Origin of the sequence: Methylobacillus rhizosphaerae (assembly GCF_900187985.1) — a bacterium.
Classification (GTDB): domain Bacteria; phylum Pseudomonadota; class Gammaproteobacteria; order Burkholderiales; family Methylophilaceae; genus Methylobacillus; species Methylobacillus rhizosphaerae.
Window position 1 is genome coordinate 172,661 of record NZ_FZOA01000006.1, and the last position, 56,659, is coordinate 229,319.

Annotated in this window: 61 protein-coding genes (1 of these 61 only partly in view); 23 read left to right on the top strand and 38 right to left on the bottom strand. The window is 52.5% G+C overall.

The features are described from left to right. Positions 1-875, top strand: partial view of an APC family permease gene (locus tag CHB59_RS08360; protein ID WP_089375773.1) — the 3' portion only. It extends 526 nt beyond the left edge of the window; 875 of the gene's 1,401 nt are visible here — the last part of the coding sequence; its start codon lies beyond the left edge, outside the window; its stop codon occupies positions 873-875. A gap of 188 nt (positions 876-1,063) precedes the next feature. Here CHB59_RS08360 and CHB59_RS08365 read toward each other — a convergent pair whose 3' ends face one another. Continuing rightward, a complete protein-coding gene (locus CHB59_RS08365; protein ID WP_179212120.1) occupies positions 1,064-2,896 on the bottom strand; it encodes a methanol/ethanol family PQQ-dependent dehydrogenase in 1,833 nt (610 codons plus the stop codon). Positions 2,897-3,236: 340 nt separating this feature from the next. Between CHB59_RS08365 and CHB59_RS08370 the strand changes: the two genes are divergently transcribed. Then, complete coding sequence (locus tag CHB59_RS08370; RefSeq protein ID WP_245835099.1) at positions 3,237-5,120, top strand: sigma-54-dependent Fis family transcriptional regulator; 1,884 nt, start codon at positions 3,237-3,239, stop codon at positions 5,118-5,120. Positions 5,121-5,170: 50 nt separating this feature from the next. Here CHB59_RS08370 and CHB59_RS08375 read toward each other — a convergent pair whose 3' ends face one another. The 3 genes from CHB59_RS08375 to ilvD form a co-directional block, all read right to left on the bottom strand. Then, positions 5,171-5,470, bottom strand: a complete 300-nt coding sequence (locus tag CHB59_RS08375) for a c-type cytochrome (RefSeq protein ID WP_089375776.1) — start codon at positions 5,468-5,470, stop codon at positions 5,171-5,173. A 123-nt stretch (positions 5,471-5,593) separates the two neighbouring features. Then, complete coding sequence (locus CHB59_RS08380) at positions 5,594-6,505, bottom strand: D-hexose-6-phosphate mutarotase (protein WP_089375777.1); 912 nt, start codon at positions 6,503-6,505, stop codon at positions 5,594-5,596. A 52-nt stretch (positions 6,506-6,557) separates the two neighbouring features. Beyond that, positions 6,558-8,408 (bottom strand): dihydroxy-acid dehydratase, encoded by a 1,851-nt coding sequence (ilvD, locus tag CHB59_RS08385; protein ID WP_089375778.1) that lies wholly within the window; start codon positions 8,406-8,408, stop codon positions 6,558-6,560. Between the two features lie 60 nt (positions 8,409-8,468). Here ilvD and lgt point away from each other — a divergent pair, with 60 nt between their 5' ends. The 4 genes from lgt (at position 8,469) to CHB59_RS08405 (ending at position 13,645) form a co-directional block, all read left to right on the top strand. After that, positions 8,469-9,254 (top strand): prolipoprotein diacylglyceryl transferase, encoded by a 786-nt coding sequence (gene lgt, locus CHB59_RS08390; protein WP_089375779.1) that lies wholly within the window; start codon positions 8,469-8,471, stop codon positions 9,252-9,254. A 243-nt stretch (positions 9,255-9,497) separates the two neighbouring features. Beyond that, positions 9,498-11,822, top strand: a complete 2,325-nt coding sequence (locus tag CHB59_RS08395; RefSeq protein ID WP_089375780.1) for an FdhF/YdeP family oxidoreductase — start codon at positions 9,498-9,500, stop codon at positions 11,820-11,822. Continuing rightward, positions 11,812-12,123 carry a helix-turn-helix domain-containing protein gene (locus CHB59_RS08400; RefSeq protein ID WP_089375781.1) on the top strand — a complete coding sequence of 104 codons (312 nt, stop codon included), beginning with the start codon at positions 11,812-11,814 and terminating at the stop codon, positions 12,121-12,123. The genes CHB59_RS08395 and CHB59_RS08400 overlap by 11 nt, the downstream gene beginning before the upstream one ends. Before the next feature lie 94 nt (positions 12,124-12,217). Then, complete coding sequence (locus CHB59_RS08405) at positions 12,218-13,645, top strand: aminotransferase-like domain-containing protein (RefSeq protein ID WP_089375782.1); 1,428 nt, start codon at positions 12,218-12,220, stop codon at positions 13,643-13,645. A 14-nt stretch (positions 13,646-13,659) separates the two neighbouring features. On the opposite strand, the gene CHB59_RS08410 is transcribed toward CHB59_RS08405, so the two are convergent. Together CHB59_RS08410 and CHB59_RS08415 are read right to left on the bottom strand one after the other, a co-directional pair. Continuing rightward, entirely contained in the window at positions 13,660-13,863 is a 204-nt protein-coding gene (locus CHB59_RS08410; protein WP_089375783.1) for a CstA-like transporter-associated (seleno)protein, read from the bottom strand. Beyond that, on the bottom strand, positions 13,863-15,932 hold the full coding sequence (locus tag CHB59_RS08415; RefSeq protein WP_089375784.1) for a carbon starvation CstA family protein: 2,070 nt from the start codon (positions 15,930-15,932) through the stop codon (positions 13,863-13,865). The genes CHB59_RS08410 and CHB59_RS08415 overlap by 1 nt, the downstream gene beginning before the upstream one ends. Positions 15,933-16,056: 124 nt before the next feature. Between CHB59_RS08415 and CHB59_RS08420 the strand changes: the two genes are divergently transcribed. From CHB59_RS08420 to CHB59_RS08485, 13 genes are all read left to right on the top strand, one after another. Beyond that, the gene (locus CHB59_RS08420) at positions 16,057-16,368 is read left to right on the top strand and encodes a hypothetical protein (RefSeq protein ID WP_089375785.1); all 312 of its coding nucleotides are present in this window, start codon (positions 16,057-16,059) and stop codon (positions 16,366-16,368) included. Positions 16,369-16,487: 119 nt separating this feature from the next. Then, positions 16,488-18,212 (top strand): ABC transporter transmembrane domain-containing protein, encoded by a 1,725-nt coding sequence (locus CHB59_RS08425; RefSeq protein ID WP_425435873.1) that lies wholly within the window; start codon positions 16,488-16,490, stop codon positions 18,210-18,212. A 412-nt stretch (positions 18,213-18,624) separates the two neighbouring features. Continuing rightward, entirely contained in the window at positions 18,625-19,437 is an 813-nt protein-coding gene (locus CHB59_RS08435) for a formate/nitrite transporter family protein (protein ID WP_089375788.1), read from the top strand. 54 nt (positions 19,438-19,491) lie between these two features. After that, on the top strand, positions 19,492-21,219 hold the full coding sequence (locus CHB59_RS08440) for a bifunctional protein-serine/threonine kinase/phosphatase (protein WP_089375789.1): 1,728 nt from the start codon (positions 19,492-19,494) through the stop codon (positions 21,217-21,219). Positions 21,220-21,348: 129 nt separating this feature from the next. Then, positions 21,349-22,620: a nitrate regulatory protein gene (locus tag CHB59_RS08445; protein WP_089375790.1), complete on the top strand. Its 1,272-nt coding sequence runs from the start codon at positions 21,349-21,351 to the stop codon at positions 22,618-22,620. 387 nt (positions 22,621-23,007) lie between these two features. Further along, the gene (locus CHB59_RS08450; protein ID WP_089375791.1) at positions 23,008-24,321 is read left to right on the top strand and encodes an alginate export family protein; all 1,314 of its coding nucleotides are present in this window, start codon (positions 23,008-23,010) and stop codon (positions 24,319-24,321) included. Positions 24,322-24,340: 19 nt separating this feature from the next. Next, positions 24,341-25,093 (top strand): uroporphyrinogen-III C-methyltransferase, encoded by a 753-nt coding sequence (gene cobA, locus CHB59_RS08455; protein WP_089375792.1) that lies wholly within the window; start codon positions 24,341-24,343, stop codon positions 25,091-25,093. 53 nt (positions 25,094-25,146) lie between these two features. Beyond that, a complete protein-coding gene (locus CHB59_RS08460) occupies positions 25,147-26,358 on the top strand; it encodes a nitrate/nitrite transporter (protein ID WP_089375793.1) in 1,212 nt (403 codons plus the stop codon). 10 nt (positions 26,359-26,368) lie between these two features. Next, positions 26,369-28,063, top strand: coding sequence for a bifunctional protein-serine/threonine kinase/phosphatase (locus tag CHB59_RS08465; RefSeq protein WP_089375794.1), 1,695 nt, complete (start codon positions 26,369-26,371; stop codon positions 28,061-28,063). A gap of 390 nt (positions 28,064-28,453) precedes the next feature. Further along, positions 28,454-31,018 (top strand): nitrite reductase large subunit NirB, encoded by a 2,565-nt coding sequence (gene nirB, locus CHB59_RS08470; RefSeq protein WP_089375795.1) that lies wholly within the window; start codon positions 28,454-28,456, stop codon positions 31,016-31,018. Between the two features lie 16 nt (positions 31,019-31,034). Continuing rightward, positions 31,035-31,436 (top strand): nitrite reductase small subunit NirD, encoded by a 402-nt coding sequence (nirD, locus tag CHB59_RS08475; RefSeq protein WP_089375796.1) that lies wholly within the window; start codon positions 31,035-31,037, stop codon positions 31,434-31,436. Between the two features lie 18 nt (positions 31,437-31,454). Further along, the gene (locus CHB59_RS08480; protein WP_218816222.1) at positions 31,455-35,624 is read left to right on the top strand and encodes a sulfite reductase subunit alpha; all 4,170 of its coding nucleotides are present in this window, start codon (positions 31,455-31,457) and stop codon (positions 35,622-35,624) included. 103 nt (positions 35,625-35,727) lie between these two features. Then, positions 35,728-36,015, top strand: a complete 288-nt coding sequence (locus tag CHB59_RS08485) for a hypothetical protein (protein WP_143738708.1) — start codon at positions 35,728-35,730, stop codon at positions 36,013-36,015. Between the two features lie 9 nt (positions 36,016-36,024). Here CHB59_RS08485 and radC read toward each other — a convergent pair whose 3' ends face one another. Next, complete coding sequence (radC, locus tag CHB59_RS08490; protein ID WP_089375799.1) at positions 36,025-36,699, bottom strand: RadC family protein; 675 nt, start codon at positions 36,697-36,699, stop codon at positions 36,025-36,027. A 68-nt stretch (positions 36,700-36,767) separates the two neighbouring features. Here radC and coaBC point away from each other — a divergent pair, with 68 nt between their 5' ends. From coaBC to rpmG, 4 genes are all read left to right on the top strand, one after another. After that, positions 36,768-37,976 (top strand): bifunctional phosphopantothenoylcysteine decarboxylase/phosphopantothenate--cysteine ligase CoaBC, encoded by a 1,209-nt coding sequence (gene coaBC, locus CHB59_RS08495; protein ID WP_089375800.1) that lies wholly within the window; start codon positions 36,768-36,770, stop codon positions 37,974-37,976. Beyond that, complete coding sequence (gene dut / locus CHB59_RS08500; RefSeq protein ID WP_089375801.1) at positions 37,973-38,425, top strand: dUTP diphosphatase; 453 nt, start codon at positions 37,973-37,975, stop codon at positions 38,423-38,425. The genes coaBC and dut overlap by 4 nt, the downstream gene beginning before the upstream one ends. 85 nt (positions 38,426-38,510) lie before the next feature. After that, positions 38,511-38,747, top strand: coding sequence for a 50S ribosomal protein L28 (rpmB, locus tag CHB59_RS08505; protein WP_089375802.1), 237 nt, complete (start codon positions 38,511-38,513; stop codon positions 38,745-38,747). 10 nt (positions 38,748-38,757) lie between these two features. Further along, complete coding sequence (gene rpmG / locus CHB59_RS08510) at positions 38,758-38,913, top strand: 50S ribosomal protein L33 (protein ID WP_011478679.1); 156 nt, start codon at positions 38,758-38,760, stop codon at positions 38,911-38,913. Between the two features lie 121 nt (positions 38,914-39,034). Here the strand turns inward: rpmG and CHB59_RS08515 are convergent, their stop codons facing one another. The 31 genes from CHB59_RS08515 to tuf form a co-directional block, all read right to left on the bottom strand. After that, positions 39,035-40,345: a mechanosensitive ion channel family protein gene (locus CHB59_RS08515; RefSeq protein WP_089375803.1), complete on the bottom strand. Its 1,311-nt coding sequence runs from the start codon at positions 40,343-40,345 to the stop codon at positions 39,035-39,037. Next, positions 40,342-41,781, bottom strand: a complete 1,440-nt coding sequence (gene mgtE / locus CHB59_RS08520) for a magnesium transporter (RefSeq protein ID WP_089375804.1) — start codon at positions 41,779-41,781, stop codon at positions 40,342-40,344. Before mgtE ends, CHB59_RS08515 begins: the two co-directional genes overlap by 4 nt. Positions 41,782-42,055: 274 nt before the next feature. Beyond that, entirely contained in the window at positions 42,056-42,451 is a 396-nt protein-coding gene (rplQ, locus tag CHB59_RS08525; RefSeq protein ID WP_089375805.1) for a 50S ribosomal protein L17, read from the bottom strand. A gap of 10 nt (positions 42,452-42,461) precedes the next feature. After that, on the bottom strand, positions 42,462-43,448 hold the full coding sequence (locus tag CHB59_RS08530; RefSeq protein WP_089375806.1) for a DNA-directed RNA polymerase subunit alpha: 987 nt from the start codon (positions 43,446-43,448) through the stop codon (positions 42,462-42,464). A gap of 87 nt (positions 43,449-43,535) precedes the next feature. Further along, on the bottom strand, positions 43,536-43,925 hold the full coding sequence (gene rpsK, locus CHB59_RS08535; RefSeq protein WP_011478671.1) for a 30S ribosomal protein S11: 390 nt from the start codon (positions 43,923-43,925) through the stop codon (positions 43,536-43,538). A gap of 13 nt (positions 43,926-43,938) precedes the next feature. Continuing rightward, entirely contained in the window at positions 43,939-44,301 is a 363-nt protein-coding gene (rpsM, locus tag CHB59_RS08540) for a 30S ribosomal protein S13 (RefSeq protein WP_089375807.1), read from the bottom strand. A gap of 121 nt (positions 44,302-44,422) precedes the next feature. Continuing rightward, positions 44,423-44,536 (bottom strand): 50S ribosomal protein L36, encoded by a 114-nt coding sequence (gene rpmJ, locus CHB59_RS08545; RefSeq protein ID WP_011478669.1) that lies wholly within the window; start codon positions 44,534-44,536, stop codon positions 44,423-44,425. 22 nt (positions 44,537-44,558) lie between these two features. Next, positions 44,559-44,777, bottom strand: coding sequence for a translation initiation factor IF-1 (gene infA / locus CHB59_RS08550; RefSeq protein ID WP_011478668.1), 219 nt, complete (start codon positions 44,775-44,777; stop codon positions 44,559-44,561). A gap of 9 nt (positions 44,778-44,786) precedes the next feature. Then, on the bottom strand, positions 44,787-46,073 hold the full coding sequence (gene secY, locus CHB59_RS08555; RefSeq protein ID WP_245835100.1) for a preprotein translocase subunit SecY: 1,287 nt from the start codon (positions 46,071-46,073) through the stop codon (positions 44,787-44,789). A 43-nt stretch (positions 46,074-46,116) separates the two neighbouring features. Further along, positions 46,117-46,551, bottom strand: a complete 435-nt coding sequence (gene rplO, locus CHB59_RS08560) for a 50S ribosomal protein L15 (RefSeq protein WP_089375809.1) — start codon at positions 46,549-46,551, stop codon at positions 46,117-46,119. Next, positions 46,551-46,748, bottom strand: a complete 198-nt coding sequence (gene rpmD, locus CHB59_RS08565) for a 50S ribosomal protein L30 (protein ID WP_089375848.1) — start codon at positions 46,746-46,748, stop codon at positions 46,551-46,553. The genes rplO and rpmD overlap by 1 nt, the downstream gene beginning before the upstream one ends. Positions 46,749-46,750: 2 nt before the next feature. Continuing rightward, on the bottom strand, positions 46,751-47,260 hold the full coding sequence (gene rpsE / locus CHB59_RS08570) for a 30S ribosomal protein S5 (protein ID WP_089375849.1): 510 nt from the start codon (positions 47,258-47,260) through the stop codon (positions 46,751-46,753). A gap of 15 nt (positions 47,261-47,275) precedes the next feature. Continuing rightward, a complete protein-coding gene (gene rplR / locus CHB59_RS08575; RefSeq protein WP_089375810.1) occupies positions 47,276-47,629 on the bottom strand; it encodes a 50S ribosomal protein L18 in 354 nt (117 codons plus the stop codon). A 9-nt stretch (positions 47,630-47,638) separates the two neighbouring features. Continuing rightward, on the bottom strand, positions 47,639-48,172 hold the full coding sequence (gene rplF / locus CHB59_RS08580) for a 50S ribosomal protein L6 (RefSeq protein WP_089375811.1): 534 nt from the start codon (positions 48,170-48,172) through the stop codon (positions 47,639-47,641). Between the two features lie 10 nt (positions 48,173-48,182). Beyond that, positions 48,183-48,578: a 30S ribosomal protein S8 gene (rpsH, locus tag CHB59_RS08585; RefSeq protein ID WP_089375812.1), complete on the bottom strand. Its 396-nt coding sequence runs from the start codon at positions 48,576-48,578 to the stop codon at positions 48,183-48,185. A 14-nt stretch (positions 48,579-48,592) separates the two neighbouring features. Continuing rightward, positions 48,593-48,898, bottom strand: a complete 306-nt coding sequence (gene rpsN, locus CHB59_RS08590) for a 30S ribosomal protein S14 (RefSeq protein WP_089375813.1) — start codon at positions 48,896-48,898, stop codon at positions 48,593-48,595. Positions 48,899-48,900: 2 nt separating this feature from the next. Continuing rightward, complete coding sequence (gene rplE, locus CHB59_RS08595) at positions 48,901-49,440, bottom strand: 50S ribosomal protein L5 (protein WP_089375814.1); 540 nt, start codon at positions 49,438-49,440, stop codon at positions 48,901-48,903. A gap of 9 nt (positions 49,441-49,449) precedes the next feature. Next, positions 49,450-49,767 (bottom strand): 50S ribosomal protein L24, encoded by a 318-nt coding sequence (gene rplX, locus CHB59_RS08600; RefSeq protein ID WP_089375815.1) that lies wholly within the window; start codon positions 49,765-49,767, stop codon positions 49,450-49,452. Positions 49,768-49,778: 11 nt separating this feature from the next. Further along, a complete protein-coding gene (rplN, locus tag CHB59_RS08605) occupies positions 49,779-50,147 on the bottom strand; it encodes a 50S ribosomal protein L14 (RefSeq protein ID WP_089375816.1) in 369 nt (122 codons plus the stop codon). Positions 50,148-50,310: 163 nt separating this feature from the next. Next, entirely contained in the window at positions 50,311-50,583 is a 273-nt protein-coding gene (gene rpsQ, locus CHB59_RS08610) for a 30S ribosomal protein S17 (RefSeq protein WP_025872351.1), read from the bottom strand. A gap of 11 nt (positions 50,584-50,594) precedes the next feature. Then, on the bottom strand, positions 50,595-50,804 hold the full coding sequence (rpmC, locus tag CHB59_RS08615) for a 50S ribosomal protein L29 (protein ID WP_011478655.1): 210 nt from the start codon (positions 50,802-50,804) through the stop codon (positions 50,595-50,597). A gap of 2 nt (positions 50,805-50,806) precedes the next feature. Further along, the gene (gene rplP / locus CHB59_RS08620; protein ID WP_089375817.1) at positions 50,807-51,223 is read right to left on the bottom strand and encodes a 50S ribosomal protein L16; all 417 of its coding nucleotides are present in this window, start codon (positions 51,221-51,223) and stop codon (positions 50,807-50,809) included. Next, positions 51,207-51,917 (bottom strand): 30S ribosomal protein S3, encoded by a 711-nt coding sequence (rpsC, locus tag CHB59_RS08625; protein ID WP_089375818.1) that lies wholly within the window; start codon positions 51,915-51,917, stop codon positions 51,207-51,209. The genes rplP and rpsC overlap by 17 nt, the downstream gene beginning before the upstream one ends. A gap of 10 nt (positions 51,918-51,927) precedes the next feature. Beyond that, complete coding sequence (gene rplV, locus CHB59_RS08630; RefSeq protein WP_025872347.1) at positions 51,928-52,257, bottom strand: 50S ribosomal protein L22; 330 nt, start codon at positions 52,255-52,257, stop codon at positions 51,928-51,930. Positions 52,258-52,266: 9 nt separating this feature from the next. Beyond that, positions 52,267-52,542 (bottom strand): 30S ribosomal protein S19, encoded by a 276-nt coding sequence (rpsS, locus tag CHB59_RS08635; RefSeq protein ID WP_089375819.1) that lies wholly within the window; start codon positions 52,540-52,542, stop codon positions 52,267-52,269. A 5-nt stretch (positions 52,543-52,547) separates the two neighbouring features. Further along, positions 52,548-53,381: a 50S ribosomal protein L2 gene (gene rplB / locus CHB59_RS08640; protein ID WP_089375820.1), complete on the bottom strand. Its 834-nt coding sequence runs from the start codon at positions 53,379-53,381 to the stop codon at positions 52,548-52,550. Between the two features lie 8 nt (positions 53,382-53,389). Continuing rightward, entirely contained in the window at positions 53,390-53,698 is a 309-nt protein-coding gene (gene rplW / locus CHB59_RS08645; protein ID WP_089375821.1) for a 50S ribosomal protein L23, read from the bottom strand. Then, on the bottom strand, positions 53,695-54,321 hold the full coding sequence (gene rplD, locus CHB59_RS08650) for a 50S ribosomal protein L4 (RefSeq protein WP_089375822.1): 627 nt from the start codon (positions 54,319-54,321) through the stop codon (positions 53,695-53,697). Before rplD ends, rplW begins: the two co-directional genes overlap by 4 nt. Continuing rightward, a complete protein-coding gene (gene rplC, locus CHB59_RS08655; RefSeq protein WP_089375823.1) occupies positions 54,321-54,965 on the bottom strand; it encodes a 50S ribosomal protein L3 in 645 nt (214 codons plus the stop codon). Before rplC ends, rplD begins: the two co-directional genes overlap by 1 nt. A 98-nt stretch (positions 54,966-55,063) precedes the next feature. Further along, positions 55,064-55,372: a 30S ribosomal protein S10 gene (gene rpsJ / locus CHB59_RS08660; protein ID WP_011478646.1), complete on the bottom strand. Its 309-nt coding sequence runs from the start codon at positions 55,370-55,372 to the stop codon at positions 55,064-55,066. An 81-nt stretch (positions 55,373-55,453) separates the two neighbouring features. Further along, positions 55,454-56,644: an elongation factor Tu gene (gene tuf, locus CHB59_RS08665; protein WP_089375150.1), complete on the bottom strand. Its 1,191-nt coding sequence runs from the start codon at positions 56,642-56,644 to the stop codon at positions 55,454-55,456. Between the last annotated feature and the right edge of the window lie 15 nt (positions 56,645-56,659).

The window sequence follows — 56,659 nt, forward strand, 5'->3', positions numbered from 1 at the left end:
CCGTCAACAATATCATGGTGGTTATCAAGATCAGCACTATCGCCATCTTCCTGGCCATTGCGGTTGGGCATATCAATACTGACAACTGGCAACCTTTCATGCCATTCGGCTGGTTTTCCACGCAAGCAGACGGTCACAATATCGGCATTCTCGCTGGTGCATCGCTGGTATTCTTTGCCTACTTTGGCTTTGATGCCGTTTCCACCGCTGCCGATGAGGCACGCAATCCGCAACGCGACCTGCCCATTGGCTTGATTGCCGCCCTGATCTTCTGTACGGTCATTTATATCCTGGTGGCTGGCATGCTTACCGGCGTAGTGCATTATTCCGACCTCAATGTATCATCCCCGGTTGCCTATGCACTGGCAACGCTGGGATACTCATGGTCGTCCACCCTGGTCGCCACCGGCATCCTGGCAGGCCTGATCACAGTGCTTCTGGTACTGCTTTACGGCCTTACCCGCATTCTCTACGCAATGAGCCATGATGGATTAATTCCTGCTGTCTTCTCCAAGGTCAACCCAGAACGCCACACCCCGACCCGTCTCATCCTGCTATGTGGCAGCATTATTTCCATCGTGGCTGGCTTTTTCCCGCTGGGAACGTTGGCCGAGACGGTCAATATCGGCACACTGGCCAGCTTTATCATGGTCTGCTGCGGCGTTATTATTCTGCGGATACGCCAACCTGACCTGCCCCGCCCATTCAAAAACCCCTGGAACCCCCTGATCCCGCTGCTGGGCATTGTCTCATGCAGCGCCCTCATGGCCTTCCTGCCAGATGAAACCTGGCACCGGTTCCTCATCTGGGTAGGTATCGGTATCGTGATGTACTTTGTCTATTCAATGAGACACAGCAAACTCCGTACCAAATAACCTAGTCTTCTGTACGTACACTCGACATCACGACAGCATCGTTGCAGTGATTCCACCAGAGTGACTCTCAACCCGGCCTACCAATTCAACAGGCAAAAAAAACCAGTCCGAGAAGGACTGGCAGAAGGGATATTACTAAAAATGGAGATAATCCCTGCCTCTCGGCAGGGGTACTACTTTAAAGATGATTAGAGACTGAATACGTTTAATGCACCACCACCAGGGGCTGCATTCCACTCTTTCAGTTCCTTGTAACCACCTGCTGCGCCCAGACCTTCGTTGTCGTTGGTCAAACCCAGATTCATTGCCACACCTGCCCAACCACCGATACCGGACAAAATTGCGACGTATTGCTTACCCTTATGGCCATAGGTGATCGGGTTACCGACAACACCAGAACCTACACGGAATTTCCAGAGCTCCTTGCCATTTTTGGCATCTACAGCTTTCAGCCAGCGATCCAGAGTACCGTAAAAGACAACATCAGACGCTGTGGCCAGAGCACCACTCCATACTGAGAATTTTTCTTTCTTGTACCAAGCTTGCTTGCCTTTCAAGCCATCCCATGCCATGAAACCACCCATGACACCATCAGGACCAGGATACATGCTCAGTGTTGCACCCACCCATGGCTGGCCCGCCACGTATTTCACTTCTACAGGCTCGTAATCCATACAAACATGGTTAAGCGGAACATAGAACAATTTGGTTTTAGGGGAAAAAGCAGCAGGTTGCTGGTCTTTCACTCCCAACGCAGCAGGACAAATCCCTGTGACATTCACATCTTCGTGTGTCGAAACCTTTGCATCTTTTTGTGGAATACCAGTAGCAAGATCAATACCGGTTGCCCAGTTGACAAATGGATGCATCTTCTCAGCCACCAACAGCTTGCCACTCTGTCTATCCAGGGTATAGCCAAAACCGTTACGATCAAAGTGCGTTGCCAGCTTCTTGCCATCCGCATCCCAGAGAATGGTTTCGTTCACAGCGTCATAATCCCACTCATCATGAGGGGTCAACTGATAACCCCACTTGGCAAAACCAGTATCCAGGTCACGAGCAAAAATCGTCATAGACCACTTATTGTCACCTGGCCGTACATCCGGATTCCAGACAGAAGGATTGCCTGTGGAGTAATAAACCAGATTCAGGCCTGAATCATAAGAGTACCAACCCCATGTTGCACCACCGCCCTGCTCCCAACCATTCTTGCTGGCTTGCGGCTTGAGCCATGTTCTCGTGCCCAGATCTTTCTCGGGGAATTTCAGCTTTTCCTTAGGCAATGCCTTGTAGGACCCACCCTCCTTGTTCCCGCCATTCACGTCCTCATACACGGACAAAGCACTGTAATGTGGATTATCCTTGTTGAAATCGTCACCAATTAACACTTCGCTGTCAGGACCAGTACTATAGGCGCGCCATGCAATCGAGCCATCCTTGATGTTGTAGGCAGTCAGATAACAACGTACGCCATATTCACCACCGGAACAACCTGTCAGCACTTTGTCCTTGAATACATGCGGTGCATTGGTTGTTGTCGCCCCCTGCTTCACGTCCACCACGCTCGTATCCCAGACTTTGGCACCAGTCTTGGCATCCAAAGCGACCAGCTGGCCATCGTTCTGCTGCAGGAATATCTTGCCATCGCCATAAGCCAGGCCACGGGTTACGTTATCGCAACAGAGCAGCGCCTGTACAGAAGGATCTTGCTTGGGGAAATAGGACCATTTGATCTTTTCCTCATTACTCAAATCAAGTGCATAGACATTGTTAGGAAAAGCTGTGGTGAAGTACATCGTGTCACCAATCACCAGCGGAGCACCTTCGTGCCCGCGATTCACCCCGGTTGCAAATGTCCATGCAGCCTTTAGATTCTTAATATTGGATTGATTGATCTGAGTCAGCTTACTGTAACCAGTGCTAGCGTAATCCTTACGCTGAGTCACCCACTGATTTTCATCCTGGATCAGTTTCTCCAGATCATCTGCTGCAAAGGCAGAAACGGAAGTCATCCCGATCATGCCGACACCTAATGCTATTTTCAAATGCTTTGCTTTCAAGGAACTCTCCATAGTGTGATTGTCATGTTCTCTGCTGTCTCACATAAACATTGCAATGACAGCAGTGTGGCCAATTGCAGTTTGACCACCGACTCGCTTTTTCAATACAGCAAAGCCCATGCCACCTCCCACAAAAACCAGGAATAATTCCTGAAAACCAAATGAAAATAATATGTTGCCATACAATATTGTTCCTAAACTCCCATAGAGCCAGTCACAGCAAGGTTGTATCAAAATTGCACAGGTGCTACATTTGGGAACAATTCCTAGAACGATCAAGAACTTCACTATGCAACACCCCATGAAAAAATCTGCACACGAAATCAACCGCGCACGCCAGCAATTTCTTGCACACGGCAATATGCAGGAGGGGGTAGTCAATGAAACTATTGCTGCTTCATGGCAGCGCAGTATGCGTAATGGTGTGGATGCCAGTCAGCCCTTAAGCATGGTGACATTGAATCGTGCCGAGCTTGACATACGACAGAGCAAAAACCGCTTGCTGTTAACACAATCCAAGGCAGAAATTGCCACACTGTATGAGCAGATAGCTCACTCCTATAGCGTGGTGACACTGACCGATGCAGAAGGCACTATCCTGCATAGTGAAGGGCAACATCACCTGATTGGCCTTGCTCCCGAACTCCTGAGCCCAGGCTACTCATGGAATGAGCAACAACGCGGTACAAATGCCATTGGGACCGCCATTGTTGAGCAAAAAGCTGTCGCAGTACAATGTGCAGAACATTTTGTTGAGCAATTACATCATTTCAGTTGTTATGCAGTCCCAATTTTTGGGGCTAATCGTCAGCTACTCGGCACTCTTAACGTTTCCAATGCCTTTTCCATACATCAGCCACATACCATGGCGCTGGTCAAAATGGCAGCCCAGCTCATAGAGAACCGTGTATTCAGAGCTTGTCACCAAGGACCAGTCTGCCTGCATTTCCACAACAATACGGATTTTATTCATACCCAATGGGAAGGGCTGGCAGTTTTCTCACGACAAGGTGATCTCCTGGCAATCAACAAGAGTGGATTAAATTTGCTTGGCATTGCCGATATCCCACACAACTTCCAAAGCATCTTCGGACAATCATTCGACCAAGTCTGCGCACGACACCAGCAGATCATCACATTCGATGTCGCACATACTCATGGCGATATTTTGTACGGGGCAATGGAAATCAATACGGAATCACCATCATCCATCAAGCCTGTTGCCACACGTCAACCCGTATCTAGCATGCCCAGAACCTTGGCAGCGATTCCTGATCATGATCCGAGGATTGCAGAAATACTGAGACAAGCCACTCTGGTCATGAATCGGGATATCTCCATTCTGATCCAGGGAGAAACAGGCGTTGGCAAAGAACTACTTGCCAGTGCTATCCATTACTCCAGTGACCGTGCACATGGTCCACTCATCGCAGTCAACTGCGCCGCACTACCTGAAGGATTAATTGAAGCAGAACTGTTCGGCTACGAAGAAGGCGCATTCACCGGTGCTCGCCAGAAAGGGAATTCTGGCAAGATAGAACAGGCTCATGGTGGCACTTTGTTTCTTGATGAAATCGGCGATATGCCATTACTTTTGCAAGCACGGTTGCTACGTGTACTGCAGGAGCGCAGCATAACGCCCCTGGGTAGCAGCAAATCCAAAAAACTGGACTTTGCTATCATCAGTGCAACCAATCAAACCTTGCAGGAAAAAGTTGCCTCAGGCGCATTCCGCAAAGATCTTTACTACCGCCTGAATGGAATCAGCCTGACCTTGCCCCCATTACGAGAACGAAAAGACCTTGATGCACTGGTACAAAATATCATGACAGCCGAGCATGCTGGCAGCACAAGGATTCATGCAGAAGTTATGCACCTGTTCCGTCAACATTCATGGCCAGGCAATATCCGTCAGTTACATAATGTACTGAAAACCATGCTGGCACTGGCAGCAGGTCAGCCCCTGCAGCGGCAACATCTGCCACCAGGCTTCACGGATGACCTAAAAGATAACAGTATCGCTGCGCCACAGCTACTGACTGCAGGCTCCATCTCCGATATTACCAATGAAGCGGTCAGACTGGCATTGCAGAACCATGAAGGCAATATTTCTGCGGCCGCTCGTGAATTAGGGATGAGCCGCAATCGCCTGTACAGAAAATTAAAGTCACTCGGTATGACTTAGGGCAATAAAAAAACCAGTCGACGCCGACTGGTTCTGAAGTATCCCGAACGTTACTTTAATGTCAGTATCCACTGCACAATGATCTTGATATCCTCATCCTTCACCTGAGGACTATTGGCCCGCATGGGAACCGGCCCCCATACGCCACTGGACCCGTTTTTCACCCGCCCGATCAGCTTGGTTTCCGCACCCTGCTCACCTCGATACTTGGCCGCAATATCCCGCAATGCCGGCCCGATGACCTTTTCCTTGACGGTATGGCACGCCAGGCAACCATTTTTCTGCGCCAATGCTTCTACAGAAGCATCCGCCGCTACAGCCGGTGCAACCACCAGCATACAACTCATCATGACCCATATGCACACGATTGCTTTCACTCTACACCTCCTGGAGAACCTGTCCGCGGTTCCCTCTACATCATGTTTAAAACAATTCAGTCAGGAAACAAACTGCTTTTCCTGTATCCACTCCAATTACAAGCTTTCGGTACTGTATTGCACATTCAGAGTATGAGAGCTGCCAGGCTCCACCGTGACAACATTGCTTCTGACATTTGAGGTTTCAACACACACCATGCTGCGCCAGCCATAGTGACTGCCCAGGTCGCCAATCTCGGCAGCCTTGCGCTCCCATGGTGTCCAGACCACGGTGGAATTACTGCCGGACTTCTCGATGATGATCCGACGGCGCAGGCCAGGATCTTCAAGAATGCAGGTGGATTGGGTATTGAGGTATACACGATCCACTTCATCATTGAAGGTCACATCACCAGACTGTCGCTTGAGCATGTAATCCTCGACCTTATCTTCGTACTCGACATGATCCAGGCCCAGAACCCTGACTACTTCAATATCGCTGACCTGGAAATAAGTATGCAATGCCTCGCCGATCACGAATGGCACATTGCCATGATTGGTAGTGGTCAATGCCATGCTGAGCACAGGACCGATATTGATCGTCAGCACCAACTCACAATCATAAGGCCACTGGTTTTCCACCTGGCGACTCTCACTCAGCTTCAATACCAGGCTAGTCGTATTGTCCGGTTCCGGCTTGGCTTCCACGACCTCCCACGGCACTACCCGCGCAAAACCATGCGGACACAAAGTTTCATCAGTAGAGTGAGGGCCGAACCATGGCCAGCAGACAGGAACACCACCACGAATGGATCGTCCAGCCACAAAACGTGCCTGGTCAGACAACCACAACACTGGCGCTTCCGCATGGCGAGGATTCCACCGCATGACATGACCACCTTGTAAGGCAACTTTGGCGGTGGCATGGGGATTTTCTATCTCCAATGTCACCAGCCCATTCAAGTCTGCAGAGAAATGGATTTTATGCCCGACCCCGTACCGGGCATTCAATTCATGTATTGATTGCATACGCTCATTTTCAATCTGATTGATGAATTATTATTATTTTTCAGCCAGCTGCTTACTTCTCGATCTGGCTGACGTCGCGTACAGCGCCTTTCGCTGCTGACGTACTCATTGCGGCATACGCACGTAGAGCAACGGATACATGACGCTCACGGTTGACAGGCTTCCAGGCATCCTTACCCTTGGCTTCCATCGCAGCACGACGGTGCGCCAGCACTTCATCACTTACCGCCAGGTGAATAGTACGGTTGGGAATATCAATTTCGACGATATCATTTTCTTCCACCAGACCAATGGCTCCGCCCTCGGCAGCTTCCGGAGAGGCATGTCCGATACTGAGGCCGGAAGTACCGCCGGAGAAGCGGCCATCCGTCAGCAGGGCACACGCCTTGCCCAGCCCCTTGGATTTCAGGTAGCTGGTCGGGTAGAGCATTTCCTGCATGCCTGGTCCACCGCGCGGGCCTTCATAGCGGATGATCACGATATCGCCCGCCACAATCTTGTCGGCCAGAATACCTGCCACCGCATCATCCTGGCTTTCGAAAATACGGGCACGCCCCGTAAACTTGAGAATGCTGTCGTCCACGCCAGCTGTCTTGACAATGCAGCCATCCAGCGCAATGTTGCCGTACAGCACGGCCAGGCCGCCATCCTGTGAATAGGCATGTTCCTTGTCACGGATACAACCTTCCTTGCGATCCGTATCAAGACCAGGCCACAGCATGGACTGGCTGAACGCGATCGTGGTGGCAATACCCCCGGGGGCAGCGCGATAGAATTTCTTCACGTCTTCATCGTCCGTGGTCATGATGTCCCATTTATCCAGCGCATCCCCCAGACTGGGACTATGCACGGTAGGGGTGTCACGGTGGATCAGCCCGGCCCTGCTCAATTCGGCCAGAATCCCCATCACGCCGCCAGCGCGGTGTACATCCTCCATATGATACTTGGTGGTTGCTGGTGCAACCTTGCTCACGCATGGAACGCCACGCGAGATACGGTCAATATCAGCCATGGTGAAATCCACTTTTGCCTCGTGCGCAGCTGCCAGCAAATGCAATACCGTATTGGTGGAGCCCCCCATGGCCACATCCAGGCTCATGGCATTCTCGAACGCATGCAGGTTGGCGATGCTGCGCGGCAACACGCTCTCGTCATCCTGTTCATAATAGCGTTTGGTGATTTCCACAATCAGTCGCCCTGCCTTGAGGAACAGTTCCTTGCGTGCAGCATGCGTGGCCAAGGTGGATCCATTACCAGGCAGGCTCAAGCCTAGCGCCTCAGTCAGGCAGTTCATGGAATTGGCAGTAAACATGCCGGAACAGGAACCGCAGGTCGGGCAGGCGGAACGCTCAATCGCCTCGGATTCCTCATCTGAAATATTGCTGTCCGCGGCTGCCACCATGGCATCCACCAGATCCAGCTTGTGCACATTGCCTTGCCAATTGACCTTGCCAGCCTCCATCGGGCCACCGGAAACAAAGACCACCGGGATATTCAGGCGCAACGCAGCCATCAGCATGCCTGGAGTAATCTTGTCGCAGTTGGAAATACAGACCAGCGCATCTGCACAGTGCGCACTGACCATATATTCCACAGCATCCGCAATCAGGTCGCGGCTTGGCAGGCTGTAGAGCATGCCACTATGCCCCATGGCGATACCATCATCCACGGCGATAGTATTGAACTCCTTGGCTACACCACCAGCGCGCTCGATTTCACGCGCCACCAACTGTCCCAGATCCTTGAGGTGCACATGGCCCGGTACAAACTGCGTAAACGAGTTGGCAATGGCAATGATTGGTTTCTGGAAATCATCTTCCTTCATCCCGGTGGCACGCCAGAGCGCACGTGCGCCAGCCATATTGCGGCCATGGGTGGAAGTTCTGGAGCGATATTGCGGCATAAAAACCCTAAACTGAACGTATAATTAGGTAATTTTACTCCAATCCTAAGGCCAATCCCAATGCTTGTTCATCCACAATTTGATCCAGTTGCCATTCACCTGGGTTCATTTGGTATCCATTGGTATGGCCTGATGTACCTGACCGGCTTCCTGGCCTTTCTCTGGCTGGGCCGCTGGCGCATTGCCCACCAGCCCTGGCATGGCTGGGACATGAAAATGCTGGACGACGCCCTGTTCTACGGAGCACTCGGCGTCATTATTGGCGGCAGGCTGGGCTACGCCCTGTTCTACCAGCATGAATACTATCTTGCGCACCCCCATGAAGTCCTGTTCCTCTGGCAAGGCGGCATGTCCTTCCACGGCGGCTTCATCGGCGTCATGGCTGCCATGTGGCTATTCGCAAAAAAACGCGGCCTCACCTTCTTCGGCATCATGGATTTCGTTGCCCCCCTGGTTCCTGTCGGCCTGGGTGCCGGCCGTATGGGTAACTTCATCAATGGCGAACTCTGGGGCCGTGCCAGCGATATGCCCTGGGCCATGGTGTTTCCACAAGTGGATAACATTGCCCGCCACCCATCCCAGCTTTACGAGTTCCTGCTTGAAGGCGTTGTATTGTTCATCATACTCTGGTGGTACTCCAGCAAACCACGCGCAAGAGGTACAGTTTCCGCTCTGTTCCTGATTGGTTATGGCACTTTCCGCTTCCTGGTGGAATTCACGCGCGAGCCAGACAGTTTCCTTGGCCTGCTGTCGCTGGGCCTGAGCATGGGGCAGTGGCTGAGTCTGCCTATGATCATTGCGGGAGTATGGCTGCTGGCAGTGAGTTTACGCCGCTCAAAAAACTGACTGCATCACTCCTGCTGACAACCAGTATGGCGGTGGCACTCCTGTCTTTTTGAAGTGAAACAACCCCAGCCCATTTTCACTGCCGCCATACACTTCCGACAACTGTACCCTAAAAATTCCCCTGCTTCTGTGTCTGGTTTCCAACCGTTTGTGCCCTTACGATTGCTGTAGTCGTCATTGTGCATTTATTGGCTGGCATACAAGCAAGTACGCCAGTCCGGATTTCAGGAAACAGTAGAACTTATGTCGCAATCAAAAGCAGCCATCAAGCCTTACCATCACCCTGCCGCTGGCTGGGGAGCGTTGAAGCAAGTCGCAGCACAACTTGCCTTGCAGAAAATTCCCGTCAAGGGCATCACTACGCTGTTATCACAAAACCAGCCTGATGGCTTTGACTGCCCTGGTTGCGCCTGGCCAGACAAGGAGCACACTTCCACATTCGAATTCTGTGAGAACGGCGTCAAGGCAGTAGCAGCAGAAGCTACAGCCAAGCGTGTGCCGCCTGAGTTCTTTGCCAAACACACAGTCACGGAGCTGATGGAGTGGAGCGATTTCGACCTGGAGAATGAAGGCCGCCTGACCCACCCCATGCGCTACAACCCGGCGACTGACAAATATGAAGTCATCTCCTGGGACGGGGCATTTGAACTGATGGCGCAACACCTGAATGCACTGGCCGACCCCAATGAAGCGATTTTCTATACTTCTGGCCGCGCAAGTAATGAAGCTGCTTTCCTCTATCAATTGTTCGTACGTGAATTCGGCACCAACAACTTCCCGGATTGCTCCAATCTCTGCCATGAATCCACCAGTATGGCCCTGCCGCCTACCGTAGGTGTCGGTAAAGGTTCGGTCACCCTGCATGATTTCGAGCATGCCGATACCTTGCTGATTTTCGGCCAGAACCCTGCCACCAACCATCCACGTATGCTGGGTGAGTTGCGTGAAGCATCCAAGCGCGGTGCTCGTATCGTGGCGATCAATCCATTGAAGGAGCGCGGACTGGAGCGCTTTGCCGATCCGCAGAGTCCATTCGACATGCTGTCATTCAAGGGCAGCAAGATCAGCGACATGTTCATCCAACCCAAGCTGGGCGGTGACCTGGCACTGGTCAAGGGCATGATCAAGTTCGTGATCCTGTGGGACGATGAAGCCATCAAGAATGGCACAGAGCGCGTAGTCGACCTCGACTTTATCCAGCAACATACCAATGGTTTCGAGGCCATTGCAGAAGATGCCCGCCGTGAAAGCTGGGACCTGATTGTTGAAGAATCCGGCGTACCGCTGGAGCAGATTGAAGAAGTGGCACGCATTTACGCTACCGGTGATCGCGTCATTGCCACCTGGGGCATGGGCATTACCCAGCATAAACATGGTGTTGCCACCATCAAGACCATGGTCAACCTGATGCTGCTACGCGGCAATATTGGCAAAGAAGGCGCAGGCCTCTGCCCGGTACGCGGACATAGCAACGTGCAAGGCAACCGCACGGTCGGCATTTATGAAAAGATGCCACTGGCATTCCTGGAAAGCCTGGAGCGTGTATTTGACATCCAGGTTCCCAAAGAACCAGGCTATGATGCAGTTGCCGCCATTCAGGCCATGATTGATGGCAAGGGCAAATTCTTCTTCGGCCTCGGCGGCAATTTCTCCATCGCCACCCCTGACACTGACCGTACCTGGGAAGGCTTGCGCAACTGCGACCTGACAGCCCACGTCACCACCAAGCTCAACCGCAGCCATCTGGTGCACGGCAAGGAGGCATTGATCCTGCCATGCCTGGGTCGTACCGAGATCGACCAGCAGGAAACCGGCGCCCAAGGTGTGACAGTGGAAGATTCCATGAGCATGGTGCATATTTCCTTCGGCATGAACAAGCCAGCGTCTCCGCATTTGTTGTCTGAGCCGGCCATCGTAGCGCGTATGGCCCATGCTGCCCTCAAGAACAGCAAGACTCCGTGGCTGGAATATATCAAGGATTACAGCAAGATCCGTGATGTGATTGAGCAGACCATGCCGGCACTGTTCAAGGATTACAACGAGCGCATCAAGCATCCGGGTGGTTTCCGCATGCCGGTTCCTTCCAGTGATCGCGTCTGGGCAACAGCCTCCGGCAAGGCCGAGTTCACGGTACATGACATCCCGCGCAACTCTCCTATCCACCAGGCACGTGAGCAATATGGTGACCAGATGTTCGTCCTCATGACCACACGCTCGCATGACCAGTACAACACTACTATCTACGGCATGGATGACCGTTACCGTGGCGTGTTCGGCCAGCGCCGCGTGATATTCATGAACCCGGAAGACATCAAACGCATGGGACTCAAAGCTGGCGACTGGATCAACCTGGTCAGCGTCTGGCAGGATGGTATTACTCGTCGTGCCGACAATTTCCTGGTTGTTTCCTACGATATTCCGCAAGGCTGCCTGAGCGGCTACTATCCGGAAACCAACAATCTGGTGCCATTGGAAAGTGTGGCAGATCTTTCACACACACCCACATCCAAATCCATTCCTGTGATTATCGAAAAAGTCACTGATACTAAGGTATCTCATGCTGCTTGATCAGGATAACGTCAATCAAGAATCGGGTGACTTTGCCTCTGATCACGCACAGCTTGATCAGAGTGCGGTGCTGATGCTGGGTATCCTTGAGCTGCTGCATGCCGAACATGAAGAAGGCCGTGCGCAGGTGTCCCTTGCCGTCATCTGCAAACGTCTCGGCATCCGCATGAGCACATTGCAACGCCTCATGACCGCATTGAGCGAACAGGAACTGGTCACCGTTGCCACCCATAAGGAACGACTAGTCGCAAGCCTGACAGCCAGCGGTGAAGAAATTTCCCGCGCCCTACAGGTCGACTAGTCAGGTACAGCATTTTCTCTTGCGCAAAACACCATCGCGCTTGAACCTGGCTGGAGTACAATGACAGCCGTCGCTGACTCAATCCTGATGGCCCATGAAGCTTTATGTCTCGTTTGCTGCGCGCATACGCGCGATGATAGATGAAGGCGTATTGCGACCCGGTGACAAGATATTCTCTGTACGTCAGGCCAGCCAGAAATACAACCTCAGCATCAGCACCGTCTTGCGGGCCTACCTGCTGCTGGAACAGGAAGGCATCATCAGCAGCCACCCTCAATCGGGCTACTACGTCACACCACGCAAACGCCAGAAGCAACGTGGATCGCCACTAGCCAAGGACATCAACCTCTCCGAGGTTGACACAAGCAAGTTAGTACTTACAACTCTGAAATCCATCCGTGAATTCGGCACAGTACCACTGGGCTCCCCATTCCCTGACCCTCAGCTGTTCCCGCTCAAGAAAATTCACCAATATGAGAAAGCCCTGACTGATAATGAGGGGGAATGGGGCATATTGAGCGAGCTGCCACCCGGCAATGAAATGCTGCGCCAGCAGATTGCCCGGCGCTATCTCGTGCACGACCTGGATATTTCGCCTGATGACATTGTCATCACCCACGGCGCAACAGAAGCCATCACGCTTTGCCTGCAGGCTGTTGCCAAACCCGGGGATATGATTGCACTGGAATCGCCGGGCTACTATGCACTGGCCCACACCGTGGAAAGATTGGGCATGCAGGTAGCGGAACTACGCACTGATCCTGATTCCGGCATAGACCTGGATGCCTTGCGCACGACAATCGCACAGTCGCGCATTGCTGCCGTAGTGCTCACAAGCAATTTCCAGAATCCGCTGGGCTTTGTCATGCCGGATGAAAAAAAACAGGCCCTGGTCAGCCTGCTTGCTGAACAACAGATTCCCTTGATCGAGGATGATGTTTACAGCGAGCTCTATTTCAGTGAGTTGCCTCCCAAGCCAGCCAAGGCATTTGATCATCATGGCCTGGTACTGCATTGCTCGTCATTTTCCAAATCCCTGGCGCCTGGCTATCGGGTGGGTTGGACAGCAGCCGGACGCTACCGCCAGGAAGTGGAGCGCCTCATGTTCCTCAACAGCCTGTCCCTGCCATCCGCCCCGCAGATTGCCATTGCCAAGTTCATGCAACGCGACAGTTTCGATCAGCACCTCAAACAATTGCGGCATACCCTGCGTTCGCAATATGTCCTGATCCGCAATGTAATCGAGGAAAGCTTCCCTGCAGGAACACAGCTTTCAGTACCCAAGGGCGGTTATGTCATATGGGTACAACTGCCACAGCAACTGGACGCCCTGAACCTGTATCGTGCTGCGATTGATAATGGCATTACGGTTGCTCCGGGAACGATATTCTCGCGCAGGAAAGACCTGACGCATTATATCCGCCTGAATTTCAGCCATCTCTGGACCCTGGCAATCGAACAGGCAGTACGTCACCTGGGTGCACTGGCTTGCGAGATGCTGGAAGAACCGTCACAGGATTGACACCACCACGCAGGTCAGCAACAGCGCTTCACGCCATCCCATTTTTCCTGCTGCCACAGCTGAAAGAACTCCTCGCGCGACAAGGGAGGCTGCTGGTGCTGGTGCGCGACCTGGTTTTTCCCATAGCATTGTAAGTAACGTTCATAGGCATCATCACCTGATACCTGACGCAGAAATCGCCAGCAGCGTCCCAGATACTGTCGCAAGGATGACAGCATCAGTCACGCACCCATGAAGAATCCAGTGCAGTCTGCACATGAGGCGTTTCCACCGAAGGCCTGACCGGCTTGCCAGCCAGGCTGCGATAACTCACGCGCAACATATCCAGGATCACAATCCAGAGCACTACGACAAAGAACAGGGTCAATACCGCATCCAGCTGCTGGTTAAAGATCAGTTGCGGTGCCACCGCCGCCTTCTCCGGAGGCAGAACGCCTGCTGCAAGCTTGGCTGACATATCATTGGCAGCCGCGAGGAAACCCACGCGTACATCAGTGCTGGTAATTTTCTCCCATGCGGCCGTGCTCGTCACGATCACCAGCCAGCTCAATGGCAATAACGTCACCCAGACATGCTTGAGCCGCCCGGACTTGATCAGGATGCCAGTACCCACTGACAACGCAATAGCTGCCAGCAACTGGTTGGAAATCCCGAACAACGGCCAGAGAATATTGACGCCGCCATTAGGGTCGATCACACCGATATAGAGGAAATATCCCCAACCGGCCACGACAATGGCGCTGGTCAGCAATACCGAGGGATACCAGGAAGTCCGGCCCATGCTGGGCCAGAAATTACCCAGCATGTCCTGCAACATGAAGCGGCCTACACGGGTACCTGCATCCAGGGTTGTCAGGATGAAAATCGCTTCGAACATGATGGCAAAGTGATACCACAATGCCAGCAGGTGCTGTCCGAAAGCACTGCCAAAAATACTCGCCATGCCGACAGCCAGCGACGGAGCCCCGCCGGTACGCGCAAACAGGGTAGCCTCCCCCATCTGTTGCGCAAGGAGCTCCATCTGTTCAACAGTCACAGGGAAACCCCAACTTGTAATGGTGGCCACAGCATCAGCTGCCTCCTTGCCTACCACACCCGCCGGGCTGTTGATGGCAAAAAATACGCCGGGATCAAGCACTGTCGCGGCAATCATCGCCATCACCGCGACAAATGATTCCAGCAACATGGCACCATATCCGATCATGCGGATATCAGATTCATTGGCAATCAACTTGGGTGTCGTGCCGGATGCAATCAGGGCATGGAAGCCGGATACAGCGCCGCAGGCAATAGTAATGAAAACGAATGGGAATAGACTTCCACCAAAAATTGGCCCGGTTCCATCAATGAACTGGGTCAACGCCGGCATCTTCACCTCGGGTTGCAGCAGGATAATGGCTACTGCCAGCAGGAAAATGGTACCCAGTTTCATGAAGGTGGAAAGATAGTCGCGTGGCGCCAGCAACAGCCAGACCGGCAGGATGGCGGCGGCAAAGCCGTAGGCAATCACCCACCAGGCGAGCGTCAGCCCATCATGGTTGAACAGGCTGCTCAGGTAAGGATGATGATCGATATACCCACCACCGAACACCGAGAGCAGCAGCAATATCACTCCTAGCACCGAAGCTTCCAGCACGCGGCCTGGCCGTAAGTGACGCATGTAAATACCCACTATCATAGCGATCGGTATTGTGGCAGCCACGGTCGATGTCGCCCATGCGCTATGTTTCATGGCATTGACTACAACCAGCCCCAGTACAGCAATCAGGATCACCATAATGGTGAACGTACCGATCAATGCTGCAAATCCCCCTACCGGCCCCAGTTCATCCCGTGCCATCTGCCCCAGGCTGCGACCATTGCGCCGTGTGGAAAGGAACAAGGTCACCATATCCTGTACTGCACCACCCAATACGGCACCGACCAATATCCATAACGTACCGGGTAGATAGCCGAATTGCGCCGCCAGCGTAGGGCCTACCAGCGGGCCAGGGCCTGCAATTGCAGCAAAATGGTGTCCGAACACCACCCACTTGTTAGTGGGTACATAATCACGACCATTATCCAGCCGCTCTGCCGGAGTGGCCCGGCTGGCATCCACCATCAATACTTTAGCCGCAATCCAGGCAGCATAAAAACGGTAGGCAATGGCAAATACACACACAGCCGCTGCGACAAACCAGAGTGCATTAATGCTTTCTCCGCGATGCAGCGCAATGCCACCAACCGCAGAAGCACCGATAACAGCGACCAGGAACCAGATCAGATATTGCAGTGTTTTATTCATTTAGGTTTATGATGCATATCAAATAATGCCCGTCAGTATAAAACCAAACCCACGGACTAGGTAAATCAGCCGGTATGGTTATTGCTAGTATTTTCATCCGCACTCATTCTTTTGAAGGATCAACATGAAATTACTCTGTACCAGCCTGTTCCTGGCGCTACTGGCATTGAGCCTGTCCGCAGAGGCAGCTCCCGACCCGGCGCAAGCGATTGAAACCACAACGGCAAACGGGGACAAGATACTGTTACACCCGAACGGCAAGTGGGAGTATGTGGATCAAGTAAAAAAAGCCGAGGCAGACAAGATTGCCAAGCAATATCCTGAAAACCAGGGCTGCCCTCCCGGCACTCAGGGAGGCGTATTCGGCGTTGGCCGCTGCATTCCGCCTGGTGACAAAGACTTCAATCGTGGTTCCATGAGTGGCAAGGGGCGTTGACCACACCTATGCAATAGCAGGTGGCAGTATAATCATCGAATTACCGGATAATCAGGAATACCGCCCTGCAGCCCATAACACCAAACAAGCCCACAGTGCTTCTGCATCAGCTATGGCCGTTGCTGCGACCATATCGCTGGCAGATCCTGCTGGCCTTTTTCCTGTTATGTGCCGCCTCCCTCACATTGCTGCTGGTGCCCCTGGCATTCCGCGACCTGATAGATCTGGGGTTTGGTTCCGACACTTCCAGCACGCATATTGAATCCAGCCTCAGCCGGCATTTCCTGTTATTGACTGGACTCGCTGCCTTCTGGGCGTTGGCAGTCGCCTGTCGCTATTACACGGTGTCATGGGTAGGTGAACGCGTCACTGCAGATTTACGCAGCCTGGTCTATCAACGCGTGCTGACACAGTCACCACAGTTCTTTGAAACCCTGCAAACCGGCGAGGTTCTATCACGCCTGACCACCGATACCACCCTGATCCAGACTGTGATCGGCAGTTCAGTTTCCATGGGATTGCGCAGCCTGATACAGCTCATCGGCGGCATGGTCATGCTGGCACTGACCAGCTGGTATTTATTCTCACTCAACCTCGGGCTCATGTTGCTGGTCACCCTGCCGGTCATGCTGATTGGGCGCAAGGTAAAACACCTCTCACGCGAATCGCAGGACCGGATTGCCGACAGCTCAGCCATGGCTGGGGAAATCCTCAACGCCATGCCTACAGTACAATCCTATGGACAGGAAAACCGGGAAACCAATCGCTTCCGCCACAGCGTGGAGGTCAGTTTCAACACGGCAATCCGTCGTACCCGCGTGCGGGCTGCGTTGGCAGCTGTTGTCATTGCAGGCATCAGTGGTGCAATTGTATTTGTCCTGTGGATCGGCGCCCGCCAGGTTGGCAGTGGAGAACTATCAGGCGGACAATTGGCTTCCTTCATCCTTTATGCAGCCCTGGTAGCTGGCAGTGTCAGTACACTGGCCGAAGTCTGGGGTGATATCATGCGCGCAGCCGGTGCCACCGGGCGCCTGCTGGAACTACTTGATGCACAACCAGCCATTGAAAATCCACAACAGCCGGAAACACTACCGCAGCTCGATCAGGTAAGCATCACGCTGAGTGAAGTAAGCTTTTACTATCCATCAAAGCCAGACCAGCCTGCATTGAACAATATATCCCTGCAAATCCAGCCGGGAGAAACCATTGCCCTGGTCGGTCCTTCTGGCGCAGGAAAATCCACCTTATTCCAACTGCTGTTGCGTTTCTATGATCTCCACCATGGGACAATCCACTTCAATGACCGGGACATACGTTCATTGAGATTGCAGGACTTGCGCAGCATGATGGCACTGGTGCCGCAAGACCCAGTGATTTTCTCCAGCAGCGCACTGGAAAATATCCGTTATGGCAAACCAAATGCCAGTGACGATGAAGTCAGACAAGCCGCCAGGGCGGCCTATGCCGATGATTTTATCCAGGCCTTGCCACAAGGCTACGATACCTTCCTCGGAGAGCGAGGCACCCGTCTTTCCGGCGGCCAGCGCCAGCGTATTGCCATTGCCCGCGCCATGCTCAAGGATGCACCCATCCTGCTGCTGGATGAAGCGACAAGCGCCCTGGATGCGGAATCGGAAATTCTGGTTCAGCAGGGCTTGAACTCAGTCATGCACGGCAGGACCACCCTGGTAATTGCCCACCGTCTCGCCACTATCCAGGATGCTGATCGCATCGTGGTACTGGAACATGGACGCATCATCGAGACCGGGACACCGAGTGAGTTACGGCAGCAATCGGGCCTTTATAGCCGTCTTGCCAAACTGCAACTGGATATCCAGCCATAACCATGCACCGCGATAAAGCGGATTTCTACTCAACTGCACTACAACCGTGCAATCAACGCCTGAACACGGCCAGGCAAGCACGAGCAACAACCGCACATGGAACATAACGGTGAAGACTCATCCGTCATGCTCTTGCTACGCCTGCCTGCACACAGCGTTGCTGTCATAACCAGAGACCATCATGCCTGCTGCACTATTCAACCCTGCATACTTTTTATCAACCCGGCATATTTTTTGCTGCATGAATTCATGAATGCACTATCTGGGATCAGGCCATGAGTGGCACCGGCATCCCAACATAGCGCTATCTTCCCCAAAAAATTGATTATCGGGACAACGGCGTCCACTTCAGGTACCTGCCAATGGTTACCTGAAGCGGGCGCTTTTTTATTGTTAAATTGAGGTGCAATGTATGGCTTATCTTCTACCTTCAGAGTTCGTGACCAAAATGGTCGATGCCGGCGAATCCAAGATATTCATGTCGACCCGGGATACCCTGATCCGGGCCTATATGGCCGGCGCCATCCTGGCATTGGCAGCTGTCTTTGCCGTGACAGCATCCGTGCAGACCGGCTATCCGCTGATCGGCGCCATTCTTTTCCCGGTCGGATTCGTCATGCTCTACCTGCTGGGTTTCGACCTGTTGACCGGCGTATTTGTCCTCACCCCCCTTGCCCTGATTGATAAACGTCCTGGTGTCACCATCAAAGGTGTGCTGCGCAACTGGGGGCTGGTATTTGCCGGTAACTTCCTCGGTGCATTCACCGTCGCGATTTTCATGGCCATCGTCTTTACCTTTGGTTTTGCAACTGAACCAGACAAAATAGGCACCATCATCGCCGGCATAGGTGAAAAACGCACGCTGGGCTATGCCGAGTTTGGAGCTGCTGGCATGCTGACCGTCTTCATCCGCGCCGTCATGTGCAACTGGATGGTATCCACCGGCGTAGTCGGCGCCATGATTTCCACCAACGTATCCGGCAAGGTCATCGCGATGTGGATGCCGGTCATGGTGTTTTTCGCCATGGGCTTCGAGCACTCCATCGTCAATATGTTCCTCTTCCCTTCCGCCCTGATCATGGGTGGCAATTTCTCCATCATGGATTACCTGATCTGGAACGAACTGCCTGTGGTGCTGGGCAACCTGGTCGGAGGCTTGGCATTCACCGGGCTGACTCTGTATTCCACCCACGTCAGGACAGCACCAAAACGTAAGATTGGTTGATTCTCAATCGAGCCATGGTGGCTTCCTCCACCATGGTTACACCCTGATACAAGTATGAGCAATCCACTCACTATTTCCATCGGCCAGCATTCAGACCGGGGACACAAGGACATCAACCAGGACTTCCATGGCGCCTGTGTACCACAAGGTCATCAGCTCACCACCAAAGGCATCTTGGTGGCGCTGGCTGACGGCATCAGCAGCAGCACTGTCAGCCAGGTTGCCAGTGAATCGGCAGTCAGGAACCTGCTGAGCGATTATTACTGCACATCCGATGCGTGGAGCGTCAAGCACGCCGTGCAATGCGTGCTGAGTGCGATCAATGCCTGGTTATATGCCCAGACCAGGAGCAGCCAGTACCGCTATGACCAGGATAAGGGCTATGTCTGCACCCTCAGCGCCTTGGTGATCAAGTCCAGCCAGGTGCACCTCTTTCATGTCGGAGACACGCGCATCTACAGGCTCAGCGGCCAATCGCTCGAACAACTGACCGAAGATCACAGAGTCAGCATCCATACTGCGCAGAGCTACCTGAGCCGGGCACTGGGCATAGGCCCGCAAATCGAGATCGACTACCTGTCCATGCCGGTTGAAGAGGGAGATATTTTCCTGCTGGCTTCGGACGGCGTGTACGAATATATGGACGCGCAATGCATCTCCGCTGCCATTGCCGCCAACACGCATGATCTTGATGCCGCCGCGCAGCAGATCGTGGCAGCAGCCCTTGAACGCGGCAGCCAGGATAACCTGACGCTACAGATTGTCAGGATTGACCATCTGGATCATCGTCAACCCCGCCCGTTCCTGCCATCTTCCATCCTGCCTGCCCCGCCTATGCTGGAAGCGCGGATGGAATTTGACGGATACCATATTGTCCGGGAGCTGCATCACAGCCATCGCAGCCACCTCTACCTGGCAATAGACAATGATTCTGGTCAGCAGGTGGCGCTCAAGACACCATCGACTGACCTGAGCGCAGATGTGGCGCAATTGAACCGCTTCGCACTAGAAGAATGGGTAGCGCGGCGTATCAACCACGCCCACGTGCTGAAACCATGTCAGCGCCAACGGAAACCGCAGTATATCTACGTCGCCATGGAGTTCATTGAAGGCATCACTCTGGCGCAATGGATGAGGGACAATCCCAGACCAGACCTGGAAACAGTGCGTGGCATCATTGAACAGGTTGCCAAGGGCCTGCAGGCCTTTCACCGCGCTGAGATGCTTCATCAGGACCTGCGTCCGGAAAATATCATGATAGACCGCCATGGCATCGTCAAAATCGTCGATTTCGGCTCTGTCTGGGTCGCAGGTCTGGAGGAATGTGATTTCACGGAGATTTCTCCCGTCCCAGGCACCATTCAGTACATGGCGCCCGAATATTTTCTCGCAGGTGCCGGCTCGCCACTTTCAGACCAATTTTCACTGGGCGTCATTGCCTACCAGATGTTGACTGGGAAACTGCCTTACGGTGCCCAGGTCGCCAGGATCAAGACCGGGGCGCAACTACAGCGCCTACCCTATATTTCTGCCATTCATCGGCACGAAAACATTCCATCCTGGATAGATGATGCGCTGGCAAAAGCCGTTCACCTGGAAGCGGAAAAGCGCTACCCTGCCTTGTCGGAATTCATCCATGACCTGAGGCATCCCAACCGGAAATTCCTCAACCGGCACCAGGGCGGCCTGCTGGAGAAGAACCCTCTCCTGTTCTGGAAAACCACCAGCCTGCTATTACTGCTGCTGGTCATTATCCTGCTATACATCATCCAACGTTCCTGAGGCCATATGCAATAACACCCTGGCCTCCCCCTCATTTCCTGTCTCGCCATTGACATCATGGCTGGCCCATCATCACTGAATCAGCATCCGCCATGCGGTTGCGCATGATTTTTGCTAGCGAATTAGATTATGAAAGATATTTCTCCCGACCACACCATTATCCTGGCCAAGATGCGCCACATCGAAGAGCTCGAGCAATTATCGATATGCACTGCATTTGTCGATACTATCGGCCTGCTCATTCACCAGATCCAGGCCGAGCGGGGCGCCAGCTGCCTTTACCTGGCTTCATCAGGCCAGCGTTTCGGCAACGAGCGCAGCGACATCATTGAGCAGAACCAGGATGCAGAACTGAAATTCCGCGAGGCATTACAACGCCACCTGGACCAGAACAACCTGGTCGATGCCAAGCAGCTGACCCTGGTTTCATGGATACTGCTGGGGTTCGACCAGATGACGGCGCTGCGCCACCAGATCACCCTGCACAAGATTTCGTTTCCTGATTGTATTGCATCATTCAACCGCTTTATCGGCAGCCTGATCTCGCTGATCTTTGACATTACTGACAATGCCGTCAACAGCAGGATATCCACTTCCCTGCTCGCGCTTTACAACCTGGTGCAGGGCAAGGAATTTGCCGGGCAGGAGCGTGCCGTAGGCTCTTATATGTTTGGTTCAGGCCAGGTACAACAGGAACACCAGCAAAAGCTGCTGGAACTGATTGTCCTGCAGGACAGGCATTTCGAACTGTTCTGCCAATTCGGCGGCAAAGCATTGCACAAGGCCTGGACAGCTGCCATGGGTGCCAGCACCCAGCATAGATACCAGCAATATCGTCACAAGCTCACCCATGCCCAGGATGGGCAGAGCGTGAAAATACATGATGGATATGAATGGTTCGAACTTTGCAGCCAGCGACTCAGCGAAATGTGGCAGATGCAGTGCTGGCTGATCAAGGACATGCATGACATGCTGGAAACGCTGATCAACGATGCCAAGAACGATCTGGCAAAGACCCGCCAGTACCTGCAAAAAACACAACGCCAGCCAGCCAAGCAGCCTACTGCGCTGGACAGCACCTTCTTCAACCTCTCCATCCCGGTGGAGAATGCCTATACCTTTCTGGCACATGACAAGCAGCATTCCTACCCGATGGAATCCATCGTCTCGCTATTGCAACAACAATCACAGCAGATCGCCGAGATTGAGAATGAACTGGCTGAAACCAAGCAGGCACTGGCAGAGAGAAAACAGATTGAACGCGCCAAGGGCCTGCTCATGAGTCAGCGCGGCATCAGCGAGGTAGAGGCTTATAAAATCCTGCGCAGCACAGCCATGGAACAGAATCGCAAAATCATTGATGTGGCCAACAACATCCTGGCCAGGCACTCCCTGGTTTGATGGGCTATAAGCGTGGTGCACCCGCACTCCAGTGGTGCAATCCGGCACAATGTTCCAAATCCAACCAATATCCCGGTTGCGGATAAATATCCTTATGAAACAAACAGCTCCTGAAATTCACTTCTCCTGGCACAGCACTTGCTAACACCTGAGTAAGCAGTGGCAGCCAATGATGGTCGCTACCGTGCAGTACAGAGTTTGAAGACCGGGGACAAAGGCGTCCTGATGACAGACAACACATGGTCTGTCATCAGGACGCCTTTTTGTTTTGGCGCTTCGCCTGTCACTGGGGAAACAGGACAAAACGCCTAGCTCCTGAAAAAAGAAGGCCCGTCGGGCAGGACGGGCCGGTACTGCAATGTCACTTCCATAGCAAAGGAGCAACGAATGAAAGGTAATGCGAGATTTCGCGCACGTCAAGCCTGTCTGGGCATACTGCTGGCTGCTGCAGTTTCAGGGGCACAGGCAGCAGAGGAAAACCAGGCGGATTTCAGCCTGCTTGATGCCATCAAGACTGGCAAGAACATGAGCAGCCTACGCCTGCGTTATGAGCACGCTGAACAGGATAACCGCAGCGAAAATGCCGATGCCTTCACCTTGCGCACCCTGATCGGATGGCAGACTGCAGACTTCCATCATTTCAGCCTTGGTGTCCAGTTGATCAATGTTGCCAAGCTGGTTGATGACTACAATGATATGGACAAGGGAGTCTCACAACCCGGCATGGCCAACTACCCGGCCATTGCTGACCCTGACTCCACAGACATCAATCAACTCTACCTTGATTGGAATGGCATCAAGGATACCAGCATCCGTCTGGGAAGACAGTCGGTCAAGCTGGATAACGTGCGCTTCATCGGCAATATCGAGTTCCGCCAGCTCATGCAGGTATTTGACGGCATCGCCATTGAAAATAAGAGCCTGCCCGATACCAGCCTTTATTTCGCCCATTTCGAGCGAGTTCGGCAAACCAATAACCGCAAACGCAGCGGCAACCTGGATATTGTCCATGCCACTTACAGCATTTCCCCCAGTGAAACCTTGTCCGCCTACGGCTATTTCAATAATTTCAATGACCTGGGATTCAATGCCACCAACGGATTAGGCGCGAATGCTGACGCTTCCAACAAAACCCTGGGCCTGCGGCTGGATGGGACTCGCACACTGGACGACCAATGGAAACTCCTCTACACCGCCGAATACGCCAAACAGACGGATTATTCCGGCGGTGATTCCCGCATTGATGCCCATTATCTACGGATTGGTGCTGGCGCCATGCTCCAGAGCTGGTATCTGCGCATTGACCAGGAAACACTGTCGAGCAATCACGGCCAATACGCTTTCCAGACTCCTTTTGGCACCAATCACCTGTTCCAGGGCTGGGCCGACCATTTCCTGGTAACACCGGTCTGGGGCATGAAAGACAGTTTCCTCAGCATCGGCGGCAAACCTTTGCCACAACTTAGTCTGCAGGGTGAGTTCCATGTGTTCCGCGCGGATGAAAACTTTGCCCGCTTCAATGGCGGTTCTGGCGACCACTACGGCAACGAAATCGACCTCGCCGCCAGCTGGAGTTTCAACAAGCAGCTGTCACTGAAAGTGGAGTACGCCAAGTTCCGCGAAGGCGACCGTATTGCGCTTTCTACTGCACGCAAACCCGATCTAGAACGCATCTGGCTCACCGCCTTGTATACCTTTTAATTTGCAAAGGATCATCATCATGACAGGCAAAATTTATCTGATAGGCGCAGGTCCGGGCGATGCCGAACTCATCACGCTCAAGGCAGTCAGGGCACTTGCTGCTGCCGATGTAGTGTTGCTGGATGATCTGGTCAATCGTGAACTCCTGCAGCATGCACCTCAAGCTCGCGTCATTGAGGTGGGCAAGCGGGGCGGCTGCAAATCCACCCCCCAGCATTTTATCAACCGCATGATGGTCGCCCTGGCCGAACAAGGCCAGGTAGTCGCTCGTCTCAAGGGCGGTGATCCGTTCCTGTTCGGCCGTGGCGGCGAGGAAATGCTGGCCGCACGCCAGGCCGGAATCCAGGTTGAGGTCATACCCGGCATCACCAGCGGCATTGCAGTTCCCGCCACCTTGGGCATTCCCGTGACACACCGCTCTTATACGCATGGTGTCAGCCTGGTGACCGGGCACCTGCAGGATGATGATCACAGCCAGCAATGGCGAGCCCTCGCAGCCAGCGGCACCACGCTGGTGATCTATATGGGGATGAAACACTTGACCAGCATCATCAGCGAATTGCGGGCAGCAGGCATGGATGCCAGTACACCCGTAGCCGCCATCCAGAGTGGCTCGCTACCGGAACAGCAGCACGTGATCAGTACGCTGGAGTATCTGCCTATGGCAGTACAGCAGGCAGGGCTTGCCAGCCCGGCCATCATCGTTGTTGGCGATGTAGTGCGGCTGGCCCATGGCAACGAACTGCTGCAATCCATCTCCATGGCAGCCTGACAGGCCTCACCACCATCCATACAACATCCATGATATTTGCATAGGAACCCATCATGAAACAGAACTTCTGGCAGGCAGGACACAAGCCCACGCTATTTTCCGCATTCCTCTATTTCGACCTCAGCTTCATGGTCTGGGTATTGCTCGGGCCACTGGCGGTACAAATCGCCGGTGATCTGGCGTTGACCCCGGCGCAGAAAGGCATGATGGTCGCCACTCCCGTACTGACCGGTGCCTTGCTGCGTATGGTCATGGGGATACTGGTCGACCAGATACAACCCAAGAAAGCAGGCATCATAGGCCAGGTCATCGTCATTGCCGCCCTGGCCTTTGCCTGGCTAAATGGCATCCATAGTTATCAGCAAGCCCTGGTTCTTGGTGTCTTCCTGGGTGTTGCTGGCGCGTCATTTGCTGTAGCCCTGCCGCTTGCCTCACGCTGGTATCCGCCCGAGCACCAGGGTACCGCCCTTGGTATTGCTGGTGCGGGCAATTCCGGCACCGCATTGGCGGCATTGTTCGCGCCGGGGCTGGCGCTGGCATTCGGCTGGAACAATGTCTTCGGCCTGGCCCTGATTCCACTTGTCATCACCCTGGTGCTTTACAGCCTGTTGGCAAAGGATGCACCCAACCCACCCGCATCCAAGTCCCTGGTTGAATACCTCAACGTGCTGAAGGACAAGGATGCATGGTGGTTCATGTTTTTTTATAGCGTCACATTTGGCGGCTTTGTCGGCATGGCATCCTCACTCACGATCTACTTCAATGACCAGTATGGCCTGGATGCCGTGCATGCCGGATATTTCACAGCGGCCTGCGTATTTGCCGGTTCACTGGTGCGCCCGATAGGCGGCAACCTGGCTGACCGTCTCGGCGGCATCCGCACATTGAGCGTCATGTATATCATTGCCGCCAGCTTCTTGTTTATCCTCAGCCTGGGTCTCAAGGCACAGTTGAGCGGCCTGCTGGTCGTGATCTGCGCCATGATGGCAATGGGCATGGGCAATGGTGCAGTATTCCAGCTTGTGCCACAACGTTTCCGCAAGGAAATAGGCGTCATGACTGGACTCATCGGCATGGCAGGCGGCATTGGCGGTTTCTACCTGGCTTCCAGCCTGGGCTATTCCAAACAGCTCACGGGCAGCTACCAGTTTGGCCTCATCATGTTTGCCATCCTGGCCGTCATTGCCCTAGTAGGACTGACCTTTGTCAAGCAACGCTGGCGCACCACCTGGGGCTCTGCAGCAGTGACAAGTGCCAAGATTTAAGGACACCGGAATGGCATTGGTATTTCGTACCGGGTTAAGTTCAGTCACCGGGCAGCGTGAGCGCAATGAAGATTTTGCCAGCATGGTCACACCAGACCATGCCACGCTGAAACTCAAGGGGGCCATTTTCGCCGTGGCTGATGGCGTCAGCGGCAATGCGGGCGGGCGTGAGGCAGCGGAGATGACCGTGCGCAGCCTGTTGACGGACTATTACGCCACGCCAGACACCTGGGAAATCCCGGCGGCCCTGGACAAGGTGCTCAATGCCGCCAATCGCTGGGTATTGTCACAAGCCATGCAGCATCGGGAAATGGCAGGCATGGCAACTACCCTGACATTACTCGTCATGCGCGGCCAACGCTATTACTCAGCCCATGTCGGTGACAGCAGGCTGTACCGCCTGCGTAACGGCAGGCTGGAATGCCTGACTACCGACCATGTCTGGGATAGGCCCGATATGCGCCATGTATTGAAGCGCGCTGTCGGGCTGGACCAGCAACTCAGCGTGGATTATGCCGAAGGCCAACTGCAGGTGGGTGACCGCTATGTCCTGATGACTGATGGTATCTGGGCCACCCTGCCGGAGACACGATTACAGCAATTGCTACAACAATACGCGCCGCCGCAGGCAATTGCCGACATTCTCACGCGAGAATCCTTACAGGCAGGCGGCAGCGACAACGCCACTGCCATTATCATTGAAATAGATGCTGTCAGTGAGAACACACTGACTGACTTTCTCGCCGGGAGCAGGCAACTCAAGCCTCCGGCAAAACTCAAGGTTGGCGAGACGCTCGACCAGTTTGAAATCATTGAGATACTGCACCAATCCCGCGCCAGCCTGGTATACAAGGTTCGCCACGTACAAAGCGGGCAATTGTGGGCATTGAAAACCCTGCAACCCTTGCTGACCAATGACCCGCAAAGCTGCTCGGCCCTGCTCAATGAGGAATGGCTGGCCAAGCGCATCAGTTCGCAATATCTACCACAAGTACTGCCACTGGACGCAGACACACGCAGCCATCTCTACTACGTCATGAGCTGGCACGAAGGCGCAACGCTGCAACAACGCCTGCAGCACGGCCATCATTTCACCACAGCAGGCATCACCCGCATCGGCCAGGAAATGCTGCGTGGAATCGGCGCACTGCACCGCATGCACGTGCTGCACCGCGACATCAAGCCTGCCAACCTGCACATGGGCAAGGATGGACGGCTGCGCATCCTGGATTTAGGCGTTGCATCCAGCGGACACATTTCCACCCAGGAAGCCATGCCCAATCCGGGAACGCCGAGCTTCATGGCGCCGGAGTTGTTTGAACATGCAGAATCCAGCGTACAGAGCGATATCTATGCAGCCGGCGTCACGCTCTACTACCTGCTGACCCGCAAATATCCCTATGGCGAAATTGAGCCATTCCAGCATCCCCGCTTTGGCGATCCAGTCCCTCCGACACGCTATCGTCCTGATATTCCCGGATGGCTGGAAAACATCATCCTCAGGGCGGTCGCACGCAATCCTGCATCACGTTTCGAAACCGCAGAGGAAATGTTGCTGGCACTGGAGGTGGGAGAAACCCGACCCATCCTGCCCATGCAGCGCACGCCGCTGATTGCCCGCGCCGGTCTGCAACAATGGCAGTGGATGGCCGTCAGCTCATTGCTCATCAACCTTCTATTGCTATACCTGCTGCTCGTATCATGAACCTTACCAGGCACCCTTGACCGCAATACAACACATTCATGATTCCTGCCTTGCACTGGTTCTGTGCCTCGGTTCAGTTTTAGTGCGGAGACTCTGTACATCCTGAGTTTCAATAGTCTTATAAAAATAATTATCTTTTTATTTTCATGATGTTATATAAATAATCAACAATGGCACACATGTTGCTTTTATTCATACAACAGCTCTCTTCCTATAAGTGAGCATTGAGATAAAGGATTCGCCCTGACAGGCAATCCTTTCACGGACAACGGCGTCCATTACTTGTTCAGCACTGCCCAGGGCAACTGCTACGCAAGTAATGGGCGCCGTTTTGTTTTTGGCAATGACGAACAGAAGCATGCGTCTTCTGACTTCACAGGAAACACGATAATGGATGCAAACACCCACATTGTAGTAGTAGGCAACGGTATGGTAGGCCACTACTTCGTGCAGGAACTGGTCAAACGCCACCCTGACCTGGCTGCAGCAAACCTACAAATCACCGTATTGGGTGAAGAACCACGCCCGGCTTATGACCGTGTGCACCTTTCAAGCTTCTTTTCCGGCAGTACAGCCGAAGATCTGTCATTGGTGGAGCCTGGATTCTACGACCGGCCTGGCCTGGAGCTGCGCCTGAATGCCCGGGTTGGCATGATCGACCGCAGACAGCACCTCGTCATTCTGGCAGATGGCGACGCGTTGCACTACGACAAACTGGTATTGGCAACCGGCTCCGTTCCTTTTGTACCCGGCGTGGCTGGCCGCGATCGTGAGAATTGCTTTGTCTACCGCACCATAGAAGACCTGGAAGCCATGACGGCAGCAGGCACCAAAGCCAAGAGCGGTGTTGTGGTTGGCGGCGGCCTGCTGGGCCTTGAATGCGCAAAGGCACTACGCGACATGGGATTAGAAACCCATGTGGTAGAGTTTGCCCCACGCCTGATGGCAATGCAGGTGGATGAAGCTGGCGGTCAGGTATTACGCAGCAAGATTGAGGAACTGGGCGTGCATGTCCACACCAGCCGCAACACCACGGCGATCACCGATGGCGCCACTGCACGGCATCGCATGGTCTTCTTTGACGAAACCTGGCTGGAAACGGACATGATCGTCTTCTCTGCCGGTATCCGTCCGCGTGACGAACTGGCACGTGAATCCGGCCTGGCCATCGGCGCGCGCGGCGGCATCGCGATTGATAACTCATGCCGTTCCAGCGATCACGACATCTATGCCATCGGCGAATGTGCCAGCTGGAATGACGAGATGTTCGGCCTGGTGGCCCCTGGTTATGACATGGCCCGTGTGACATGTGCTCATTTGTTCGGCGACACCACAAACACATTCCAGGGTGCAGACATGAGCACAAAACTCAAGCTCATGGGCGTGGATGTGGCAAGTGTAGGCGATGCGCACGGCAAGACCCACGGCAGCCGCAGTTATCAATACCTGGATGAAGTACGCAAGGTCTACAAGAAGATTGTCGTCAGCGAGGATGGCAAGCAATTGCTGGGCGCCGTGCTGATCGGCAATGCTGACGAATACGGCACCCTGCAGCAAATGACGGTCAATGCCATGCCATTGCCGGAAAACCCTGAGTTCCTCATTCTACCTTCCAGCGATGGCAAGGAGAAATCAGGCCTGGGCGCGGATGCCTTGCCGGAAAGTGCTGTGCTGTGCTCATGCAACAACGTGACCAAAGGCAGTATCGGCGCAGCCGTGGCAGCCGGCTCCTGCACCATTGCTGAGATCAAGGCCTGCACCAAGGCAGGCACAGCCTGCGGCGGCTGCGTTCCGCTCGTGACGCAGGTCATGAAAGCAGAGATGCTCAAGCATGGCATGGCAGTGAACAATCACTTGTGCGAACACTTCCCTTACTCACGCCAGGAGCTCTACCACCTGGTTCGCGTGGAGCAGATCAAGTCTTTCGATGAGTTGTTGTCCAAACATGGCAAGGGCCTGGGGTGCGATATCTGCAAACCCACGGCTGCCAGCATACTGGCATCCTGCTGGAACGATTTCATCCTCAAGAAAGGCCTGGCTTCCTTACAGGATTCCAATGACTACTTCCTGGGCAATATCCAAAAGGATGGCAGTTATTCCGTCGTACCGCGCATGCCAGGCGGTGAAGTCACTCCTGATGGCCTGATTGCCATCGGCCAGATTGCCAAGAAATATGGTCTCTATACCAAGGTTACTGGCGGCGCACGCGTGGACATGTTCGGTGCCCGCGTCGAGCAGTTACCCAACATCTGGGAGGAGCTGATCGCTGCCGGTTTCGAGTCCGGCCACGCTTACGGCAAATCCCTGCGTACAGTGAAAAGCTGCGTCGGCTCCACCTGGTGCCGCTATGGCGTGGACGACAGCGTGGGCCTCGCCGTACAGCTGGAGAACCGCTACAAAGGCCTGCGCGCGCCGCACAAGATCAAGTTCGGCGTCTCGGGATGCACCCGCGAATGCGCAGAAGCCCAGGGCAAGGACGTGGGCGTCATCGCCACCGAAAACGGCTGGAACCTCTACGTCTGTGGCAATGGCGGCATGAAGCCACGCCATGCCGAGTTGCTGGCAAGCGATCTCAGCAAAGAGGATTTGCTCAGGATGATAGACCGCTTCCTCATGTTCTACATCCGCACTGCCGACCGCTTGCAACGCACCAGCACATGGCGCGACAACCTCGAGGGCGGCCTGGATTACCTCAAGAATGTGGTCATCCATGATTCGCTGGGCCTGGGTGCCGAACTGGAAGCGCAAATGCAGCATGTGGTGGACAACTACCAGGACGAATGGAAAACCGCCGTCACCGATCCCGAAGTGCGCAAGCGTTTCCGCAGCTTCGTCAACAGCCCGGAAGGTGACAACAACATCGTGTTCGTACAGGAACGCGAGCAGATGCGTCCTGCCACACCAGCAGAAAAACAGCAGTCAAAAATCATCCAGATCCTGGCATTGGTTGATTAATCACCGGAGTATCAACATGAGCCAATTACAACAAACAGCAACCCTATCAACCTCAGGCAAGATGCCAATGTCCATGCCGGTACCACATGCAGATAGCTGGCAGGCAATCTGCCCGTTGGATGATATCTGGCCTAGTACTGGCGTCTGCGCCCTCATGCATGGACGGCAGATTGCGATTTTCCGCATGCATGACGATGTGTTGTATGCCATCGACAATCACGACCCGCATAGCGGGGCCAATGTATTGTCGCGCGGCATTATCGGCGACCTGGGTGGTGAACCGGTAGTGGCCTCTCCCATCTACAAACATCACTACCAGCTGCGCACAGGTGCATGCGTGGAAGATGCCGGAACACAGTTGCATACCTACCCGGTACAGCTACGTGACGGCATGGTCTGGCTAAACATCACTGCCTAGCCAGAACCGATGACCACCATGACAAAAGTAAAGTCAGTTTGTCCTTACTGCGGTGTCGGCTGCGGTATTGTCATGGAGGTCAAGGATAACCGTGTGATCAAGGTAGTCGGGGACAAGGAACACCCTACCAACTTTGGACGCCTGTGCACCAAGGGAAATACCTGCGCACAGGCATTGGTGGATTCCGGGAGACTGGAGCACGCCTATATGCGCAAACAACGCAATGAGGAGCCATCGCGCACCAGCCTCGACACCGCCATCAAGGAGTCTGCAATCCGCCTGCGTGCCATTATCGACACTCATGGTCCGGATGCAGTAGCATTATATGTCTCGGGGCAAATGTCGATTGAATCCCAATACCTAGCCAACAAGCTGATCAAGGGCTATATCGGCAGCAATAATATCGAGTCAAATTCCCGCCTGTGTATGGCAAGTGCTGGTAGTGGGTACAAACTATCACTAGGTGCCGACGGCCCTCCCGGCTCTTACCAGGATTTCGACCAGGCCGACCTGTTCTTCGTCATTGGCGCCAACATGGCAGACTGCCACCCCATCCTGTTTCTGCGTCTGATGGACAGGGTCAAGGCAGGCGCCAGGCTGATCGTGGTCGACCCACGCCGCAATACCACCGCCGACAAGGCCCACCTGTTCATGCAGATCAGGCCGGGCACCGACATGGCATTACTCAATGGCCTGTTGCACCTGCTGCACAGGAATGGCCATACTGATCCTGACTTCATTGCCAGTTTCACTGAAGGCTGGGAAGCCATGCCTGCATTTCTGCAAGACTACACGCCGGAGAAAGTATCGGCTATCACCGGCATCCCGGAAGACGACATTATCCAGGCTGCGGAATGGATAGGCAGCACAAAGAACTGGATGAGCTGCTGGACCATGGGCCTGAACCAAAGCACGCACGGCACCTGGCACACCAATGCCATCTGCAACCTGCACCTGGCGACAGGCACCATCTGCCGTCCGGGCAGCGGGCCGTTTTCGCTGACAGGCCAACCCAATGCCATGGGTGGCCGCGAAATGGGCTATATGGGGCCGGGGCTGCCAGGTCAACGCTCAGTGCTGGCCGAACAGGACAGAGAATTCATCGAAGCACTCTGGGGCGTGCCAGCCGGCACCCTGCATACCCGCTCGGTAGGTGGCACTGTTGCCATGTTCGAGCAAATGGCTGCCGGCAAAATCAAGGCATGCTGGATCATCTGCACCAATCCCGTGGCCAGTGTCGCCAACCGCCAGAATGTGATTGCGGCACTGCAGCAGGCTGAGCTGGTCATTACCCAGGATGCCTTCCTCGACACCGAAACCAACTGCTACGCCGACATTCTCCTCCCCGGTGCCTTATGGGCCGAGGCTGAAGGCGTAATGATCAACTCCGAACGCAACATGACCCTGATGCAGCAAGCAGTGACGCCACCCGGGGAAGCCATGGCAGACTGGCAGATCATCGCCAGAATTGCCTGTGAAATGGGTTATACGGAGGGTTTCAGCTACGCTTCGGCAGATGAGGTATTCGACGAAATACGTCGCGCTTCGAACAGCAAGACCGGTTATGACATCCGCGGCGTCAGCCACCAGCGCCTGCGCGAGACACCATTGCAATGGCCATGCCCACCCGACAGCACAAAAGATCGCCATCCTGTCCGCTATCTCAACGATGGCATCAGCCAGCAACGCAAGGTCCATGCTGACGGCAGCGTCCCCACGCTTGCCTTCGCAACCGAAAGCGGGAAAGGGATATTTTTTGCCCGGCCATACCTGCCTCCAGCGGAAATGCCGGACCAGGATTTCCCCATTGTGCTCAACACCGGACGCTTGCAACATCAATGGCATACGATGACCAAGACCGGCAAGATCCCGACCTTGAACAAGCTCAACCCCGGTCCATTCATAGAGATCAATCCAGAAGATGCCACCGTATTGGGAATTACGGAACAGGATCGCGTTGAAATTCGCTCACGGCGCGGACGTGCCATCCTGCCTGCCATCGTGACAAGCCGCGTATTACCTGGTAATGCCTTTGCCCCCTTTCACTGGAATGATGCCTTTGGTGAGGATCTCGCCATCAACGCTGTCACCAGTGACGCTATCGACCCCTTGTCACAACAACCCGAATTCAAGTTCAGCGCTGTTGCTCTGAGCAAAATGACAACACCATCGGCTGCCACACCAGCCAACAGCAGGGATGAGGATATGTGCGCTCGCCCCGAGGTGGATGCCAATACAAGTAATACGAAGGAAATTACCATGAAAGATATTGATGCCCTATCTCAATTACTAGGCCTGGAGACTGCTCCTGCCATCCAGCTCGCACCGGAGGAACAACTTTACCTGCAAGGCTACGTCACTGGCTTGCGTAGCGATGCCTCCCGCCAGGCTGGCGGTGTGCCGACTCTCCCAACCACCGCGCCGCTACATCCGGAACGCAGGATGCTGGTGGATGGCATTCTGGCAGGTCTGTTCGCCAGAACCTGGCTTTCACCCTCAGTCACACTGAAACAAGCCGCAGATGCCAGTTCATCCCAACCTGGCATCCACATTTTATGGGCTTCGCAAACCGGCAATGCGGAAACCTTTGCCGCAGAGTGCGTGGAACACCTGCAGGCTGCAGGCTGGCAAACTACGCTTAGCAGCATGGATGATATTAAGTTGACTGACCTGGCAAAGACCTCCCATGTGCTGTTACTGACCAGCACTTTCGGCGATGGCGACCCTCCCGACAATGGTGTCCAGTTCTGGTCGGCGTTACAGGCAGACAATGCTCCTGACTTATCTGCCCTGCGTTATGCCGTACTGGCTTTCGGGGATTCAAATTATGACCAATTCTGCGGTTTCGGACGCAATCTTGATGCGCGTCTATCAGACCTGGGAGCAAGCCAGATCACCGAACGTGCAGACTGTGAGCCGGAATATGCCGAAACTGCCCGCCCCTGGCTGGACAAGGTGGTTGCAGCTCTCAACAGACAGAAGACCGCTGTCAGCCAATCCGAGCTGGTATTAGCTGAAGGCGACGTCATTGAGAGTGCCGAGGAAACCACTACCTCAACACCTGCAAGCTATACGCGCCAGCAACCATTGCAAGCCAGGCTGGTCATGAATCAACGCCTGAACGCAGTAGGTTCGGAGAAGGAAATCAGGCAATTTGCCTTCGACATCAGCCACAGCAACTTCAGCTATGAAGCCGGTGATGCCCTGGGTGTCTGGCCTACCAACAGCCCTGAACTGGTCGGAGATGTGTTGGCGGCATTGAATCTATCTCCCTCCATCAAGGTCAACCTCAAGGATCAGGGCGAAACCACGCTGGTTGAAGCCTTGTCACATCATTACGAAATATCCCGTATCACACCGGAATTACTTAAGTTTGTAAGCGCACACTCTGAAAATAGAGAGCTAGCTACCCTGCTAGATGACAACCACAAAACTGAACTCAGGCAATGGCTGTGGGGAAAGCAGATCATTGACCTGTTACATGCCTACCCGATCAACAAGGTAGACGTCCATGCATGGCTCGCGGTGTTGAAGCGTCTACAGCCACGCCTTTACTCCATTTCCTCCAGTCCCAAATATTTCGCGGACCAGGTGCACCTCACGGTATCAGTGGTGCGTTACGGCACTGAACATGCTCCTCGCGGCGGGGTATGCTCCACCTTCCTTGCCGATCGGGCCATCAACGGCGATGTGCCGATTTTCCTGCAGAAATCTGCGCATTTCCGTCCCCCAAAGCATCCTAATACTCCCTTGATCATGGTTGGGCCTGGCACAGGTATCGCGCCATTCCGCGCATTCCTGCAGGAACGCCAGGCCATTGGTGCCACCGGCAAGAACTGGTTATTCTTCGGAGAACAACATGCAGAAACGGATTTTTACTATCGTGAGGAACTGATCGCCATGCAACAGGCAGGTTATCTGCATAGACTGGATACCGCCTTTTCCCGTGACCAGGCAGAGAAAATCTATGTGCAACACCGCATGCTGGAGCACGGCGCCGAATTATGGCAATGGCTGGAACAAGGGGCGCATTTCTGTGTATGCGGCGATGCAAGCAGGATGGCAAAGGATGTAGATGCGGCGCTCAAGCAGCTTATCCAGGATCACGGCAAACTGAGCCAGGAAGCTGCCCTTCAATATGTGACAAAAATGACACAAGATAAGCGGTATGTACGGGATGTGTACTGATCCAAGTTGATAGCAGAAAAGCAGGAACCAACTCTGGACGTGCGTGTCACTCCTGACAATGGCACAATTGCGCCATGATAAGAATGACACTCAGGAACATGACATGAAACATATCCTTTTTGCCGCCATACTGGGAAGCGCATTGATCTCCCAGGCCTGGGCCAACAATACTGGCTCGGCACAGCAAGCCACTACTGCGGAAGGCGAACGCATCATCCTGAATGATGATGGTAGCTGGAAGTATGCTGATGACGCCAAGGCTGAAGAGCATACTACTGCCAACAGCAAGGACTGCCCAGCCGGCTCTCAGGGTGGTTGGTTCGGTACCCGCTGCATCCCACCCGGCGACAAGGCATTCAATCGCGGGTCACTGAGTGGCAAGGGACGCTGATGAAAATATCTAAAGCAACCCGCGCTCCGAGAACGCAATCACCTGGTTGCCCGCAACCACAAAGTGATCCAGGACCCGGATATCAATCAGGCTGAGCGCCGCTTGCAGTGTTTCAGTCAGCGCCCGATCTGCCTGACTGGGTTCTGGCACCCCCGATGGATGGTTATGCGCAAATATCACGGCAGCTGCATTGTAATGCAGGCTGCGCTTTACCACTTCGCGGGGGTAGACGCTGGTCTGTGTCAGCGTACCACTGAACAATTCCTCTATCGCCAATACCCGATGCTGGGCATCAAGGAATATCCCGATAAATACTTCCCGCGGTAATGCGCCTATCTTCAGGCTCAGGTATTGCCGCACAGCCTGCGGCGAGGTCAGCACGTCCCGCGCCTGCATTTCCTCAAGCAATGCCCGCCGGCTCATCTCAAAAATGGCCTGCAACTGCACAAATTTGCTGACACCCATGCCGTGCACCTGCTCAATTTCCTGCAGGCTGGCAGCAAAAATGCCATTCAGGCTGGAAAAACGGTTCAGCAACTCCCGCGCCAGGTCAACAGCACTTTTCCCCACGACGCCAGTTCTCAGGAAAATTGCCAGTAACTCGGCATCAGAAAGCGTCATGGCGCCATTCGCCAACAGTTTTTCCCGGGGACGCTCCCCTTCCGGCCAATCAGTAATCGCCACGGTTCAGCCTTTCATATAAAATCAAGCAACTCCATAGCGCAGTATGACTGCATCTGCACATTATTCTGATGAGCCATTATTCCATAAAAAAACTCTTGCTCGGCGTCACTGGCGGCATTGCTGCCTATAAATCTGCCGAGCTTGTCAGGTTACTGGTAAAACAAGGGATCGATGTGCAAGTTGTCATGACCTCGGCAGCCACACAATTTGTCACACCCATGACGTTCCAGGCGCTGTCTGGCAACCCGGTTTATACGGATCTCTGGCAGCCGGATACTGGCAATGGCATGACGCATATCGAGCTTTCACGCAGAGTGGATGCTATTCTGGTTGCGCCGGCCAGTGCTGATTTCCTGGCGAAATTGGTGCATGGAGCTGCCGGTGACTTGCTCTCTACCCTGTGCCTGGCGCGCAATTGCAAACTATTTGTCGCGCCCGCCATGAACCAGCAGATGTGGCACAACCCCGCCACGCAACGCAATATTCATCAACTACAGCACGACAATGTTCACGTACTCGGCCCGGCCACTGGCTCCCAGGCCTGTGGTGAGACCGGCCCGGGCCGCATGCTGGAAGCAGAAGAGCTGCTTGCATTACTGCAGGCCAGTACCCAGCCTCAATTACTGGCTGACAAACGTATTCTGATCACGGCAGGCCCCACTCATGAGGCCATAGACCCAGTACGCGCCATCACCAATCACAGCTCAGGGAAAATGGGTTACAGCATCGCGCGTGCCGCCATCGAGATGGGGGCAGAAGTCACACTGGTCAGCGGCCCCGTTGCACTACAGGCTCCTGCTGCGGCCAGGACAGTGCATGTCACCAGTGCACAGGAAATGCTGGCTGCAGTGGAGAGTAATATCAAGGGGCAGGATATCTTCATTTCCGTCGCTGCCGTTGCAGACTATCGCCCACAAACAGCCAGTGTGCATAAAATCAAGAAAAGCACAGCCCCCCTGACCCTGACCCTGGCAAGCAACCCGGATATTCTCGCTACGATTGCGGCACGCGCCGACGCTCCTTTCTGTGTGGGTTTTGCTGCAGAAAGTGAAAACCTGCTTGCCCATGCGGAGGAAAAAAGACGCAGGAAACAATTACCGTTGATTGCTGCCAATATTGCGAGCGAGTCTCTGGGCCAAGATGAAAGTAGTCTGGTATTGCTGGACGACCAGGGCAGCCACCTCTTGCCACAGGCCCCAAAACTCACATTGGCGCGCGGACTATTGCAACATATTGCTGCGATGCTGGACCACCCAATTACGAAAGCACATCCATGACATTGAAAATAGACGTCAAGATTCTCGATTCCCGTTTGCAACACATGTTGCCCAATTACGCCACCCCAGGCTCGGCAGGCCTTGACCTGCGTGCCTGCATCGAGCATACCCAGACCCTGGGGCCGGGCGAAACCATCCTGATCCCTACCGGTATGGCCATCCACCTGGCTGATCCCGGCTACGCTGCCCTGATCCTGCCACGCTCAGGCCTGGGCCACAAACACGGCATTGTGCTGGGCAACCTGGTAGGCCTGATCGATTCGGATTATCAGGGCCAACTCCTGGTTTCCTGCTGGAACCGCAGCAAGGAAAGCTTCATCCTCAACCCCATGGAGCGCATTGCCCAGCTGGTCATTGTCCCGGTCGTACAAGCCAGCTTCAACCTGGTGAATGATTTTGTCAGCAGTGATCGTGGCGAAGGCGGCTTTGGCAGTACCGGTAAACACTGATTTCAAATAAAAATCTGTGAATGCTCTTGAAAAGAGTCGCTTTTTCATGGTATAAATGCGGTCTTTTCGAATTTCGGAGTCCGCCATGGCACGCGTATGTCAGGTAACCGGCAAAAAGCCGATGGTTGGGAATAATGTTTCCCACGCAAATAACAAGACCAAGCGTCGTTTTCTTCCTAACCTGCAAAACCGCAAGTTCTGGGTTGAGAGCGAGAACCGCTGGGTTAGCCTACGTATCACCAATGCTGCTTTGCGCACTATCGACAAGAATGGTATCGATGCTGTTCTGGCTGATCTGCGCGCCAACGGCGAAAAGATCTAAGGACTAAATCATGCGTGAAAAAATCAAACTGGAATCCAGCGCAGGTACTGGTCACTTCTACACCACGACCAAGAACAAGCGCACCATGCCAGAAAAAATGGAGATCAAGAAATTTGATCCCGTTGCTCGTAAGCATGTCCTGTACAAGGAAACCAAGCTGAAGTAATTTCAGTGCACAAACGAAAAGCCCGCAATTGCGGGCTTTTTTATTAGTTGTTAGCAGTACATCATCGGCATCTGCTTATTTGAAGTGCGCCTACCGGACTACCGGCGGCGCACTCTTTTGATTATTGTTTGCCTGCAGCAATTCCTGTTGTTACCTGCTTCGGCTCCAGGCTCACTCCTGAGTCCAGGATGCGGATTTCACGTTGGGGATAAGGGATGGATATCCCACGTCGCTGGAACTCATCCCACAGCGCCAGGTAAACAGTGGAAGGAATATCTCCCGCACCATTCTCCGGATCGGGCACCCATACAGTCAAATTAAGGTCGATACCACTCTCGCCAAAACCCACCAATTTGGCATCAGGCCCTGGATCCTTCATCACACGTGGATGACGCCCAGCAACTTCCACCATCAATGCAAGTGCAGCTCTGAGGTCGGTTTCATAACCCACCTGGATTGGTAATGCGATCTTGACTCGCCTCCGCGTCGCCGTGTGGTTGATCACAGCACTGGTAATCAAGGTTTCATTCGGGATAATCACATCCGTGCCATCCAACTGACGCAACACCATATATCTTGAACGCAGCTCCTGGACGCTGCCGTAATACGAGCCAATAGTGACAAAATCCCCCAGACTCATGGATTCATCGAGCAGAATGATAAAGCCACTAACATAATTGCTGGCGATCTTCTGCAAGCCAAAACCCAAGCCCACACCCAGCGCACCACCGAATACAGATAGCAGGGTGATGTCCAGGCCGACTGCAGACAATGCAATCAGTACGGCAATAAACACAAAAGCAATGCGGATCACTTTATTGATGACCACACGCATGTTGAGATTGATATGGGTTGCCTGCATCAGCCTGTTTTCAAGCAGACGGCTCAGCCACAGCGCAATGAATACCGTTACCAGCACGGTCAGCAGGCCCTGGATCACCAGCAATAGGCTGACCGGGCTCTTGCCGATGGTGAAGCGCACGCTGTCCAGTGTTTCCAGGATATCCGGCAATACTCCCGTCACATGCAACACCAGAATCAACCAGACCGTGGTCGAGAATATATTTTCTGTGGTCCTGAGCCAGCCACTTGGGGAAAATATATAACGCAGCACGTACACAGCCAACCGTATCACTGCCATGGCAATCAGGAGGCGCGATGCCAGTTCCAGCAGGCTGACGCTATACCAGCGACTGAGCACTAACCCTCCTATTGATATCATGACCAGCGAGGAAATAGGGAACAGGATTCTTGTGATCCCATCAATCGCAGCCTGGGGCGCATTACTGGCATTCAGGCGGCCACGCTGGTAACTATTGATTGACCAGGCAATGACCAAGCTCGCGATGATGATCCCTATCTGCCAGAGTACAGCCGATGATGAAAAGTCCGTAACCAGTTCCTGCCAGGCGGCATAAAGAGTATTGTTCATAGCAAAAAGATTGTTGCAAGTCCAAGAAAGATAAAGAAACCACCACTATCGGTAACAGCAGTGATCAACACACTGGAGCCAACCGCCGGATCACGATTGAAACGCGTGGACATCACGGTCGGGATCATAACGCCCATCACTGCAGCCAACAAAAGATTCAAGGTCATTGCCGCCGTCATCACCATACCGAGCGCCACATTGTCGTAAAGAAAATACGCAATGACACCCAACACACTTCCCCAGACCAGGCCATTCAGTAAACCTACCCCGGTTTCCTTGATCAGCAGGGATTTGGTATTGTGGCCAGAAATCTGCCCCAGAGCCAGGCCACGCACAATCATCGTTGTGGTCTGATTCCCAGAATTGCCCCCTATCCCGGCCACAATAGGCATCAAAGCGGCCAGCGCAACGACTTTCTCGATCGACCCTTCAAACAGACCAATGACGCGGGAAGCCACAAATGCGGTGACCAGGTTGATGGCCAGCCAGGTCCAGCGGTTCTGTACTGACTTCCATACTGAGGCAAAAATATCCTCTTCTTCACGCAAACCAGCCATGGAGAGCATATCACTCTCGGCTTCTTCCCGGATGTAGTCCATCACCGTATCCACGGTCAAACGCCCAACCAGGCGATTATTTTCATCCACCACCGGGGCAGTCACCAGATCATAACGCTCGAACGCCTTGGCAGCTTCGTCAGCGGTATCCTCAGGGTGGAATACTACGGCATCATCTGCCATGACATCCGTCACCTCTGAATCCAGGTCATTCACCACCAGTCGCTTGAGCGGCAGCACGCCACGCAATACATCATGGCGATCCACGACGAATAATTTGTCAGTATGATCAGGCAGGCTGCCAATCCGTCGCAGATAACGCAGCGCAACGTCCAGTGCAATATCCTCACGAATCGTGACAATATCAAAATCCATCAACGCACCAACCGCATCATCAGGATAAGACAGAGCAGACTGCAGACGTTCGCGGTTGCGACTGTCCAGGCTTTCCAGCAGCTCTTGCAATACATCCTTCGGCAAATCAGGCGCCAGGTCAGCAAGCTCGTCAGTGTCAAGCTGTTCAGCAGCAGCCAACAACTCATCACTATCCATGTCCGCAATCAGCGTTTGACGGACAGCATCCGACACCTCCAGCAGGATTTCGCCATCACGTTCAGCCTTGACCAGATCCCACACGTCCAGACGCTGCTCTAACGGCAAAGCTTCAAGGATATATGCCACATCTGCTGGGTGCAGGCTATCCAGCCTCTTCTGCAGCTCCGCCAGATTCTGTTTATGGACCAGTGTCTGCACCAGTTCTTGTTTTGGCATATCCTGCTTATGCACCAGATCTTCAACCAGGCGGTGCTTGTTCAGCAGTGTAATAACCTGCTGCAGGCTTTCCTGCAAACTTTCTTTTGATTCCTGAATATCTGCCATACGCGCTTGAGATCCATGCCAATATGTTGAAATAAATGCCAGACAGGCATTGATAGCAGCAAGAAAATTATATATCCAGCAGTACGCTAACCCACCAAATATGCAACCAATTCTTTAAATTCTTCACTTAACTCAGGAAGATAATGCGTTATAAACCCCGAAAATGACTAGCGTAAGTCAATCTTATCCCGGAATATCTATTTAACAGAAATGTTAATGACAATAAAAAAGCCGGTTCATAACCGGCTTTTTACATTTAATGCATCAATCTGACTTACTCTGCAACGGCAACTTCACCATCGACAGCAAGTTCAGGACGATCCACCAGTTCAACCAGTGCCATTGGCGCATTGTCACCTACACGGAAACCACACTTCAGGATACGCAGGTAACCACCATTGCGTGTCTGATAGCGAGGGCCCAGTTCGCTGAACAATTTACCTACAACATCACGATCACGCAGGCGATTGAAAGCCAGACGGCGGTTAGCCAGTGTCGCTTCCTTACCCAAGGTAATCAATGGCTCAGCCACACGGCGCAGTTCCTTAGCCTTTGGCAGAGTTGTCTTGATAACTTCATGACGTAACAAAGAGTTAGCCATATTACGCAGCATAGCCTGACGATGGCTGCTGGTGCGGTTTAATTTACGATTGCTGTTGCGATGACGCATAGTGATTTCCTCACACCTTTTCCAGGCCCGCTGGTGGCCAATTTTCCAGTTTCATGCCTAATGTCAGGCCCTTAGAGGCCAGTACATCCTTAATCTCATTCAAAGATTTACGGCCCAGATTTGGTGCTTTCAACAGCTCATTTTCAGTACGCTGAATCAGGTCACCAATGTAATAAATATTTTCTGCCTTCAGACAGTTTGCTGAACGCACAGTCAACTCAAGATCATCGACAGGACGCAACAGAATCGGGTCTACCTGTGGTGCATGCTTCACTTCCACTTCTGAAGGTGCACCCTCCAGATCAGCGAACACCGATAACTGGCCCATCAAGATGCGCGCTGCATCACGAATCGCCTGTTCAGGTTCAACCACGCCGTTGGTTTCCACATCCATGATCAGCTTATCCAGATCAGTACGTTGCTCCACACGGGCACTCTCAACTTGGTAGCTCACCTTGCTGATCGGGCTGAAAGAAGCATCCACCTGGATAAAACCAAGTACACGGTCTTCATCTTCACTCTTCTGACGTTGCGGCACTGGCTGATAGCCACGTCCCATCTCGACCTTGACTTCAAGATTGAGCTTGCCACCCTTGGTCAGATGAGCAATGACGTGATCAGGATTCGCAATTTCTGCGTCATGACCAGTCTCGAAATCACCAGCAGTCACAACACCTTCAACCGTCTTGTTCAGAACGAGAGTAGTCTCACTCTTGCTATTCAGCTTAAGTGCCACTCCCTTGAGGTTCAGCAGGATATCCACCACGTCTTCCTGCACGCCATCAAGCGTAGAGTACTCATGCACCACTCCATCAATCTTGACTTCGGTAATTGCAAAGCCAGGAATGGAAGACAGCAGTACACGACGCAGGGCATTACCCAGCGTGTAGCCAAATCCGCGTTCCATCGGTTCGAGAGTTACTCGTGCTCGCACGGGTGAAATCACTTCAACGTCAACAACACGTGGCTTCAAATATTCAGTCGGACTGTTTTGCATAGCTATCCTTACGGTCCTCGATTTCTTTAAATAAATCAACCACGACAACCCAGTCATCGTGGCTGAACCTCGTCATTCAGTAATACTTTAGATACGACGCTTCTTAGGTGGACGGCAGCCGTTGTGCGGTACAGGAGTCACATCAGAAATACTGGTGATCTTGAAACCCACTGCATTCAATGCACGTACTGCGGACTCACGTCCAGGACCTGGTCCCTTGATGCGGACTTCAAGATTCTTGACGCCACATTCCTGAGCCGCCTTACCAGCAGCTTCAGCTGCAACCTGAGCAGCAAAGGGAGTACTCTTCCGAGAGCCCTTGAAACCAGCACCACCAGAAGTTGCCCATGACAAGGCATTGCCTTGGCGGTCAGTAATCGTAATGATGGTGTTATTGAAAGAAGCATGCACGTGAGCGATGCCCTCGGCAATATTCTTTTTGACTTTCTTGCGTACGCGTACGTTAGCTTTAGCCATTATTTGCTATTCCTTACTTGGATGCCTTGATAGGCTTGATTGGACCCTTGCGAGTGCGCGCATTGGTCTTGGTACGTTGACCACGAACTGGCAGACCGCGGCGATGACGAATACCACGATAGCAACCCAAGTCCATCAAACGCTTGATGTTCATGGTTACCTCGCGGCGCAGATCACCTTCCACCTGCAGCTTACCGACTTCGTCACGCAGCTTCTCAACTTCAGCGTCATTCAGATCTTTGATCTTCGCTGTCGTGGATACACCTGCAGCCAGACAAATTTGTTTTGCCGTAGTACGGCCCACACCGTAAATCGAAGTCAATGCGATTTCAGTATGTTTATGATTTGGGATGTTTACCCCTGCTATACGAGCCATGTAGCTACTCCAAAATAATGGCGCATCGTTTTCAAATCGCCAAAAAAGCCCAAAATTTTAACAGCTTGACTGGATTTTAACAAATAGATTAAAACCAGCCCCACTTAAACCACGTACCAAATTAACCTTGGCGTTGCTTATGACGTGGGTCAGTACAAATAACACGCACGACACCACGGCGGCGAACCACCTTGCAATTACGGCACAATGTCTTCACTGATGCACGAACTCTCATCTCTCACCTCTTCGCTAAAATCTTACTTGGCGCGGAAAATAATCCGCGCACGCGATAAATCATAAGGGGTCATTTCCACAGTGACTTTGTCACCGGGCAGGATGCGAATATAGTGCATGCGCATCTTGCCTGAAATATAGCCAAGTACAACATGACCATTTTCCAGCTTGACCCTGAAGGTAGCATTTGGAAGGTTCTCAAGAACCTCCCCCTGCATCTCGATACGATCTTCCTTTGCCATACCTACAAATTAACGCGGCAAACCCGCACTACCCTTAAAGTTGGCCTTTTTCAACAGGCCTTCATATTGATGAGACATCAAGTGTGACTGTACTTGCGCCATGAAATCCATGGTAACAACTACAATAATCAACAATGAAGTACCGCCAAAATAGAATGGAACATTAAATTTCAAAATCAGGAACTCGGGTAGCAAACATACAGCAGTGATATAAAGCGCACCAGCCAGGGTCAAGCGACCCATAATGCGATCAATATATCGTGCCGTCTGTTCACCAGGACGAATGCCAGGAACAAATGCACCACTCTTCTTTAAGTTGTCCGCTGTTTCTTTCGGATTGAATACCAATGCCGTATAGAAGAAACAGAAGAAGATAATCGCTGTAGCAAAGAAAATAATGTACAACGGTTGGCCTGGAGACAAGGTTGAACCAATATCCTTCAGCCAGGACATACTTTCATGACTACCGAACCATCCTGCCATGGTTGCCGGAAACAAGATGATACTTGAAGCAAAAATAGGAGGAATCACACCTGCCATGTTCAGCTTCAGAGGTAAATGACTTGTTTGCCCGCCAAACACCTTGCGACCCACTTGTCGTTTTGCATAGTTCACCGTAATTTTACGCTGACCACGCTCAACAAACACGACAAACGCAGTGACAAGAATCGCCGCCACAAACAGGAACAACACCAATGGAATGGAGAACGCACCAGTACGTGCCAACTCCAGAGTGCCTCCAATCGCATGCGGCAGGCCAGCAACAATCCCGGCAAAGATAATGATAGATATACCGTTACCAATACCACGCTCAGTAATCTGTTCACCCAACCACATCAGGAACATGGTGCCACCGACCAGCGTAATCACAGTGGTAAAACGGAACATCAGTCCTGGATCCAACACCAATCCAGCTTGACCCTCAAGGGCAATTGCAATCCCCAGGGCCTGGAAGGTTGCCAGAAATACAGTTCCATACCGAGTGTACTTGGTAATCGTACGACGTCCACTTTCGCCTTCTTTCTTCAGCTGTTCCATACGCGGTGAAACCACGGTCAGGAGCTGCATGATGATGGAAGCCGAAATATACGGCATGATACCCAAGGCAAAAATGGTAAAACGTTCCAAGGCACCGCCAGAGAACATATTAAACATACCAAGAATGCCACCACTCTGTGACTCAAACAGGCGGGCGAGCACATCCGGATCAATACCAGGAACCGGAATATGCGCACCAAGGCGGAAAACGATCAAGGCGCCCAGTACGAAGAACAAGCGGTTTTTTAATTCGCTCATTTTTCCTACTGCGCCAAAAATACTATCGTTAGCCACGAATCAATTACTCTACAATCTTGCCGCCAGCTGCTTCAACCGCAGCGCGTGCACCCTTGCTCAGGAGCAGGCCTTGTACGGTTACTGCACGCGTTACATCGCCAGACAGGTAAACCTTGACCGAGCGAGCAGTAGCAGAGATCAGGTTGGCTTGCTTCAACACCAGCAAATCAACCACGTCCGCTTCCACGCGACCCAAATCACTAGTACGCACATGGGCAGTATCTGCTTTTGTCAAAGACTTGAAGCCACGTTTAGGCAAACGACGTTGCAAAGGCATTTGACCGCCTTCGAAACCAACCTTGTGGAAACCACCAGTACGAGACTTCTGACCCTTGTGACCACGACCAGCGGTCTTGCCAAGGCCAGAACCAATACCACGGCCAACACGGCGTTTGGCGTGCTTCGCGCCTTCAGCAGGCTTGATAGTGTTCAGTTTCATTATGCTTCTACCTTTAACAGATAGTTCACCGCATTGATCATGCCACGATTTGCTGGAGTGTCTTGCACTTCAACAGTCTGATTCAAGCGACGCAGGCCGAGACCTGCCACGCATGCGCGGTGAGACTGGATTCTACCGATAGTGCTCTTGACCAAGGTAATCTTGATCAAGTCATTTGCTTTTTTTGCGTTAGCCATCATTAACCTCTGATTTCTTCTACGCTCTTGCCACGCTTAGCTGCGACTTCGGCTGGAGTATTCATGGATTGCAAACCATTCAGAGTCGCACGCACCACATTGTATGGATTGGTAGAACCAATACATTTCGCCAATACGTTGGTCACACCCATGACTTCGAAGATGGCGCGCATTGCACCACCGGCAATAATACCGGTACCTTCAGAAGCTGGCTGGATAAATACCTTGGCAGCGCCATGGACACCAGTAACAGCGTGATAGAGGGTGCCATTATTCAGGCTTACCTTGATCATGCCACGACGAGCTTCATCCATCGCTTTTTGTACGGCAACTGGCACTTCACGCGCCTTGCCTTTACCCATACCTACACCACCATCACCGTCGCCTACTACTGACAGTGCGGCAAAACTCATGATCCGGCCACCCTTCACCACTTTGGTGACGCGGTTGACGCCGATCATTTTCTCGCGCAAACCATCGGTTTGCTGCTGTTCAATTTCAACTTTTGCCATCATCAACCTCAGTCTTTAGAAGGACAGGCCGTTTTCACGCGCGGCATCAGCCAGCGCCTTGATACGACCATGGTACTTGTAGCCGGAACGATCAAATGCAACGGTAGTAACACCTGCAGCCTTTGCCTTTTCCGCAATACGCTTACCGACTATCACAGCGGCAGCAACATTACCGCCGCTCTGGATATCTTTACGCACTTCAACCTCAAGTGTAGAAGCACTCGCAAGAACCTTGTCACCTGTAGCATCGATAATCTGAGCATAGATGTGGCAATTGCTACGATGCACGCTTAAGCGGACAACGTTCAACTCGGCGATCTTGGCACGAGTTTTACGTGCGCGACGCAGACGTGAATTCACATTATTCATGGCTAAACCTTACTTCTTCTTGGTTTCTTTGATAATCACCACTTCATCGGAATAACGTACACCCTTACCCTTGTAAGGTTCTGGAGCACGATATGCACGAATCTGCGCGGCAACCTGACCCACCACTTGCTTGTCGGTACCAGTCAAGACAATCTCCGTAGGAGATGGTGTCTGCACAGTAACGCCTTCAGGCATCGGGTGATTCACTGGATGGGAGAAACCCAGGTCCAGATTCAAGTTACTCCCTTGAGCCTGCGCCTTGTAACCCACTCCAATCAAAGTGAGCTTGCGGGTAAAACCCTGAGAAACGCCAGTTACCATATTGGATACTAACGCGCGCACAGTGCCAGACATAGCACGGGCGTGTTGTGTATCACGGGCAACAGCGAATGTAATATTGTCACCATCACGCTCAATCGCAACATCGCCAGTCAGTGGCAAGTTCAGCTTACCTAACGGACCGCTTACTGCAATATTGCTGGCATTTAATACCACTTCAACCTTGGCTGGGATAGCGACTGGATTCTTAGCTACACGAGACATTATTTTCCCCTTAAGCCACTACGCACAGCACTTCGCCACCGATACCGGCGTCACGTGCTTTACGATCAGTCATTACACCTTTGGATGTGGAAACAATTGTCACACCCAAACCATTCATTACTACTGGAATTTCCTGATTGCCACGATAGATACGAAGGCCAGGGCGGCTCACACGCTCAATCTTTTCAATAACAGGACGTCCAGCGTAGTACTTGAGACTGATATTCAACTGTGGCTTACCTTCAACATCTTGCACAGCAAAATCGTCAATATACCCTTCATCCTTCAGCACAATTGCGATAGCACGCTTGAGCTTGGATGATGGCATGGAAACAGAAGCCTTATTAGTGCTTTGCGCATTGCGGATGCGGGTCAGCATATCGGCAATCGGATCACTCATACTCATACTAAATTCCTCCGTTACCAGCTAGCTTTAGTGACACCTGGCACTTCGCCACGCATCATCAGCTCGCGCAATTTACCGCGCGCAATACCAAACTTACTAAACACACCACGTGGGCGACCAGTCAGTGCGCAACGATTACGCAAACGAACTGGGCTTGAATTACGTGGCAAACTTTGCAGCTTGTTTCGAGCAGCACGACGGTCTTCAATTGATGCATTCACATCATTCGCTACCGCTTCCAGCTCTGCACGCTTGGCTGCGTATTTTTTAACTGTGTCGCGACGCTTTTGCTCGCGTTCGATCATGCAGGTTTTTGCCATGATTAGTTCCTAAATGGGAAGCTGAATGCGGAGAGGAGCGCACGCGCCTCTTCATCAGTCTTTGCAGTTGTAGTGATGGTGATATTCATCCCGCGCAACGCATCAATCTTGTCGTATTCAACTTCCGGGAAAATAATCTGCTCACGCACACCCAGATTGTAGTTACCACGACCATCAAATGACTTGGGAGAGATACCACGGAAGTCACGAATACGAGGAATTGCCACAGTGATCAAGCGATCCAGGAATTCATACATATGCTCACGACGCAGGGTCACTTTGCAACCAACCGGATAACCATCACGAATCTTGAAGCCAGCGATAGATTTCTTTGCCTTGGTGACGACCGCCTTCTGACCGGTAACTTTTTCCATGTCAGCGACTGCGTTTTCCATCACCTTCTTATCAGCAACAGCCTCACCGACACCCATATTCACGGTGATTTTTTCGATACGAGGCACTTCCATCACGGATTTATAGCCAAACTGTTCTACCAGTTGCTTAACCACAGTGTCTTTATAAAAATCTTTTAAACGAGCCATGATCTACCCTTATGCGTCCACAACTTCACCACTGGACTTGAATACGCGCACTTTGCGACCATCGTCCAATGTTTTGAAGCCAACGCGATCACCCTTCTGGGTGGCACGGTTAAATAAAGCAACATTAGAGATGTCAACAGGCATCTCCTTACTGATGATGCCGCCAGCCACACCACGCATCGGGTTCGGCTTAGCATGCTTCTTCACAATGTTGATACCCTCGACCAGAACCTGGCCAGACTCAAGCACGCGCAACACAGTACCACGCCTGCCCTTATCCTTACCTGTATTCAGGATGACTTCATCACCCTTGCGAATCTTACTCATCCAGCAACTCCTTATAGAACTTCGGGTGCCAGAGAAACGATCTTCATGAAACGTTCGCCACGCAGCTCACGTGTCACTGGCCCAAAAATACGGGTACCAATCGGTTCCAGCTTATTATTTAACAATACGGCAGCGTTGCTATCGAACTTAACCAAGGATCCGTCCGGACGACGAACACCCTTAGCAGTGCGAACTACCACAGCGCTATAAACATCGCCTTTCTTGACGCGACCACGCGGTGCGGCATCCTTGACGCTGACCTTGATGATGTCACCAACACCAGCATAACGACGCTTAGAGCCGCCCAACACCTTGATGCACATTACAGAGCGCGCACCAGTGTTATCGGCAACATCCAGCCTAGACTGCATTTGAATCATGAGAATAATCTCCAACTTAATCCGTTAAACCAACACCAGCCGCTTGTCAAAAACGGCTGACAGCACTACGGTCAGTATTGGGGCGCCAGCTTGTTCGGGCGCCAAAAGGTCGTACATTATATAATACCCTTCCAAATAATTACAAGTGGAAGAGTATTATTTTTTACACAATACGTGCTTTTTCTACAATCTTGCTAACACGCCAGGTCTTGGTCTTGGAAAGCGGACGGCTTTCTTCGATCACAACCAGGTCGCCTTCTTTGCACTCATTGTTTTCGTCGTGTGCATGAAACTTGTTGGAACGACGCACCACCTTGCCGATCAAAGGATGTTTCACCTTACGCTCGACCAGTACAGTAACAGTCTTGTCCATCTTGTCGCTTACTACACGGCCACTCAAAGTGCGAACCAGTTTTTCTGTTTGATTTTCGCTCATAATGACTCCGCTTAAGCTTGACTTGCATTAGCCGCTTTGGCTTTTTCAGCAAGCACAGAGCGAACGCGAGCAATATCACGGCGCACTTTGCCTACCTGATCAACTTTGTTCAACTGTTGAGTTGCAAGTTGCATGCGCAGAGAGAACTGCGCACGGCGCAATTCAATCAGCTCATTATTCAGCTCTTCAACAGTCTTGTTTCTCAACTCGGATGCTTTCATGACTAGCTCCCAATATGACGCGTAATGAAGGTAGTTTCGATTGGCAGCTTGGCAGCAGCCAGACGGAACGCTTCACGCGCCAGTTCTTCACTGACGCCGTCCATTTCGTACAACATCTTTCCAGGCTGGATCTGAGCAATGTAGTACTCAGTACTACCCTTACCATTACCCATACGCACTTCAGCTGGCTTCTTGGAAATCGGCTGATCTGGGAAGATGCGGATCCATACTCGGCCACCACGCTTGATATGACGGGTCATCACACGACGAGCCGCTTCAATTTGACGTGCAGTCAGACGACCACGACCAATTGCCTTCAGACCGAACTCGCCAAAGCTTACCTTGTTACCGGTAGTTGCGATGCCCTTGTTACGGCCTTTTTGCATCTTACGGAATTTCTGTCTAGCTGGTTGCAGCATTTTTTGCCCCCGACTTTCTTACTTTCTTTTCTGGCTCAGCGGGTTGAGCAGTTTGTTCGAGCTTGTTACCGAACACTTCGCCCTTGAATACCCATACCTTGATACCGATGATACCGTAGGTAGTTTTCGCTTCTGCCACACCGTAATCGATATCTGCACGCAATGTATGCAAAGGCACACGGCCTTCACGATACCACTCGGTACGTGCGATTTCGATACCATTCAAACGACCCGAACTCATGATCTTGATACCTTGAGCACCTAGACGCATCGCGTTTTGCATCGCACGCTTCATTGCACGACGGAACATCACGCGCTTCTCAAGCTGTTGAGCAATACTCTCAGCAATCAGTGTCGCATCAATTTCAGGCTTGCGGACTTCTTCGATGTTCAAGTGAACAGGAACACCCATCAAGCCTTGCAGGCCAGAGCGCAAAGATTCGATATCTTCGCCTTTCTTGCCAATCACAATGCCAGGACGTGCGCTGTAAATAGTGATCTTGGCATTCTTTGCAGGACGCTCAATCACAATCTTACTTACAGCAGCGTGAGAAAGTTTCTTTTTCAGGAACTCACGCACTTTCACATCGCTATTCAGCATCGCAGGGAAATTACTGCTATTGGAATACCAACGAGAAGACCAGTTCTTCTGGACGCTCAGACGGAAACCAAACGGATGAATTTTCTGACCCATAACGATTCCTTTAGTTACCAACTGTCACAGTAATGTGACAAGTCGGTTTGATAATCCGCCCAGCGCGACCCTTGGCACGAGCGCGAATACGCTTCAACACCAAACCCTTGTCGACATAGATTGAAGTCACCTTCAACTCGTCAATATCTGCGCCTTCATTGTGCTCTGCGTTAGCAATTGCAGACTCAACTACCTTCTTGATAATTTCAGCACCTTTTTTAGGTGTAAAAGCCAAGATATTGAGTGCATTGTCAACTTTCTTGCCGCGGATCAAGTCAGCAACCAAGCGAGCCTTTTGTGGGGACAGATGAACACCTCTTAATATTGCAGATACTTCCATCGTCATCTCCTACCTCTTGGCCTTCTTGTCGGCAGCATGACCCTTAAACGTACGGGTCAGCGCAAATTCGCCGAGCTTGTGACCTACCATGTTTTCAGAAATCAACACCGGTACATGCTGCCTACCGTTGTGAACCGCAATGGTCAAACCGATGAAATCAGGCAAGATAGTAGAACGACGAGACCAGGTCTTAACTGGTTTCCTGTCGCGATTAGCAGCAGCAGTTTCTACCTTCTTCGCCAGATGGCCATCAACAAATGGCCCTTTTTTAATTGAACGTGCCATATTGATTACCTCTTATTCGCAGGACGACGGCTAACACGCATGTTGTCAGTACGCTTATTACTACGCGTACGATAACCCTTGGTCGGCAGACCCCATGGACTGACTGGATTCATACCAGCAGCGGTCTTACCTTCACCACCACCGTGCGGGTGATCGACCGGGTTCATGACCACACCACGAACGGTAGGACGAACACCGCGCCAACGCATCGCACCAGCTTTACCGATAGAGCGCAGTGAATGCTCTTCATTGCCAACTTCGCCGATCGTTGCCTTGCAATCAACATGCACACGGCGAACTTCACCGGAACGCAGGCGCAACTGAGCATAACTACCTTCGCGAGCCAGCAGCTGAACTGAAGTACCCGCAGAACGTGCAATCTGCGCACCCTTGCCAGGTTGCAATTCCACGCAGTGGATCGTACTACCGACAGGAATGTTGCGCAGCGGCAAAGCGTTACCTGCACGGATAGGTGCATCAGAACCGCTGATCAATTGAGCACCTGCGCTTACGCCACGAGGAGCAATGATGTAACGACGCTCACCATCCGTATAGCAAAGCAACGCCAGATGCGCGCTACGGTTTGGATCGTATTCCAAGCGTTCGACCTTGGCGACGATTCCGTCCTTATTGCGACGGAAATCAACCAGACGGTAATGTTGCTTGTGGCCACCACCTTGGTGACGTGTTGTAATGCGGCCGTTGTTATTACGACCAGCATTCTTACTCTGCTTCTCCAGCAGGGGCGCATAGGGCTTACCCTTGTGCAGCTCAGGTGTTACCACCTTGACTACGGCGCGCCGGCCTGGGGAAGTAGGCTTGACTTTAATCAGTGCCATGATTTCTCCTATTCGCCCGCTGCGAAGTTAATTTCTTGACCTGGCTTCAGGCTCACATACGCCTTTTTCCAGTCCTTGCGGCGACCGGATGTACGGCCAGCACGCTTTACCTTGCCACCAACATTAACAACAGTGACAGCATCCACTTCCACCTTGAATACCAATTCAACGGCCGCCTTGATTTCTGGCTTGGTTGCATCAGTACGTACACGGAAAGCGATCTGCTGGTTCTTGTCAGCAATGCGAGTTGCTTTTTCTGTAATTTGCGGTGCAAGAATGACTTGCAGCAAACGCTCTTGGGTAGTCAACGCGCTCATGCCAGCATCTCCTCAAGTTTCTGAACCGCACCCTTGGTTGCCAGCACGTTAGGGAAACGTACCAAACTAACAGGATCAACATATTGAGCTTCGATCACGAGGACGTTTGGCAAGTTGCGGGCAGACAAGTAAAGATTTTCATCAAAACTATCAACCAACAACAACAAACCATCGGTGTAACCAAAGTTCTTGATCTTCTCTACCAATTGCTTGGTTTTAGGACTATCAACCACAAACTCCTCAACAGCGCTCAAACGTTCCTGACGAACCAGCTCAGACAGAATCGCACGAACACCAGCACGATAAGATTTACGGTTGATCTTGTGGCTGAAATTCTCATCAGGACTATTTGGGAAGGCACGACCACCTCCACGCCAAATCGGGCTTGAGCTCATACCGGAACGAGCACGACCTGTACCCTTTTGATTCCATGGCTTATGAGTGGTGTGGCTAACATTACCACGACCCAATTGTGCGCGAGTAGCAGTACGCGCATTAGCCTGGTAAGCCACCACAACCTGGTGCACCAGCGCCTCATTGAATTCACGACCAAATGTCGCTTCAGAAACAGTCAAACCAGCCTTAGCTGCCTTGCCATTCTTATCGATTAATTTAATTTCCATTATGCTTTCACCTTCACACTAGGGCGCACGACAACATCGCCGCCTTTAGAGCCAGGAACCGCACCCTTGATCAACAACAGGTTGCGCTCAGCATCCACGCGCACAATCTCCAGATTTTGCACAGTGGTTTTTGCCGCACCCAGATGACCAGGCATGCGCTTGCCAGGGAAGACGCGACCAGGATCTTGTGCCATACCAATAGAACCGGGCACATTATGTGATCTGGAGTTACCGTGAGAAGCACGATTGGAAGCAAAATTGTGTCTCTTGATGGCGCCAGCAAAACCCTTACCCAAAGAGGTACCAGTCACATCAACCAACTGACCCGCCTGGAAAAGTTCCACTGTAATTTGGCCGCCAACAGCATAGTTAGCCAACACATCATCAGAAACAGAAAATTCTTTGATACCAGAACCTGCGGCAACACCGGCCTTGGCATAATGCCCTGCCAATGCCTTGCCAACACGGCTGGCACGACGTTCACCGTAAGCAACTTGAAGGCCAGTATAGCCGTCGCTTGCAGCAGTCTTGATCTGTGTCACACGGTTAGGGATGACTTCCAGCACTGTTACCGGAACGCTTTCGCCTTCATCGGTAAAAATGCGGGTCATGCCCACCTTGCGACCAATAAGCCCTAAGCTCATGATCGTTTCCTTATAATAATTAAAGAGGTCGATTGCAATTGACCGACCCGGTTACGCGAAAGGGTCGGATTATATCCGACCCAATTCAAAAGCACAAGTTACAGCTTGATTTCCACATCAACGCCAGCTGGCAGATCCAGCTTCATCAATGCATCAACAGTCTTGTCAGTTGGGTCAACAATATCCATCAATCGCTGATGAGTACGAATTTCGAACTGATCGCGGGATGTCTTGTTAACGTGTGGGGAACGCAGAATATCAAAGCGCTCAATACGAGTTGGCAAAGGCACAGGTCCTTTTACCACTGCACCAGTACGCTTAGCCGTTTCGACAATCTCAAGCGCAGACTGATCGATCAAACGATAATCAAATGCCTTGAGACGGATACGGATTTTTTGAGCTGCCATGTTATTTCCTTAAAGAGCGATATTTTCAAAGAGCGAAAAGCCGCAAACATCGAATGTTTGCGGCTTACTTAAGAGTATTAATTACTCAATAACTTTAGCGACGACACCGGCACCAACGGTACGGCCACCTTCACGAATCGCGAAGCGCAGACCTTCTTCCATCGCGATTGGTGCAATCAGTGCTACGCTGATGGAGACGTTGTCACCAGGCATTACCATTTCGGTACCAGCAGGCAGTTCAACTGCGCCAGTTACGTCGGTAGTACGGAAGTAGAATTGTGGACGGTATCCGTTGAAGAATGGGGTATGACGACCACCTTCATCTTTACCCAATACGTAGATCTCAGCTGTGAACTTGGTATGGGGCTTGATGGAACCTGTCTTGGACAGCACTTGACCACGTTCAACTTCTTCACGCTTGGTACCACGCAGCAATACGCCTACGTTGTCGCCTGCTTGACCTTGATCGAGCAGTTTGCGGAACATTTCAACACCAGTACAGGTGGTCTTGAGGGTTGGCTTGAGGCCAACGATTTCAATTTCGTCACCTACTTTGACGATGCCGCGTTCTACACGACCGGTCACAACGGTACCACGACCAGAGATGGAGAATACGTCTTCAACTGGCATCAGGAAGGCACCATCCACTGCACGCTCTGGTGTTGGGATGTAGCTGTCCAGGGCTTCTGCCAGACGGAAGATAGCTGGTTCGCCAATTTCGGATTGGTCGCCTTCAAGGGCCAGTTTAGCGGAGCCTTTGACGATTGGGGTGTCATCACCTGGGAATTCGTATTTGGACAACAACTCACGAACTTCCATTTCAACGAGTTCGAGCAGTTCTGCGTCGTCCACCATGTCAGCCTTGTTCAGGAAGACAACAATGTAAGGTACGCCAACTTGACGAGCCAGCAGGATGTGTTCACGAGTCTGAGGCATTGGGCCGTCAGCTGCGGAACATACCAGGATGGCGCCGTCCATTTGGGCTGCACCGGTAATCATGTTCTTGACATAGTCGGCGTGGCCTGGACAGTCAACGTGTGCGTAGTGACGTGTTTCGGTTTCGTATTCTACGTGGGAGGTATTGATGGTAATACCACGTGCCTTTTCTTCTGGCGCATTGTCAATCTGGGAGTAGTCTCTCGCTTCTCCACCAAATTTCTTGGTCAGTACTGTGGTGATCGCCGCTGTCAGGGTGGTCTTGCCATGGTCAACGTGACCAATCGTTCCCACGTTTACGTGCGGTTTCGTCCGCTCAAATTTACCTTTTGCCATTTCTGTTTCCTTTAA

What these genes read in the sequence shown, in the direction of transcription:
- CHB59_RS08365 (WP_179212120.1), bottom strand. Translation starts at nt 2,896, where the DNA reads ATGATCGGGATGACTTCCGTTTCTGCCTTTGCAGCAGATGATCTGGAG.
- CHB59_RS08370 (WP_245835099.1), top strand. Translation starts at nt 3,237, where the DNA reads ATGAAAAAATCTGCACACGAAATCAACCGCGCACGCCAGCAATTTCTT.
- CHB59_RS08375 (WP_089375776.1), bottom strand. Translation starts at nt 5,470, where the DNA reads ATGATGAGTTGTATGCTGGTGGTTGCACCGGCTGTAGCGGCGGATGCT.
- CHB59_RS08380 (WP_089375777.1), bottom strand. Translation starts at nt 6,505, where the DNA reads ATGCAATCAATACATGAATTGAATGCCCGGTACGGGGTCGGGCATAAA.
- ilvD (WP_089375778.1), bottom strand. Translation starts at nt 8,408, where the DNA reads ATGCCGCAATATCGCTCCAGAACTTCCACCCATGGCCGCAATATGGCT.
- lgt (WP_089375779.1), top strand. Translation starts at nt 8,469, where the DNA reads ATGCTTGTTCATCCACAATTTGATCCAGTTGCCATTCACCTGGGTTCA.
- CHB59_RS08395 (WP_089375780.1), top strand. Translation starts at nt 9,498, where the DNA reads ATGTCGCAATCAAAAGCAGCCATCAAGCCTTACCATCACCCTGCCGCT.
- CHB59_RS08400 (WP_089375781.1), top strand. Translation starts at nt 11,812, where the DNA reads ATGCTGCTTGATCAGGATAACGTCAATCAAGAATCGGGTGACTTTGCC.
- CHB59_RS08405 (WP_089375782.1), top strand. Translation starts at nt 12,218, where the DNA reads ATGAAGCTTTATGTCTCGTTTGCTGCGCGCATACGCGCGATGATAGAT.
- CHB59_RS08410 (WP_089375783.1), bottom strand. Translation starts at nt 13,863, where the DNA reads ATGCTGTCATCCTTGCGACAGTATCTGGGACGCTGCTGGCGATTTCTG.
- CHB59_RS08415 (WP_089375784.1), bottom strand. Translation starts at nt 15,932, where the DNA reads ATGAATAAAACACTGCAATATCTGATCTGGTTCCTGGTCGCTGTTATC.
- CHB59_RS08420 (WP_089375785.1), top strand. Translation starts at nt 16,057, where the DNA reads ATGAAATTACTCTGTACCAGCCTGTTCCTGGCGCTACTGGCATTGAGC.
- CHB59_RS08435 (WP_089375788.1), top strand. Translation starts at nt 18,625, where the DNA reads ATGGCTTATCTTCTACCTTCAGAGTTCGTGACCAAAATGGTCGATGCC.
- CHB59_RS08440 (WP_089375789.1), top strand. Translation starts at nt 19,492, where the DNA reads ATGAGCAATCCACTCACTATTTCCATCGGCCAGCATTCAGACCGGGGA.
- CHB59_RS08445 (WP_089375790.1), top strand. Translation starts at nt 21,349, where the DNA reads ATGAAAGATATTTCTCCCGACCACACCATTATCCTGGCCAAGATGCGC.
- CHB59_RS08450 (WP_089375791.1), top strand. Translation starts at nt 23,008, where the DNA reads ATGAAAGGTAATGCGAGATTTCGCGCACGTCAAGCCTGTCTGGGCATA.
- cobA (WP_089375792.1), top strand. Translation starts at nt 24,341, where the DNA reads ATGACAGGCAAAATTTATCTGATAGGCGCAGGTCCGGGCGATGCCGAA.
- CHB59_RS08460 (WP_089375793.1), top strand. Translation starts at nt 25,147, where the DNA reads ATGAAACAGAACTTCTGGCAGGCAGGACACAAGCCCACGCTATTTTCC.
- CHB59_RS08465 (WP_089375794.1), top strand. Translation starts at nt 26,369, where the DNA reads ATGGCATTGGTATTTCGTACCGGGTTAAGTTCAGTCACCGGGCAGCGT.
- nirB (WP_089375795.1), top strand. Translation starts at nt 28,454, where the DNA reads ATGGATGCAAACACCCACATTGTAGTAGTAGGCAACGGTATGGTAGGC.
- nirD (WP_089375796.1), top strand. Translation starts at nt 31,035, where the DNA reads ATGAGCCAATTACAACAAACAGCAACCCTATCAACCTCAGGCAAGATG.
- CHB59_RS08480 (WP_218816222.1), top strand. Translation starts at nt 31,455, where the DNA reads ATGACAAAAGTAAAGTCAGTTTGTCCTTACTGCGGTGTCGGCTGCGGT.
- CHB59_RS08485 (WP_143738708.1), top strand. Translation starts at nt 35,728, where the DNA reads ATGAAACATATCCTTTTTGCCGCCATACTGGGAAGCGCATTGATCTCC.
- coaBC (WP_089375800.1), top strand. Translation starts at nt 36,768, where the DNA reads ATGAGCCATTATTCCATAAAAAAACTCTTGCTCGGCGTCACTGGCGGC.
- dut (WP_089375801.1), top strand. Translation starts at nt 37,973, where the DNA reads ATGACATTGAAAATAGACGTCAAGATTCTCGATTCCCGTTTGCAACAC.
- rpmB (WP_089375802.1), top strand. Translation starts at nt 38,511, where the DNA reads ATGGCACGCGTATGTCAGGTAACCGGCAAAAAGCCGATGGTTGGGAAT.
- rpmG (WP_011478679.1), top strand. Translation starts at nt 38,758, where the DNA reads ATGCGTGAAAAAATCAAACTGGAATCCAGCGCAGGTACTGGTCACTTC.
- CHB59_RS08515 (WP_089375803.1), bottom strand. Translation starts at nt 40,345, where the DNA reads ATGAACAATACTCTTTATGCCGCCTGGCAGGAACTGGTTACGGACTTT.
- mgtE (WP_089375804.1), bottom strand. Translation starts at nt 41,781, where the DNA reads ATGGCAGATATTCAGGAATCAAAAGAAAGTTTGCAGGAAAGCCTGCAG.
- rplQ (WP_089375805.1), bottom strand. Translation starts at nt 42,451, where the DNA reads ATGCGTCATCGCAACAGCAATCGTAAATTAAACCGCACCAGCAGCCAT.
- CHB59_RS08530 (WP_089375806.1), bottom strand. Translation starts at nt 43,448, where the DNA reads ATGCAAAACAGTCCGACTGAATATTTGAAGCCACGTGTTGTTGACGTT.
- rpsK (WP_011478671.1), bottom strand. Translation starts at nt 43,925, where the DNA reads ATGGCTAAAGCTAACGTACGCGTACGCAAGAAAGTCAAAAAGAATATT.
- rpsM (WP_089375807.1), bottom strand. Translation starts at nt 44,301, where the DNA reads ATGGCTCGTATAGCAGGGGTAAACATCCCAAATCATAAACATACTGAA.
- rpmJ (WP_011478669.1), bottom strand. Translation starts at nt 44,536, where the DNA reads ATGAGAGTTCGTGCATCAGTGAAGACATTGTGCCGTAATTGCAAGGTG.
- infA (WP_011478668.1), bottom strand. Translation starts at nt 44,777, where the DNA reads ATGGCAAAGGAAGATCGTATCGAGATGCAGGGGGAGGTTCTTGAGAAC.
- secY (WP_245835100.1), bottom strand. Translation starts at nt 46,073, where the DNA reads ATGAGCGAATTAAAAAACCGCTTGTTCTTCGTACTGGGCGCCTTGATC.
- rplO (WP_089375809.1), bottom strand. Translation starts at nt 46,551, where the DNA reads ATGAAACTGAACACTATCAAGCCTGCTGAAGGCGCGAAGCACGCCAAA.
- rpmD (WP_089375848.1), bottom strand. Translation starts at nt 46,748, where the DNA reads ATGGCTAACGCAAAAAAAGCAAATGACTTGATCAAGATTACCTTGGTC.
- rpsE (WP_089375849.1), bottom strand. Translation starts at nt 47,260, where the DNA reads ATGGCAAAAGTTGAAATTGAACAGCAGCAAACCGATGGTTTGCGCGAG.
- rplR (WP_089375810.1), bottom strand. Translation starts at nt 47,629, where the DNA reads ATGAATAATGTGAATTCACGTCTGCGTCGCGCACGTAAAACTCGTGCC.
- rplF (WP_089375811.1), bottom strand. Translation starts at nt 48,172, where the DNA reads ATGTCTCGTGTAGCTAAGAATCCAGTCGCTATCCCAGCCAAGGTTGAA.
- rpsH (WP_089375812.1), bottom strand. Translation starts at nt 48,578, where the DNA reads ATGAGTATGAGTGATCCGATTGCCGATATGCTGACCCGCATCCGCAAT.
- rpsN (WP_089375813.1), bottom strand. Translation starts at nt 48,898, where the DNA reads ATGGCAAAAACCTGCATGATCGAACGCGAGCAAAAGCGTCGCGACACA.
- rplE (WP_089375814.1), bottom strand. Translation starts at nt 49,440, where the DNA reads ATGGCTCGTTTAAAAGATTTTTATAAAGACACTGTGGTTAAGCAACTG.
- rplX (WP_089375815.1), bottom strand. Translation starts at nt 49,767, where the DNA reads ATGAGTAAGATTCGCAAGGGTGATGAAGTCATCCTGAATACAGGTAAG.
- rplN (WP_089375816.1), bottom strand. Translation starts at nt 50,147, where the DNA reads ATGATTCAAATGCAGTCTAGGCTGGATGTTGCCGATAACACTGGTGCG.
- rpsQ (WP_025872351.1), bottom strand. Translation starts at nt 50,583, where the DNA reads ATGAGCGAAAATCAAACAGAAAAACTGGTTCGCACTTTGAGTGGCCGT.
- rpmC (WP_011478655.1), bottom strand. Translation starts at nt 50,804, where the DNA reads ATGAAAGCATCCGAGTTGAGAAACAAGACTGTTGAAGAGCTGAATAAT.
- rplP (WP_089375817.1), bottom strand. Translation starts at nt 51,223, where the DNA reads ATGCTGCAACCAGCTAGACAGAAATTCCGTAAGATGCAAAAAGGCCGT.
- rpsC (WP_089375818.1), bottom strand. Translation starts at nt 51,917, where the DNA reads ATGGGTCAGAAAATTCATCCGTTTGGTTTCCGTCTGAGCGTCCAGAAG.
- rplV (WP_025872347.1), bottom strand. Translation starts at nt 52,257, where the DNA reads ATGGAAGTATCTGCAATATTAAGAGGTGTTCATCTGTCCCCACAAAAG.
- rpsS (WP_089375819.1), bottom strand. Translation starts at nt 52,542, where the DNA reads ATGGCACGTTCAATTAAAAAAGGGCCATTTGTTGATGGCCATCTGGCG.
- rplB (WP_089375820.1), bottom strand. Translation starts at nt 53,381, where the DNA reads ATGGCACTGATTAAAGTCAAGCCTACTTCCCCAGGCCGGCGCGCCGTA.
- rplW (WP_089375821.1), bottom strand. Translation starts at nt 53,698, where the DNA reads ATGAGCGCGTTGACTACCCAAGAGCGTTTGCTGCAAGTCATTCTTGCA.
- rplD (WP_089375822.1), bottom strand. Translation starts at nt 54,321, where the DNA reads ATGGAAATTAAATTAATCGATAAGAATGGCAAGGCAGCTAAGGCTGGT.
- rplC (WP_089375823.1), bottom strand. Translation starts at nt 54,965, where the DNA reads ATGAGCTTAGGGCTTATTGGTCGCAAGGTGGGCATGACCCGCATTTTT.
- rpsJ (WP_011478646.1), bottom strand. Translation starts at nt 55,372, where the DNA reads ATGGCAGCTCAAAAAATCCGTATCCGTCTCAAGGCATTTGATTATCGT.
- tuf (WP_089375150.1), bottom strand. Translation starts at nt 56,644, where the DNA reads ATGGCAAAAGGTAAATTTGAGCGGACGAAACCGCACGTAAACGTGGGA.